The 56800-nt window shown below is 63.4% G+C and carries 52 protein-coding genes and 1 pseudogene; 25 read left to right on the forward strand and 28 right to left on the reverse strand.

Annotated features, from left to right (window positions below):
• Nucleotides 1-224: 224 nt before the first annotated feature.
• From NKI52_RS27185 to NKI52_RS27195, 3 genes are all read right to left on the reverse strand, one after another.
• Complete coding sequence (locus NKI52_RS27185; protein WP_352590150.1) at nucleotides 225-2207, reverse strand: ABC transporter permease; 1983 nt, start codon at nucleotides 2205-2207, stop codon at nucleotides 225-227.
• Complete coding sequence (locus NKI52_RS27190) at nucleotides 2204-3280, reverse strand: quaternary amine ABC transporter ATP-binding protein (RefSeq protein WP_352590147.1); 1077 nt, start codon at nucleotides 3278-3280, stop codon at nucleotides 2204-2206. Before NKI52_RS27190 ends, NKI52_RS27185 begins: the two co-directional genes overlap by 4 nt.
• Before the next feature lie 74 nt (nucleotides 3281-3354).
• Nucleotides 3355-4326 (reverse strand): ABC transporter substrate-binding protein, encoded by a 972-nt coding sequence (locus NKI52_RS27195; protein WP_031211023.1) that lies wholly within the window; start codon nucleotides 4324-4326, stop codon nucleotides 3355-3357.
• A gap of 561 nt (nucleotides 4327-4887) precedes the next feature.
• Here NKI52_RS27195 and NKI52_RS27200 point away from each other — a divergent pair.
• Nucleotides 4888-5964 (forward strand): D-alanine--D-alanine ligase family protein, encoded by a 1077-nt coding sequence (locus tag NKI52_RS27200; protein WP_352700351.1) that lies wholly within the window; start codon nucleotides 4888-4890, stop codon nucleotides 5962-5964.
• A 56-nt stretch (nucleotides 5965-6020) separates the two neighbouring features.
• On the opposite strand, the gene NKI52_RS27205 is transcribed toward NKI52_RS27200, so the two are convergent.
• The 5 genes from NKI52_RS27205 to NKI52_RS27225 form a co-directional block, all read right to left on the reverse strand.
• The gene (locus NKI52_RS27205) at nucleotides 6021-6806 is read right to left on the reverse strand and encodes an SDR family oxidoreductase (RefSeq protein ID WP_352682735.1); all 786 of its coding nucleotides are present in this window, start codon (nucleotides 6804-6806) and stop codon (nucleotides 6021-6023) included.
• A gap of 8 nt (nucleotides 6807-6814) precedes the next feature.
• Nucleotides 6815-7579, reverse strand: a complete 765-nt coding sequence (locus tag NKI52_RS27210; RefSeq protein WP_352682737.1) for an SDR family oxidoreductase — start codon at nucleotides 7577-7579, stop codon at nucleotides 6815-6817.
• A 127-nt stretch (nucleotides 7580-7706) separates the two neighbouring features.
• Nucleotides 7707-9215: a sugar ABC transporter ATP-binding protein gene (locus NKI52_RS27215; RefSeq protein WP_352621184.1), complete on the reverse strand. Its 1509-nt coding sequence runs from the start codon at nucleotides 9213-9215 to the stop codon at nucleotides 7707-7709.
• Nucleotides 9216-9248: 33 nt separating this feature from the next.
• Nucleotides 9249-10187 carry a sugar ABC transporter substrate-binding protein gene (locus NKI52_RS27220; RefSeq protein WP_254820381.1) on the reverse strand — a complete coding sequence of 313 codons (939 nt, stop codon included), beginning with the start codon at nucleotides 10185-10187 and terminating at the stop codon, nucleotides 9249-9251.
• Nucleotides 10188-10337: 150 nt separating this feature from the next.
• Entirely contained in the window at nucleotides 10338-11321 is a 984-nt protein-coding gene (locus tag NKI52_RS27225) for an ABC transporter permease (RefSeq protein ID WP_502897030.1), read from the reverse strand.
• A gap of 308 nt (nucleotides 11322-11629) precedes the next feature.
• On the opposite strand from NKI52_RS27225, the gene NKI52_RS27230 reads away from it, so the two are divergent.
• A complete protein-coding gene (locus tag NKI52_RS27230) occupies nucleotides 11630-12592 on the forward strand; it encodes a sugar-binding transcriptional regulator (protein ID WP_352700325.1) in 963 nt (320 codons plus the stop codon).
• Here NKI52_RS27230 and NKI52_RS27235 read toward each other — a convergent pair.
• From NKI52_RS27235 to NKI52_RS27250, 4 genes are all read right to left on the reverse strand, one after another.
• Entirely contained in the window at nucleotides 12589-14082 is a 1494-nt protein-coding gene (locus NKI52_RS27235; RefSeq protein WP_352700326.1) for a xylulokinase, read from the reverse strand. The two genes, NKI52_RS27230 and NKI52_RS27235, sit on opposite strands and share 4 nt — an antisense overlap.
• 20 nt (nucleotides 14083-14102) lie before the next feature.
• Entirely contained in the window at nucleotides 14103-15425 is a 1323-nt protein-coding gene (locus NKI52_RS27240) for an NAD(P)H-dependent oxidoreductase (RefSeq protein WP_352590126.1), read from the reverse strand.
• Between the two features lie 213 nt (nucleotides 15426-15638).
• The gene (locus NKI52_RS27245; protein WP_352590123.1) at nucleotides 15639-16745 is read right to left on the reverse strand and encodes a mandelate racemase/muconate lactonizing enzyme family protein; all 1107 of its coding nucleotides are present in this window, start codon (nucleotides 16743-16745) and stop codon (nucleotides 15639-15641) included.
• A 50-nt stretch (nucleotides 16746-16795) separates the two neighbouring features.
• A complete protein-coding gene (locus tag NKI52_RS27250) occupies nucleotides 16796-17521 on the reverse strand; it encodes a GntR family transcriptional regulator (RefSeq protein ID WP_352700327.1) in 726 nt (241 codons plus the stop codon).
• A gap of 251 nt (nucleotides 17522-17772) precedes the next feature.
• Between NKI52_RS27250 and NKI52_RS27255 the strand changes: the two genes are divergently transcribed.
• Together NKI52_RS27255 and NKI52_RS27260 are read left to right on the forward strand one after the other, a co-directional pair.
• Complete coding sequence (locus tag NKI52_RS27255; RefSeq protein ID WP_352455172.1) at nucleotides 17773-18393, forward strand: TetR/AcrR family transcriptional regulator; 621 nt, start codon at nucleotides 17773-17775, stop codon at nucleotides 18391-18393.
• Complete coding sequence (locus tag NKI52_RS27260) at nucleotides 18380-18853, forward strand: cupin domain-containing protein (RefSeq protein WP_352590118.1); 474 nt, start codon at nucleotides 18380-18382, stop codon at nucleotides 18851-18853. The genes NKI52_RS27255 and NKI52_RS27260 overlap by 14 nt, the downstream gene beginning before the upstream one ends.
• Before the next feature lie 320 nt (nucleotides 18854-19173).
• Here NKI52_RS27260 and NKI52_RS27265 read toward each other — a convergent pair whose 3' ends face one another.
• The 3 genes from NKI52_RS27265 to NKI52_RS27275 are packed head-to-tail and all read right to left on the reverse strand — an operon-like array spanning nucleotide 19174 to nucleotide 23790.
• Entirely contained in the window at nucleotides 19174-20328 is a 1155-nt protein-coding gene (locus NKI52_RS27265; RefSeq protein WP_352700328.1) for an efflux RND transporter periplasmic adaptor subunit, read from the reverse strand.
• A gap of 16 nt (nucleotides 20329-20344) precedes the next feature.
• Nucleotides 20345-23524, reverse strand: coding sequence for an efflux RND transporter permease subunit (locus NKI52_RS27270; protein ID WP_352700329.1), 3180 nt, complete (start codon nucleotides 23522-23524; stop codon nucleotides 20345-20347).
• Complete coding sequence (locus NKI52_RS27275; protein WP_352700330.1) at nucleotides 23518-23790, reverse strand: hypothetical protein; 273 nt, start codon at nucleotides 23788-23790, stop codon at nucleotides 23518-23520. The genes NKI52_RS27270 and NKI52_RS27275 overlap by 7 nt, the downstream gene beginning before the upstream one ends.
• Before the next feature lie 253 nt (nucleotides 23791-24043).
• On the opposite strand from NKI52_RS27275, the gene NKI52_RS27280 reads away from it, so the two are divergent.
• Nucleotides 24044-24625 (forward strand): TetR/AcrR family transcriptional regulator, encoded by a 582-nt coding sequence (locus NKI52_RS27280; RefSeq protein WP_352569411.1) that lies wholly within the window; start codon nucleotides 24044-24046, stop codon nucleotides 24623-24625.
• A 548-nt stretch (nucleotides 24626-25173) separates the two neighbouring features.
• On the opposite strand, the gene NKI52_RS27285 is transcribed toward NKI52_RS27280, so the two are convergent.
• The 6 genes and pseudogenes from NKI52_RS27285 to NKI52_RS27310 all read right to left on the reverse strand — a co-directional run bounded on the left by NKI52_RS27285 (nucleotide 25174) and on the right by NKI52_RS27310 (nucleotide 31361).
• A complete protein-coding gene (locus NKI52_RS27285; protein ID WP_023674039.1) occupies nucleotides 25174-26196 on the reverse strand; it encodes a LacI family DNA-binding transcriptional regulator in 1023 nt (340 codons plus the stop codon).
• A gap of 59 nt (nucleotides 26197-26255) precedes the next feature.
• Nucleotides 26256-27050 carry an ATP-binding cassette domain-containing protein gene (locus tag NKI52_RS27290; RefSeq protein ID WP_023674040.1) on the reverse strand — a complete coding sequence of 265 codons (795 nt, stop codon included), beginning with the start codon at nucleotides 27048-27050 and terminating at the stop codon, nucleotides 26256-26258.
• A gap of 3 nt (nucleotides 27051-27053) precedes the next feature.
• Nucleotides 27054-28040, reverse strand: a complete 987-nt coding sequence (locus NKI52_RS27295; RefSeq protein ID WP_023674041.1) for an ABC transporter permease — start codon at nucleotides 28038-28040, stop codon at nucleotides 27054-27056.
• 107 nt (nucleotides 28041-28147) lie between these two features.
• Complete coding sequence (locus NKI52_RS27300; RefSeq protein ID WP_023674042.1) at nucleotides 28148-29080, reverse strand: substrate-binding domain-containing protein; 933 nt, start codon at nucleotides 29078-29080, stop codon at nucleotides 28148-28150.
• A gap of 251 nt (nucleotides 29081-29331) precedes the next feature.
• Nucleotides 29332-30125, reverse strand: a pseudogene (locus NKI52_RS27305) (SDR family oxidoreductase).
• A gap of 78 nt (nucleotides 30126-30203) precedes the next feature.
• Nucleotides 30204-31361 (reverse strand): fumarylacetoacetate hydrolase family protein, encoded by a 1158-nt coding sequence (locus NKI52_RS27310; RefSeq protein ID WP_352621196.1) that lies wholly within the window; start codon nucleotides 31359-31361, stop codon nucleotides 30204-30206.
• A gap of 225 nt (nucleotides 31362-31586) precedes the next feature.
• Between NKI52_RS27310 and NKI52_RS27315 the strand changes: the two genes are divergently transcribed.
• From NKI52_RS27315 to NKI52_RS27345, 7 genes are all read left to right on the forward strand, one after another.
• Entirely contained in the window at nucleotides 31587-32870 is a 1284-nt protein-coding gene (locus tag NKI52_RS27315; protein WP_352634349.1) for an NAD(P)/FAD-dependent oxidoreductase, read from the forward strand.
• An 84-nt stretch (nucleotides 32871-32954) separates the two neighbouring features.
• Nucleotides 32955-33842 (forward strand): ABC transporter permease, encoded by an 888-nt coding sequence (locus tag NKI52_RS27320; RefSeq protein ID WP_352569420.1) that lies wholly within the window; start codon nucleotides 32955-32957, stop codon nucleotides 33840-33842.
• Nucleotides 33839-34717: an ABC transporter permease gene (locus NKI52_RS27325; RefSeq protein WP_352569421.1), complete on the forward strand. Its 879-nt coding sequence runs from the start codon at nucleotides 33839-33841 to the stop codon at nucleotides 34715-34717. Before NKI52_RS27320 ends, NKI52_RS27325 begins: the two co-directional genes overlap by 4 nt.
• Nucleotides 34702-35772 (forward strand): ABC transporter substrate-binding protein, encoded by a 1071-nt coding sequence (locus NKI52_RS27330; protein ID WP_352569423.1) that lies wholly within the window; start codon nucleotides 34702-34704, stop codon nucleotides 35770-35772. Before NKI52_RS27325 ends, NKI52_RS27330 begins: the two co-directional genes overlap by 16 nt.
• A 205-nt stretch (nucleotides 35773-35977) precedes the next feature.
• Nucleotides 35978-36586, forward strand: coding sequence for a cupin domain-containing protein (locus NKI52_RS27335; protein ID WP_352569425.1), 609 nt, complete (start codon nucleotides 35978-35980; stop codon nucleotides 36584-36586).
• A complete protein-coding gene (locus NKI52_RS27340) occupies nucleotides 36576-37661 on the forward strand; it encodes an ABC transporter ATP-binding protein (protein ID WP_352569426.1) in 1086 nt (361 codons plus the stop codon). Before NKI52_RS27335 ends, NKI52_RS27340 begins: the two co-directional genes overlap by 11 nt.
• 34 nt (nucleotides 37662-37695) lie before the next feature.
• Nucleotides 37696-39123, forward strand: coding sequence for an aldehyde dehydrogenase family protein (locus tag NKI52_RS27345; RefSeq protein WP_352569428.1), 1428 nt, complete (start codon nucleotides 37696-37698; stop codon nucleotides 39121-39123).
• A 128-nt stretch (nucleotides 39124-39251) separates the two neighbouring features.
• Here NKI52_RS27345 and NKI52_RS27350 read toward each other — a convergent pair whose 3' ends face one another.
• Nucleotides 39252-39737 (reverse strand): SRPBCC family protein, encoded by a 486-nt coding sequence (locus tag NKI52_RS27350; RefSeq protein WP_502896663.1) that lies wholly within the window; start codon nucleotides 39735-39737, stop codon nucleotides 39252-39254.
• Nucleotides 39734-40084, reverse strand: coding sequence for an ArsR/SmtB family transcription factor (locus tag NKI52_RS27355; RefSeq protein WP_352569429.1), 351 nt, complete (start codon nucleotides 40082-40084; stop codon nucleotides 39734-39736). Before NKI52_RS27355 ends, NKI52_RS27350 begins: the two co-directional genes overlap by 4 nt.
• A gap of 169 nt (nucleotides 40085-40253) precedes the next feature.
• On the opposite strand from NKI52_RS27355, the gene NKI52_RS27360 reads away from it, so the two are divergent.
• Entirely contained in the window at nucleotides 40254-40607 is a 354-nt protein-coding gene (locus tag NKI52_RS27360) for an ArsC family reductase (protein WP_352569430.1), read from the forward strand.
• 191 nt (nucleotides 40608-40798) lie between these two features.
• Here the strand turns inward: NKI52_RS27360 and NKI52_RS27365 are convergent, their stop codons facing one another.
• The 3 genes from NKI52_RS27365 to NKI52_RS27375 all read right to left on the reverse strand — a co-directional run bounded on the left by NKI52_RS27365 (nucleotide 40799) and on the right by NKI52_RS27375 (nucleotide 43464).
• Entirely contained in the window at nucleotides 40799-41155 is a 357-nt protein-coding gene (locus tag NKI52_RS27365; RefSeq protein WP_352569431.1) for a DUF488 domain-containing protein, read from the reverse strand.
• Nucleotides 41156-41212: 57 nt separating this feature from the next.
• Nucleotides 41213-42469 carry an aminopeptidase gene (locus NKI52_RS27370; RefSeq protein ID WP_352569432.1) on the reverse strand — a complete coding sequence of 419 codons (1257 nt, stop codon included), beginning with the start codon at nucleotides 42467-42469 and terminating at the stop codon, nucleotides 41213-41215.
• A gap of 80 nt (nucleotides 42470-42549) precedes the next feature.
• Nucleotides 42550-43464 (reverse strand): LysR substrate-binding domain-containing protein, encoded by a 915-nt coding sequence (locus NKI52_RS27375; RefSeq protein ID WP_352700331.1) that lies wholly within the window; start codon nucleotides 43462-43464, stop codon nucleotides 42550-42552.
• Nucleotides 43465-43561: 97 nt separating this feature from the next.
• On the opposite strand from NKI52_RS27375, the gene NKI52_RS27380 reads away from it, so the two are divergent.
• From NKI52_RS27380 to sbmA, 3 genes are all read left to right on the forward strand, one after another.
• The gene (locus NKI52_RS27380) at nucleotides 43562-43768 is read left to right on the forward strand and encodes a hypothetical protein (RefSeq protein WP_023674059.1); all 207 of its coding nucleotides are present in this window, start codon (nucleotides 43562-43564) and stop codon (nucleotides 43766-43768) included.
• A 113-nt stretch (nucleotides 43769-43881) separates the two neighbouring features.
• The gene (locus tag NKI52_RS27385) at nucleotides 43882-45036 is read left to right on the forward strand and encodes a YbfB/YjiJ family MFS transporter (RefSeq protein WP_023674060.1); all 1155 of its coding nucleotides are present in this window, start codon (nucleotides 43882-43884) and stop codon (nucleotides 45034-45036) included.
• 114 nt (nucleotides 45037-45150) lie between these two features.
• On the forward strand, nucleotides 45151-46428 hold the full coding sequence (sbmA, locus tag NKI52_RS27390) for a peptide antibiotic transporter SbmA (protein ID WP_031211034.1): 1278 nt from the start codon (nucleotides 45151-45153) through the stop codon (nucleotides 46426-46428).
• 27 nt (nucleotides 46429-46455) lie between these two features.
• Here sbmA and NKI52_RS27395 read toward each other — a convergent pair whose 3' ends face one another.
• Nucleotides 46456-47448: a polysaccharide deacetylase family protein gene (locus tag NKI52_RS27395; protein ID WP_352635429.1), complete on the reverse strand. Its 993-nt coding sequence runs from the start codon at nucleotides 47446-47448 to the stop codon at nucleotides 46456-46458.
• Between the two features lie 204 nt (nucleotides 47449-47652).
• Between NKI52_RS27395 and NKI52_RS27400 the strand changes: the two genes are divergently transcribed.
• Complete coding sequence (locus NKI52_RS27400) at nucleotides 47653-48318, forward strand: tetratricopeptide repeat protein (RefSeq protein WP_023674063.1); 666 nt, start codon at nucleotides 47653-47655, stop codon at nucleotides 48316-48318.
• Nucleotides 48319-48324: 6 nt separating this feature from the next.
• Complete coding sequence (gene der, locus NKI52_RS27405) at nucleotides 48325-49758, forward strand: ribosome biogenesis GTPase Der (RefSeq protein WP_352682787.1); 1434 nt, start codon at nucleotides 48325-48327, stop codon at nucleotides 49756-49758.
• Between the two features lie 336 nt (nucleotides 49759-50094).
• Here the strand turns inward: der and NKI52_RS27410 are convergent, their stop codons facing one another.
• Entirely contained in the window at nucleotides 50095-51015 is a 921-nt protein-coding gene (locus NKI52_RS27410; RefSeq protein WP_352700332.1) for a LysR substrate-binding domain-containing protein, read from the reverse strand.
• A 120-nt stretch (nucleotides 51016-51135) separates the two neighbouring features.
• Here NKI52_RS27410 and NKI52_RS27415 point away from each other — a divergent pair, with 120 nt between their 5' ends.
• From NKI52_RS27415 to NKI52_RS27445, 7 genes are all read left to right on the forward strand, one after another.
• Nucleotides 51136-52455 (forward strand): MFS transporter, encoded by a 1320-nt coding sequence (locus tag NKI52_RS27415; RefSeq protein ID WP_352700333.1) that lies wholly within the window; start codon nucleotides 51136-51138, stop codon nucleotides 52453-52455.
• Between the two features lie 107 nt (nucleotides 52456-52562).
• Nucleotides 52563-53747 carry a cell wall hydrolase gene (locus NKI52_RS27420; RefSeq protein WP_352700334.1) on the forward strand — a complete coding sequence of 395 codons (1185 nt, stop codon included), beginning with the start codon at nucleotides 52563-52565 and terminating at the stop codon, nucleotides 53745-53747.
• 255 nt (nucleotides 53748-54002) lie between these two features.
• Nucleotides 54003-54401, forward strand: coding sequence for an AtpZ/AtpI family protein (locus NKI52_RS27425; RefSeq protein ID WP_352456844.1), 399 nt, complete (start codon nucleotides 54003-54005; stop codon nucleotides 54399-54401).
• Between the two features lie 70 nt (nucleotides 54402-54471).
• On the forward strand, nucleotides 54472-55230 hold the full coding sequence (locus tag NKI52_RS27430; RefSeq protein WP_352449933.1) for a F0F1 ATP synthase subunit A: 759 nt from the start codon (nucleotides 54472-54474) through the stop codon (nucleotides 55228-55230).
• Between the two features lie 68 nt (nucleotides 55231-55298).
• Nucleotides 55299-55523 carry a F0F1 ATP synthase subunit C gene (locus NKI52_RS27435; RefSeq protein WP_006206606.1) on the forward strand — a complete coding sequence of 75 codons (225 nt, stop codon included), beginning with the start codon at nucleotides 55299-55301 and terminating at the stop codon, nucleotides 55521-55523.
• An 81-nt stretch (nucleotides 55524-55604) separates the two neighbouring features.
• Entirely contained in the window at nucleotides 55605-56180 is a 576-nt protein-coding gene (locus NKI52_RS27440) for a F0F1 ATP synthase subunit B (RefSeq protein WP_352449932.1), read from the forward strand.
• 8 nt (nucleotides 56181-56188) lie between these two features.
• Complete coding sequence (locus NKI52_RS27445) at nucleotides 56189-56680, forward strand: F0F1 ATP synthase subunit B (RefSeq protein WP_352635386.1); 492 nt, start codon at nucleotides 56189-56191, stop codon at nucleotides 56678-56680.
• Nucleotides 56681-56800 lie beyond the last annotated feature (120 nt).

A 56800-nucleotide genomic window follows, 5' to 3' on the forward strand; every position in this document is an offset into this window, starting at 1 on the left:
TCCGCTAAACACGGGGGCTGCGCGGCGGACACGCCGACGTCACCGCAATGCCACGCCATTTTGCAGAACTTGACGCACACAACTGCCTGCCCGTCCCATGGCAGCCGTACGATGTGAGGCAAAAACGAGCAATAATCCCGAATGGCTATGTCTTTAGGCGTAGGGATCGGTGCCTCGTTAACGGCGCGCTTGGCGGCAGCTTCCTGAGGCCGTCCTATTCCGGACTATCCCAGCCTTGCCCGAGCCTTCGCCGTCCAGGCGTTGAACAGCCGGTCTGCGACGATGCCGATGAAGGCGATGGCCAGGCCGGCGACGATGCCGCGACCGGAATCGGCCTTGGACAGGGCGATGAACACCTCCTGGCCGAGATCGCGCGTGCCGACCATGGCGCAGATGATGATCATCGCCAGCGCCATCAGGATGGTCTGGTTGACGCCGAGCATAATCTCGGGCAACGCCAGCGGCAGCTGCACGCGAAAGAAGGTCTGGCGCCTGGTGCAGCCCGAAACCTTCGCCGCCTCGATCAGCGCCGGCGGCACCTGCCGGATGCCGTGATTGGTATAGCGGATGGCCGGCACCACGGCGAACGCGACGGTGGCGATCATCGCGGTGACGTCGCCGACCCTGAACAGCATGACCACCGGAATGATGAAGCAGAACGACGGCAGCACCTGCAGCGTGTCGATGACCGGCGTGACGATCTTTTCGAAGCGGTCGCTGCGCGATGCCATCAGCCCGATCGGGATGCCGATCAGGCAGGCAATAAAGGCCGAGATGCCGCACAAATAGACCGTCGCCATGGTCTTTTCCCAAAGTCCGGTGGCGGCGCAGAACGCTGTCAATGCCGCGACCAGGGCGGCGAGGCGCAAGCCGCCGAGCTGGTAGCCGGCAAGGCCGAGGAGACACACCGCGCCCAGCCACGGAAAGCCCTCGCAGAAGGCGCGCACCGGGTTGAGCACATTGAGGATAAGCGCCACGCGGAACGCTTCGATCGTTTCGAAGAAGTTGATGGTGATCCAGTTCACCGCCGCCTTCCACAAAGGCGCGGTGGTCAAGGTGATCGCTTTCGGCACCGCGGCAAAGGCCGGCACGAACAGGCCGAGCAGCGTGGCGACGGCGAGAATGGCGACGGCCAGCGTCAGATTGGGATAGCGCCGCCAGAAACTGGTGCTGGCCTGGTGGCGGACATTGCCCTTGGCGTGATTGTGCGCGATCGCCTGGCTCAGCCGGTCGAGTGCAATTGCCAGTGCGACGATCGCGAGGCCAGCTTCCATGGCCTCGCCGACCTTGAGTGCGCGCAACGCCAAAAGCACGTCATAGCCGAGCCCACCGGCACCGATCATCGAGGCGATGATCACCATATTGAGCGCCAGCATGATGACCTGGTTGACGCCGACCATCAATGTCGGCCGCGCCGACGGCAACAGCACCCGCCACAGTTTCTGCCGTGCCGTGCAGCCGGCCATCTCGCTGAAATCGTCGATCTCCGACGGCACCCGCGACAGGCCGAGCATCGTCGCCCGCACCATTGGCGGCGTCGCGAAGATTGCCGTCGCGATCATTGCCGAGACCGGGCTGTTGCCGAACAGAAGCAGCATCGGGATCAGATAGGCGAAGGTCGGGATCGTCTGCATCAGATCGAGGGCAGGGGAGATCAACAACCTCTCCGCCCAAGGCTTGCGCCATGCCCAGATGCCGGCGAACAGCCCGGTGACAATGCAAAACGGCACGGCGATCGAGATCAAGCCCAGCGTCAGCATGGCGCTGGTCCACTGCCCGAACAGCGCGATGTAGAGAAAACAGCCGCCGGCCAGCGCACCCAGCTTCCAGCCGCCGGCGGCGCGTCCGGCAAGGTAGGCGGCAGCGCAGACGCCGACCCAGGACAGGCGCGGCAAGACGATCATATCCGCGCCATGGCCGATCTTGAAATTCTTGGCCAGAAGACCGAGCGCGAAATCGAGCGGCACGCCGAGCACCGCGGTGATCGAGCGGGTCAGCCAGGAGAAGTTCGACTTCACCCAGTTCATCAGCGCACCGACCCAGTCAGCGACAGGAACGATCGCGCCGGCCGGGTAATTGACCGCCCAGGGCAGGCTTTCCTGCAGCAGGAAGACGATAAGCACGGCGGCGAGCGCGCAGGCCCAGATCGCCAGCCAGGTTTGAACCGGCCGGGGCCTCGCTGCGCTGGCGCTTGCCGTGACCGTCATGCGCCGGCCCCACGACGTTCTATGCCGGCGAGAAGATCGATCACCGCCTGCGGCGTGACTAAGCCGATCGGCTTGCCGGTGCCGTTGACCACCGCGAAGGGCTTGCCGGCAGAGACGATATCAGCCGAAAAACTTGATATCTTGGCATCCGGCGCGACCGTGCCGCCGTACTCGGCGCCGTCGCAGGCGCGCATCAGGCTGCGCGCCGATATCACCTTGGCGCGATCGACGTCGCGGGTGAATTCGGCGACATAGTCGGTCGCCGGATTGACCACCAGTTCTTCCGGCGTGCCGATCTGGATGACCTCGCCGTCCTTCATGATGGCGATCCGGTCGGCCAGCCGGATGGCCTCGTCGAAATCATGGGTGATGAAGACGATGGTCTTGTGCAGCATGGTCTGCAGCCGCATCAGCTCGTCCTGCATCTCACGGCGGATCAGCGGATCGAGGGCCGAGAACGGCTCGTCGAGGAACCAGATTTCCGGCTTCGTGGCGAGGCTGCGGGCGATGCCGACACGCTGCTGCTGGCCGCCGGAAAGCTCGCGCGGATAGAAATGCTCGCGACCGCGCAAGCCGACCAGCTCGATGACTTCCCGGGCCCGCTTCTCGCGCGTCGGCCGGTCCTGCCCCTGGATGCCGAGGGGGAAGGCAATGTTCTCCAGTACGTTGAGATGCGGCAGCAAGGCAAAATTCTGGAACACCATGCCCATGCGGTGGCGTCGCAGCTCGATCAGCGCGGCATCGGAAATCTTGAGCAGGTCCTTGCCTTCAAACTCGACCTTGCCGTGGGTCGGCTCGATCAGCCGCGACATGCAGCGCACCAGCGTCGATTTGCCGGACCCCGAAAGTCCCATGATGATGAAGATCTCGCCTTGGCGGATTTCGAGATCGACGGCGCGCACCGCGCCAACCAGTCCGGCAGCGGCGATGTCCGCCAGGCTGGCCTTGCCGTCGCGCCGGCGGATGAAATCGGCCGCGTCCGCCCCGAACAGCTTCCAGACATTGCGACAGGCAAGCTTTATCGGGCGGGCATCGTTGCCCGCTTTCGCCGCCTGTTCAATCGTATCGGTCATGCGATCGTCCTTCTGGAACACGGGATCGAGACCCGGCCACGGATGGCCGGGTCGTCGGATTTCCAGTCAGACGGTCACTCGGCCCAGGCTTTCCAGTCGGCTTCGTGGGCGGCGATCCAGGCGGCGGCGACGTCTTCCGGCGTCTTGCCTTCGAGATCGATCTCGCCGCTCATCTTGTTGAGCTCGTCGGTGTCGACCGTGTAGTTTTTCGCGACCTTGTAGGCGACAGGCCATTTGTCCTTCATGCCGGCCCAGGAATATTTCCAGATCTCGCCATGCGGCTTGCCGCAGTCATATTTCGCGTCGGGGTTCACACCCCATTTCGGGTCGGTGTAGCACTCTGTCGTATAGTCGGGGAATTCGACCCATTCGCCCTTGTATTTGGCCGGCGCCCAATGCGGCGAATAGATCCACAGCATGATCGGCGCCTTGCGCTGATAGGCCGAGTCCAGTTCGGCGAACATCGCCGCATCGGTGCCGGCATGGATGACGGTGAAGGGCAGTTTCAGCGCCTCGACGCGTTCGTCGTCAAAACCTTCCCATGTCACCGGGCCGCCGAGATAGCGCCCCTTCGGTGTGGTTTCGGCCGTCGAAAAGGCCTCGGCGCATTTCGGATCTTTCAGCGCTTCCCAGTTCGGCAGGCCGGGGCATTTCTCTTTCATATATTCGGGAAACCACCATTCTTCCTTGGCCTTGGGTCCGAGCTTGCCGAGGCGTTCGGTCTGGCCGGTCGCGTCCGAGGCCTTCATCGCCTCGCCGGCCGTCGTGTCCCAGAATTCCAGGCCGACATCGATGTCGCCATTGGTCAGGCCGGTGGTCAGGCTGGAGAGATAGTCGGCGGTCGGATACTCGACGGTATAGCCGAGCTTTTCGAGGATGCCGCCGAGGATCTTGGCGTTCAGATTGACGCTGGTCCAATCGAACAGTGCGATCTTGATCGGGTCGTTGGATTCCGGCGCTGCCGCATAGGCCGAAGATGTCAGTGCGGCTGCGGCAAGTGTTAAGGCTCCCATTGAGAAATTCGAAATCATGCTCCGAAGTGACATGCTTGTTCTCCTGTCAAGCTCTGGTGGACGTTATCGTTAGTTCCCTTCTTGCGTCTTTTTTGATTGTGTTGGAACAGCTGGTCGTTGCGCAAGGCCGTAGGCGCCACAATGCTGCCGAAGCGGATGCCGTAGCAAAACGGGGGTGGTGCCCAAATTGGTGAAGATGTGGCGGGACCGGCCGCGTCATGACTGCCGAAGGATTGCTGCCAAGGCAGTCATCCACGGATCGATCGCCGGTCTTGAGGGGCAAACCATCAAAGTCCCATGATCTCGGCTGTTGGCTCGGCAACTCGCCCAGAGCCACTTTCATGGGATGAAATTATATATACCAACGTTCACGTCGCGCAACGATTAACGCTGGTGCCAATTTCACGGCCCGTCTTTTTACATGGACCCGCAGATCGGTTCGAAAAAAGCCAAGGTTGCCGGTCATCCCGTATGCGAGCCGCGAGGACAGGGTACCGATACAATGCAGCAGACCAAAATGCCTTACTTCTTCGCCAACCGCGGGATCGCCGCCGGCTTGTGACCTTTCAACACCAGATCATATCCGAGGCTTTCATGACCTCTTCCTTGAACAGACTGCGAATTGCCGTGCTCTTTGGCGGACGTTCCGCCGAACATGACGTTTCGGTGCTTTCAGCAACCAATGTCATGAGTGCGCTGCTGTCCGCCAAATACGATGCCCTCCCAATCTTCGTCACGAGCGAAGGACAGTGGCTGCTGAGCAGCTTCCAGGATGGTACGCTCGCAAAACCTGCGGCCGGCACGGAAGTTTGCCTGGTTCCGGGTGGGCGCGGACGGATGATGGCGATCCCGGCCGACGGCACGCCCTATGATCTGCCGAAGATCGACATCCTGTTTCCTGTCCTGCACGGCCCTCATGGCGAAGACGGCTCGGTACAGGGGGTGGCCGAGGTGGCTCGGGTGCCGCTCGCTGGCTGCGGCATCCTGGGTTCGGCAACCGCGCTGGACAAGGACATCGCCAAACGGCTCCTGGAAGCGGCGGGGCTGCCAATCGCGCGCTCAGTGACGATCCATGAAGGTGCGGCGCCCGCCCTCGCTGCACTGGAAAGCGAACTCGGCCTGCCGTTCTTCATCAAACCGGCGCGTCAGGGATCGTCTGTCGGCGTCGGAAAAGTCCATGCCAGCCAGGAATTCGATGGAGCGCTTGCTGAAGCCTTCCGGCACGATTGCAAGCTGTTGGCCGAGGAATTCATTCGTGGGCGCGAGATCGAATATAGCGTGTTGGAGGACCCGGCAGGCGACCTGTTCGTCTCGCGGCCAGGCGAGATCGTGCCGGCCGAAAGCCACGATTTCTACAGCTACGATGCCAAATACATCGACGAGAACGGCGCGGCACTTAAAGTGCCGGCCGAACTGCCGCCGGAGGTCGAGGCAGCCATGCGGGACGTGGCCGCAAGGGCTTTCAGAGCCGTCGGCTGTGACGGGATGGCGCGCGTCGACTTTTTCCTGACACCGGACATGCAATTCTTGGTCAATGAAATCAACACCATCCCTGGCTTCACCGATATCAGCATGTATTCCAAGGCAATGGCGGCGAGCGGCGTCAGCTATTCCGAAATCATCGACCGGCTCGTGGAGCATGGATTGGCACGGGCCGGCCGACCAGTCTGAACGCAGCGAAGGGGCTTTCAGATCCCGGTGGATGGTACGTTGGCCCGCGCCGCCGCTCACGACATGATCAGGCCGCCATCGACATTGATGGTCTGGCCGGTGATGTAGGCTGCATCGTCGCTGGCCAGAAAGCTGACCAGGCCGGAGACATCTTCGCCGCTGCCGGCGCGGCCCATCGGGATGTTCTTCACCCATTCGGCCATCAGCTCGCCGGGCTTGTAGTCGCCCATCAACTTGCCCCATGCGGCGTCGTTATAGGCCCACATATCGGTGTCGATGATGCCGGGGCAGATCGCGTTGACGGTGATCTTCTCCTTGGCCACTTCCTTGGCCAGGCTCTGGGTGACGCCGACGACGCCGAATTTCGAGGCCGCATAATGCGGCGTGTAGATAAAGCCCTGCCGCGCCTGGCCGGATGCGGTGTTGATCAGCCGGCCGCCATCGCCATGCTTGCGGATGCGCGCGATCGCCTCCTGGCAGCACAGGAACACTCCCTTGGTGTTGACCGCCATCACCTTGTCCCATTCGGCCTCGGTCATCGCCTCTATCCTGGCGATTGTGATGACACCGGCATTCTGCACGGAGATATCGACGCGGCCGAACTCCTGCTCGGCCAGATCGTAGAGGGCGACGACTTCGTCCTTCTTCGTCACATCCATGCGCATCGGTGCGACCCTGGCGCCCGCAGCCTTGAGATCGGCGGCGACCTCTTCGACGCGCGCGTCGATGGCGCTGACGACGACCGCGGCACCTTCCGCCGCGAAGCGCCTGGCCATTGCCGCACCAATGCCGCCGCTGGCGCCGGTGATGACCGCCGTTTTTCCGAGGAATCGCTTCTGCATCTTTTCTCCTACCAGCAGACGAAGCCGCCATCGACGATCAGGTCGATGCCGGTGACGAAACTCGAGGCGCGGCTGGCCAGGAACACGGTCGGGCCGACCATCTCTTCCGTCGCCGCCATGCGGCCCATCGGCGTGTCGCGCTCAAAGATCCTGACCTGGTCGGCGACCTCCGGCCGCTTGTTCATCGGCGTCAGCGTGTAGCCGGGGCTGACGACATTGACGCGCAGGCCGCGATCGGCCCATTCCATGGCGAGGCTCTTCGACATGTGGATCACCGCGGCCTTCGACGAATTGTAGTGCGCCTGGGTCAGGCCGCGATTGACGATCGAGCCCGACATCGACGCGATGTTGATGATCGAGCCCTTGCGCCGCGTCAGCATGGCGCGGGCCTCGGCCTGGCAGGACAGGAACACGCCGCTGACATTGACGTCATAGAGCTTCTGCCATTTCTCCAGCGACAGCGTCTCTGCCGGCTCAGCTCCGGCGACGCCGGCATTGTTGACGGCGATGGTCAACGCGCCGAGTTCCATCTCCGTACGCTCGATCGCGGCCGCGAGATCGGCCTCTGAAGTCACCGTGCCGTTCAGCACCAGCGCCTTGCGGCCGAGTGCGGTGATCCGGTGCGCGGTCTCCTCCAGCCCGCCTTTCGAGGCGTGGCCGAAGCAGGCTATGTCGGCGCCGGCCTCGGCCAGCCCAATGGCGATTGCCTGCCCGATGCCGCTGCCGGCGCCTGTCACAAGTGCCACGTCACCATGAAGGTCGAATAATTTCATCGTCGGTCCCTCTGCTCCAACCGCCGTCCTCCGGAAATAAAGGGGCGCCAACTCTGTTGCTGGCGCCCCGCGCGGTCTGGTGCCCGGGAGGATACCACCTGCTGCGCTTTGTTTCGATGGGCTGTTCCTAGCTCGTGGCGAGTTCCATCACGGCGATATTGCTTGCTTCGCTGCGGTCGAGAATGCCGCGTTGCCGGCCGCGGCTCACCACCAGCACGCGATGCGACAGGCCGAGAACTTCCTCGAGGTCGGAGCTCACCACCACCACCGCCATGCCGGAGCGGGCAAGGTCGGCGATGACATCATAGATCGCGGCGCGTGCACCGACGTCGATGCCGCGCGTCGGCTCGTCCAGGATGAATACCTTGGGCGGGCGCGACACCCATTTGGCGATGATCACTTTCTGCTGGTTGCCGCCGGAAAGCTTGCTGACCGCCTGGTTCGGCCGGCCCTTGACGCCGAGCCGGCGAATGCCGGCCTCGGCGAATTTCTGCACAGCCTTCGGGAACACCCAGCCATTCGGCGCGACATGGTCGAAATTGCCGATCGCCAGGTTCTCGCCGATCGTCTGGTCGAGCACCACGCCCTGCGCCTTGCGGTCTTCCGGTACCAGGACGACGCCGGCCTTGATCGCCGCCGCCGGGCCATTGAGATGCACCGGCTTGCCGGCGACGCGCACCGATCCCGATGAGATCGGATCGGCACCGGCGATCGCCCGCACCAGCTCCGTGCGTCCGGCGCCGATCAGCCCGGCAATGCCGAGGATTTCGCCGGCCCGCACTGAAAAGCTGACATTTTGAAAGCTGCGTTCCGGCGAGGACAGGTTCTCGACCTCGAGCAGCGTGTCGTTGCCCGGCGCCGATACCGTAGGGAACATCCGCTCGACACTGCGGCCGACCATTTGCTCGACGACAGTGCGCACCGGAATGTCGGCGCGCTCGTGCCGGGCGACGATGCGCCCGTCGCGCATCACCACCACGCGATCGGCGATCTGGGCGATCTCGTCCAGCCGGTGGCTGATATAGATGAAGGACATGCCTTCCGCCTTGAGCTTGCGGATCTGCTGGAACAGGAGCTCCGTTTCCTCGCCGCCAAGGGCTGCGGTTGGTTCGTCGAAGATCAGCAGCTCGGCATTGAGCGTCAGCGCCTTGGCGATCTCGACCTGCTGCTGGGCGGCGATACGCAGCGTGCGCACCTTGCGCTCGGGCGAGACATCGAGGCCGAGGCGCTTCAACTGGGCCGATGCCCGCGCATTCATTGCCGCGCGGTCGATGCGGCCGCCACGCATCGGCAGGCGCCCGACATAGACGTTTTCGGCGACCGACAGATCGGGCAAGAGCTTCAGCTCCTGGTGGATCATGCCGATGCCGACGTCGATCGCCGCGGCAGGATTGGCGGGGGAATAAGCGTTCCCCCGCCAGGTGATGGTGCCGGCATCGGGTTTCGTCGACCCGGCGATGATGTTCGAGACAGTCGACTTGCCGGCGCCGTTTTCGCCAAGCAGCGCCACGACCTCGCCCGGCCGCACCTCGAAGCTCGCATCGGCCAGGACCTGCACCGGCCCGTAGCTTTTGCAGAGGCCGCTGACGACGAGCCCGTTATGGGGGCTGTGCGTGTGGCGAGGATCGGTGGACATCGTTGCGCTCGTCGATTGCCGGACTGGTCTCAATCAGGGATGCTTGGCGATGAACTGCTCGACATTGTCCTTGGTGGTCAGCGTCGCATCCTGCAGCTGTTCGGCGGGAATGGTCTCGCCGGCCACCAGCTTGATTGCTGCATCGACGGCGAGCCGGCCCATGCCCTGGGTCTGCTGCGTCGCGGTCACGTCGAAGACGCCGTCCTTCAGTGCCTTGAGCGCCGCCACGTCGCCGTCGAAGCCGGCAACCCAGACCTTGTGGCCGGGATTGGCGACCTTGACGGCCTGCGCCGCACCGAGCGCCAGCGCGTCGGCCTGGCCGATGACGATCGACACGTCGGGGTGCGACTGCAACAGATCCTGCGTCAGCTTGAAGCCTTCGTCCTGGTGCCAGCCTTCGCTCCACAATTCGCCGACAACCTTGATGTCGGGATAGCCTTTCAGCGCTTCGCCGCAGCCCTTCGAGCGGTCGACCTCGGGCGTCGTGCCCTTCTGGCCGTGGATGATGATCAACTCGCCCTTGCCGCCGGCCTGCTTGGCGATGTAGTCGCAAACCGCCTTGGCCGATGCCACGCTGTTGGTGGCGATGAAGGTGTCGCCTGGCGCGCCGTCGGCGTTGCGGTCGACATTGATGACTGGGATGCCGGCAGCCTTGGCGGTCTTGGTCGGCACGGTGGCGGCGGTGGCGCCGGCCGGAATGTAGATCAGCGCGTCGATGTTTTGCGTGATCAGGTCCTGTACCTGGCTGACCTGGGTCGCCGAATCGCCCTTGGCATCGACGGTAACGACCTCTATGCCCTTTTCCTTGCCGTAGGCTTCGACGGACTGCTTGATCTGATTGAAGAAGTCGGCCTGCAGATTGGCGACGGCGAGGCCGAGCTTTTTGGCCTCCTTGGCCGAGGCCATGTCGGACAGGCCAAGCAGCGGGATGACGGCCGCGGCGGCAAGCAGCAATGAACGTTTGGTCAGCATGTTTATTCCTCCGTTGATGTTCAATCTGTCCTGCCCGCGCATCGCGGCGCCCCTTGGCCGAACAACTCCCAGTTTCGGATCACCGATCCGTTTTCGCCCGAATATCGGGGCGAATCTCATTGAGCCCAATTCTTCATTGTGCCCCATTCTTCATTGTGCTCGGCGCCGCCACGTGTCGGTGGCCACCGCCAGCGCGATCACCACGCCGATAACCACTTGCTGGATGAAGGGCGAGACACCGAGCAGGTTCAGCCCGTTGCGCAGCACGCCGATGATGAGGACGCCGATGGCTGTGCCGCCGATCGAACCGACGCCGCCCGACAGGCTGGCGCCGCCGATCACCACCGCCGCGATGGTGTCGAGTTCGTAGCCAAGGCCGGAGCTCGGCTGGACGGAATCGAGCCGGGCGGCAAGCACGATGCCGGCGAGACCGGCCAGCACGGCGCAGATCGCATAGACCCAGTTGGTCAGCGACTTGACTGGTATGCCGGACAGCCGGGCGACTTCGGCGCTGCCGCCGATCGCGTACAGGCTACGGCCGGTAGCGCGATAATTCAGGAAGATCGCGAAAATGACGGCAAGCACGATCATCAGCCCGACGGTGACCGAGAGGAATCCGAAATGGCGGATTATCGACAGGCTGGTGAACCAGTCGGGAAAGCCGACGATCTGCGAGCCGTCGGTGATCATGTTGGCGAGGCCGCGCGCCACCGACATCATCGCCAACGTGGCGATGAAGGGCGGCAGCTTGGTGACCGTCACCAGCAGGCCCGAAACCAGCCCGCAAAGGCCGGCGACGACGAGGGCTGCGGCGATGCCGGCCGGCAGGCCGAGATTGAGATAGTCCGGATGGGCGACGAAGCCCATCACCATGGAAGCCAGCGCCAGTACCGAGCCGACGGACAGGTCGATGCCGCCGATCAGGATGACCAGCGTCATGCCGATCGCCATGATGCCGAGCACGGTGACCTGGTCGAGAACGTTGAGGATGTTGCGGACAGTCAGGAAGGTGTCGGTGGTTAGCGAGAGCGCCACGCACAGCAGAACCAGCCCGATCAGCGGGCCCATGGTTCCGGCAAAGACAGCCGAAAACCTTGCGCCCGCCGTAGCCTGCGCGCCAGAGCCTGCCTTCAACTCGCCTGCCTTCAAATTGCTTGCGTCGTTGCTCACAGCCACTTTGTCTCCTCCACAGCAATCCGGCGCTGCATCACCGGGCCACTTTGTTCACCAGGCCCCTCCCTGTGAACAATTTATCTTTAACATGCAATTTTGTTCAGCTAAACTGTTCGTCGGAAAATTGTCAAGACCTGCCCGCTTCATTCGAGCACGGTTTGCGCTGTTCGCCGGTTTGCCTTACGCAATGTCTCGGAAATCTTGGGCATTTCGAAGTCGCCGGATTGGAATATCATGAGCAGAGCCGGCGACTGCGGCAAGGCAAACAGATGACGATCATAGAGAACGAAAGAGCCTCGCGCTTCCCCGACGCCGAACTCAAGGCCCGCGCCGCCTGGCACTATTATGTCGAGGGTCTTACGCAGGAGCGGATTTCCGAAATTCTCGGCGTCGGCCGCATCAAGGTGCATCGCATTCTCTCGGCCGCCCGCGAAGAGGGTGTCGTCCAGTTCCGCATCCGCGACAGCGTTGTCGAATGCGTGATCCTGGAGGAAAGCCTCAAGCAGCGCTTCGGGCTCAGCCAGGCTGTTGTGGTACCGTCGCCGGCCGACCGAAGCAACGCGCCGCTGATGATCGGCCACGCCGCCGCCGCCTACCTGGCCGACCATGTGAACGCCGGCGATGTCATCGCGCTGGGCTGGGGGCGGACGCTGAAATTCGCCATCAATGAATTGCCACGGCGGCCGATCGCCAGGACAACGGTGGTTTCGATGCTTGGCGGCCTCACCCATGCACAGCCGCTCAACCCGACCGAAAGCGCCTGGGATTTCGCCGAGAAGATCGGTGCGGAGTGTTTCCTGCTGCCGGTGCCGGTCTATGCCGACAGGCCGGAGCAGCGCGATGCTTTCATGAGCCAGCGCAGCGTTCAGGATGTTGTTTTCCGCGCGCGCCGGGCAAACATCGCCGTGCTCAGCGTCGGCTCGTTTTCCAGCGACAGCCCGATCGCCAATTACGGCTTCATCAAGCCAAGTGAACTCGAGGAACTGCAGGCGGCCGGTGCCGTCGGCGATATTCTGTGTCATTTCATCGACGCCGAGGGCCGCCCGGTCGACCACGAGGTCAACCGCCGCGTCTGTGCCTATCCGCTGCAGGATCTGTCGGATATTCCTAGCATAATCCTGGTTTCGGGAGGGCAGGAAAAGATTGCCATCATGCGGGCGGCGCTGGCCAACACCAAGGTATCGGTTCTGATCACCGACGAGGATGCGGCCAAGGGGCTGCTCAACCGCTAGATTTCGTCGAGAGCGCCGAGGCGGGTGTGGATGTCGCGCGTCGCCTGATAAAGGTCGCGGTAGATTTCCTTGCGGCTGCGATAGGCGGCGACAAGCCCGTCGACCGGATCGACATGCCTGGTGGGAGCGGCAGCCATTACCTCTGCTGCGGCTTCCGGCGAGGCAAACCAGCCGACAGCCGCTGCCGCCAGCATGGCAGCGCCGAGTGCGGCGGCTTCGTTGACCGGCGAAACCGAGAGCGGCCGCTCGAGCACGCTTGCCATGATCTGCATTAGCAGCGCGCAATTGGTGCCGCCGCCGGCGGCAATCATCGCCGCCGGTCCGCCGGCCTGGGCTTCCATGGCCTCGGTGGCGACGGCCTGCTCGAAGGCGATGCCTTCCAGGACAGCGCGGAAGAGATGCTCCGGCCGGTGATCGAGCGACAGGCCGACAATGGCGCCGCGCGCCGCACCGTCCCAATACGGGCTCATGACGCCGGCCCAATAGGGCATGATGAGCAGGCCGTCGCTGCCCGCGGCAACATCCAGCGCCACTTTCTCCAGCGCTGCCGCCGAGGGCGAACCGGTGGTTCGCACGATCCAGTCGACCAGCTGCATGCCCGATCGCAGCACGGTCTCCAGCATGAATCCGGAGCCGGTCGGCGAGACCAGCGTGCGAAAGGCGTCCGAGGTTTTCACCTTGCCGGAATAGCAGCCGCTGACCACGCCGGAGCCGAGCGAGAGATAGCTCTTGCCCTCGCCGTAGACGCCCATGCCGAGGCCCATCGCCTGGCCGTCCCCAGCGCCGGCAACGACCGGCGTGCCGGCCCTCAGGCCGGTCAGCTGCGCTATGCTTGCGGAAAGACTGCCGCAGACCACGCCCGGCGCGACCAGCTCGGGCAATTGCTCCATCTGCAGTCCGGCGGCCGCAACGAGGCGGGGATGCCAGGTACCTTTCTCGACGTCGAGCAGCCCGAGCGGATCCGCACTTGCGGTGCTGGTGACCAATCGCCCGGTCAGCCGCTGGACGAAGAAACCGTGCACGTCGACCAGTGCCGCTGCCTGGCGAAGCACTTGCGGCTGGTGCTCGGCAAGCCAGGCAATGGCGTAGAGCGCCGGCGTCGGGTCCGGGGGCTTGCCGCTCCAGTCGCGGATCGCCTCGCGGCCGAGTTCGGCCGAAAGCCTGATAACCTGCGGCCGGGCGCGTTCGTCGAGCCACAGGATCGCCGGCATGAGTGCTTTGCCGGCGCTGTCCACCAGCGTGAAGGTCTCTCGCTGGTGAGCGATGCAGATCGCCGCCACCCGCGTAGCGCCGACCGCCTCGGTGACCTGCTTCAATGCGCCAAGCAGCGCCGTCCACCAATGTTCGGCGTCCTGCTCGAAATGGCCGGGCTTCGGATTTGAAAGCGGGTACGGCTCGCGCGCCTGGAACAGCTCCTCGCCGTCGCGCGCGAAGGCAATCGCCTTCACGGCCGTGGTCGAGGCGTCGATCCCGATTACGACATCGTCCATCAGGCGGAGATCCGGCGGGGTCAGGCTGCGTTTGTAACGAACCGTCCGTCCGACTGGTCGAGACGGCGGCGGATCTGGGTTATCACCATCGAATCGTCGGGTACACAATTTTCATAGGTCAGGAAGTCGCCGGTCTTGAGCGGCTTGACCACCTTGGCGCGTTCGGCAAGGCCGAGCGGCAGGGCGCCGCGGGCGCGCGCATCCCCCCAGGTCATGGCGAAGCCGCGATAGTCGTTCTCGCCGATCATGCCGAGCGACTGGCCAACGCCAAGATCGCTCTTGGCGACCGCCACCGCCTCGGCCACAGGATGGTCGAGCGGCTCCATGTCGGCCCGCTTGTAGACCACGGCGCGCGCCGCCGACAGCGGCACTTCCAGGCTGGTCAGATGATAGGGCCGGAAGATCGTGAAATAGGGGCCCTTGCCGACCTTGAGGTCGATCATGCGCTCCAGCACACGCGGATGCCGGGTCTCGATGATGCAGAACACACCGGGCGCCACTCCCTTGCCGATCGAGTAATCGACCACGCCCTTGCGATGCAGCACGCCGCCATCCTCGCGCGGGCAAAGCACGCTGGCCAACTCCTCCAGCGTCGCGGTCGGGCCGTGCATGCCCGGCACGTCGGGCACCAGGCCGGTCGCATTGGCGATCGCCACCATCTCGATCGCCGTCTTCGAGCCGTCGACGAATTCGACCAGCATGCGCGCATTCATGTTGCGCTCGGCCGCCTCCTTCTCGTAGTCGGCCGGCATGGCGTCGATCTTCAGCGGATTGTTCTTGCCCTTGCCGGCGGCGATGATGTTGAAGCCGAGGCTTTTGGCAAAGCCGATGATCTCCAGCGTGCAGGCGGGCTCGTCGCCGGCGGCACCGGTATAGACGACGCCGGCCTTGCGTGCCTCCTCCTTGAGGAAGCGGCCGATGGTGATGTCGGCCTCGACATTGAGCATGACGATATGCTTGCCGTTCTTCATCACTTCGAGCGCAAACAGCGTGCCGATATTGGGATTACCCGTTGCGTCGATGATGACGTCGATCCGGCCGGCCGCCGCCAGCGCATGCAAATCTTCGGTCACCGCGATCTTGCCGGCCTCGATGGCGCGGTCGATCGCGGCCGCATTGCCGGCATGGACGATGTCGGAACGGTCATGGCCAGCGAGCAGCGCCGCGTCGATCGCTGCCTGCGGCCTGACTTCGGAAATGGCGCCGATCCGCATGCCCGGCATCAGCGCGACCTGGACGACGATGTCGGTGCCCATCTGTCCGGCGCCGGCAAGCCCGATGGTGATCGGCCCCTGCTGTTCAGCGCGCTGCAGAAGTTCCGCTGCAAATTGCGGATGGGACATGTCGCTTCCTCCAGTTCCTGACGCGCCGCAGCGTCCAAATCAACGGTTTGAACATTTCTATTTGCAAATGAAAAATATTTCAACCGGCAATTGGGCATTGTCGCTCTGCAATCGGCCGAAGACGATTGGAGGAGCGGTCATCCACACGGCCGTGCCTCCGCAGTCAGAAGGACGCGGCATATTCAGGTTGATTGGGTGCAGCCTTGTTGTAGCTCAGCTGCCGATTTCGAAGAAGGGCGCACCAAGCAGGCCGGGAACGACATCGATGCCGAGGCCCGGCCCATCCGGAATGCCCATACGGCTTCCCGAAACCGGCGGCATGTTGGATGCGGTGCGCACCGTCACCCATTCGTGGAAGGCGATGGCGTGCAGCCGGCGCTCCTCCGGCGTCGACAGCGACAGATGCGCCATGGCCGATGTGTCGATCTCGGCGCCGCCAGTGTCTTCGACCGTGATCATGAAGCCGAGGTCGACGGCAAGGTCGCGGATCTGGCGCGTTTTGGTGACGCCGCCGAGGCGCGAGATCTTCAGCGTCAGCCCGTCGGCCGCGCCCTTGCGGTGGATGTCGAGCATATCGTCCAACGAGGCGACGGATTCGTCGAGCACCATCGGCTTGTCGAGCGAGCGGCGCACCGACAGGCATTCGTCGATCGTCGTGCAGGGCTGCTCGAACGTGTAGTCGATGGTGCGCGTCGCATCCACGAACTGGCGCGCCTCGTAAGGGGTCCAGCCGGCATTGGCGTCGCAGAAGATGACGGTGCCCTTCGGCACCGCGGCGGCAACGGCTGTGACGCGTTCGATGTCGTCATGGACGTTGCCGCCGACCTTGACCTGCAGCCGTTGAAATCCTTTCCCGACGATGTGCTTGGCAAGTGCGGCCATCGCGTCGACCGTGCCGTGGGTGACGACCTTGTAGAGTTCCGCCGTCTCGCTCTCGCGGCCGCCAAGCAACGTGACCAGCGGCACGTCGGCGGCGCGCGCCGCGAGATCCGAGCATGCCATGTCGAGCGCCGACTTGATGTAGGGATGGCCCTTGAACACCGTGTCCATCAACCTGTTGATACTGGCAAGCCCGCGTGGGTCATGGCCAATGAGATGCGGCGCGATCTCGACGACGCCGGCGCGAGTACCCGCAGCGAAGGCAGGCGAATAGAAATTGCCAAGCGGCGCCATCTCGCCCCAGCCGGTGAGCCCGCTATCGGCGGTGACGGCGACGATCACCGCGTCGAACGCATCGGCGACACGCCCCTTGGACATGCGGTAGGGCCCGTCCACGAAGGGCTGCACGACATGGTAGGCCTTGATGGTTTTGATCTGCACGTTTTCTGTCCGTTGTCTGTGTTCCGGGATGTCCGTCAAATTTGTCGGGCTCAGCCGCCTTTAGGTCGGCCGGCACGATCGGCGCCGGCGCCCTTTGAGCCGCGCTGTTCCAGCCCGCGCGCATAGGCGAGCAGTTCTTCGAAATCCAGGTCGATATGGTCCTTGGCGTGGCGCTGTGCGGCGCGCATGTCGCTGCCCTTGAGCAGCCGTACATAGGTCTCGTGAGCATCTACGGGAGGCACCGGCTCGTTGCGCGCCCGCTGGTGCAGCGCGAAATACATCTGCAGCCGGCTGGTCAGCCGCTGCCAGGTTTCCAGCAGCACCGAATTGTCGGCCCATTCGTGGATCAGGCCATGCAGTTGCAGCGCTGTTTCGATCTGCCGCGTCGTGTCCAGGTCGCGCGTCGCCTGCTTCACCGCCGCATGGCGCCGGTCAAGCTCGTCGAAGAAGCGCTGGTCGCGAAGCGGCCAGGTCCGCTCGATGGCGAACTCGTCGAGCACCTTGTTGAGCGAATAGGCGTCGTCGATGTCCTTGGCGGTGACGTTGATGACGAAGGTTCCGGCGTAGGGGATGCTGGTCAGGATGCCTTCCTGCACCAGCTCGCGCATTGCCTCGCGCAGCGGCGCGCGGCTCACCCGCATCTGCTCGGAAATCCTGAGTTCGTTGAGCTTCTGTCCCGGTTCCAGCCGGCCGGTCAGGATCGCCCGCCGGAGCAGCCCCACGATCTCGGCCCTGCGTGTCGTATCCGCGATCGGACTGAAATCCAGCTTTGCCATTCGGCTGCTCCAGGGAACCGAAAGCAAGACAAGCAGATTGTCGACAATCTTACAAGAGCTGGATTCTCGATCCTGGAGACATTGGCGCCCTTCCGGCCTCGGCCAGCCTGACCATGCAAGCCGACCAGGTCCCGGCCGCTGAGCGTCAGCTGGCTTCTCGCAGCGGGAAACAACCTGGTGCGTAGCCTTCGCAATGTCCATTGACGACTGGGAAGGTTTGTGTCACTAGCAGTGACATGAATTCACAAACGATGACTCAGAAATACGAGAGCCCGCTGCGGGCAGAGCAGGCGCAGGCCACGCGCGAGCGCATCCTCGCGTCCATTCGAACGATTCTGGAGCAAAATCCGTACAGCCTCCTTGGCTTCGATGAGGTTGCCGAGGTTTCGGGCGTAAACCGACGGACCATCTTCCGCCATTTCCCGACGAAGGAAGCGCTTTTGGAAGCCTTTTGGGCCAGCACCAATGCCTCTCTGGGAGTGCGGTTCTGGCCTGAGCGGGAGCAGGATCTGATCGATCTTCCTCCCGACCTTTTCGCCTCGTTGGACGCAATCGAAGGCGTAGTCAGAGCCTCGCATGCGAGCGCTACCGGGCGCGAGATGCGCCTGCAAGCCAATGGTGAGCGGCAACGTGCCTTTCAGAGCAGCCTTTCGCAAGTCGCAAACGGAATGGACCCGAAGGCGGCGCGCCAGCTTGAGGCCGTGATCCAGCTCCTGTTCAGCGCCACTGCCTGGCAGACGATGAAAGACTACTGGGGTCTTACCGGCCGTGAGGCCGGAGAGGCAGCCGCCTGGGCAATTCGCGCCTTGCTCAATGCGGCAAAATCGCAGCAAGGCGCTGTTCGAAAGGAAAAAGCAAGTGACTTGGCATAAGACCAAAGCGACGGTCCATCCGGCCGATTCGGTTCAAGGCTTCTGGGTAATGGGCGATCAGGTCGCTGTCCGGGCAAAGCTCGCTGGGACGGCACTCAACGTGATCGACGTCACGGTACCTCCTGGAAGCGGCACGCCGCCCCACACGCATCCTTCCGCGGAAATTTTCCGCATTCTCGAGGGCACCCTCACGATATGGACAATGATCGATGGGGTCGCGCAAGAATATGAGGTGGAACCCGGTGATGTCGTCACCATTCCGGGCAACGCGCCCCATGGCTATCGCAATGCTGGTCCCGTGCCGGTTATTTTCATGGCGATCGTCGACGACGAGATGATCGCATTCTTCGAAGAGGCTGCATCCAAGGACGCGCCCTCCGGCCCGCCGACCGCTGGCATGATTAACCGCGTGATCGAGCTTACCGGACGCCACGGGATCCGGATCCTGCAGGCGGCCTGACCGGCGAAACCGTTGCGCCAGGATTTGACCTGGAAGACGGTGCCTTATGCCGCCTAAATCCAGCAGTCCATCCATCCAGGTCGAAGCGGGCGTTCGCGCGAGTGATACGTGTAGCCGCGACAAGCCGTCGGCTGGATGGATGTCTCGTTTGCTGATCCACAAACTGCCTTCACAGTTGGAGAGCGCCTCTATGCTGCCATCGTCGCCAGAGCCGCCGTTCGCACTACGGCTTGAATCGGCCGTGTCGAAAACATCAGCAAAAACGGCGCCCTTGGCGTGGGAGCCGAGGGCGCCGCGGGACCGGAACCTGATGGGGGTTATCAGGTGGCCGGTTTCTCGGGCAGCGGCGAGATCGGCATTCCCGGGCCGATCTTCTGCAGATTGCCGGTAATCACCCGGTCGCCTTCGGCCACACCGCTCAAGATGGCGACCTGATCGCCATTGGTCGGTCCGAGCGAAACGATACGCTGGTCGACCGTGTTGTCCTTGCCGACGACATAGAGGTATTTGCCGAGCTGGCCTGAGCCGAGTGCCGTCTGCGGTACCATCAGCGCATCGGGCTGCTCTTTGACGTGCAGCCGGACGCGGACATATTGGCCGGGCAGCAGCGTGAACTTGCCGTTGCCGACCGTCGCCCGTGCCGTGATCGTGCCGGTCGATCGATCGATCGTGTTGTCCATGAAGGTAAGATCGCCCTTCTGGCGCGGTTCCGTTTCACCGGGAAGCAGGACGTCGACACTGATCGGTCCCGCGGCCCGGGCTTCCTCGATCTGTGTCAGGTCCGTTTCGCTCGGATTGAAGGTGACGTAGATCGGATCGAGTTGCACCAACGTGTTGAGCACCGTGCCGGCGACGCTGACCAGCGTTCCGACGGAAGCCTGGCTGCGACCGATACGTCCCGCAAACGGGGCACGGATTTCGGTGTAGCTCAAATTGAGCTCGGCGGTCCGTACGGCGGCTTGATTCACGGCGAGCGAGGCCTGTGCCCCGCGCAAGGTGCTGGTGCGCTGGTCGAACACGTCCTTGGCGAGATAGCCGCTCTTGGCGAGCTCGCTGCCGCGCCCGAGATTGGAGCGCGCATAGTCGAGCGTTGCCGTGTCGCGCTGGACCTGCGCCTTCGCCTGCTCGAGGGCAGCCTGGAAATCCTCCGGCGCGATCTTGTAGAGAAGGTCGCCCTTCGCAACGTCGCTGCCGTCGGTGGCGACCTGCTCCTGCAGATAGCCCGGCACGCGCGCCTGCAGCGTGATGCTGCGGATCGGCTCAACCCGGGCGGCGTAGTCGAGATAGATCGGGATCGTCTTCTTGACGACGCTCACCACCGGCACCGGCATGACAAAGGCTTCCGGCTTGGGTGTCGCCGCCCCGGCTGTGCCCGCGTTGAGGCTGAGGCTGCCCATGTCGAGCAGGTGAACGCTCGCCACCGAAATCGCCCCAAGGGCGACGGCCGTTCCCAGCGCGATTTTCCATTTACGCATGATCAATTCTCCAGTCCTATTCGGCCGCTTCGGCCAATGGCTCGAAGGCGGGTTCGGCAGTTGGTTGTTCGGTCGCTTCGGAAACCGGTTCGCTCTCGCCGCGGCGCTCGCGCAGCTGTTCGATCACCGCATAGAAGACCGGCACGAACACCAGCGACAGGATCGTCGCCGCGACCATGCCGCCAAAGACGGTGGTGCCGATCGACTGCCGGCTTGCGGCACCCGCACCTGTAGCGAACATCAGCGGCAGCACGCCGAGGATGAAGGCGAAGGCGGTCATCAGGATCGGTCGCAGCCGAAGCCGCGCCGCTTCCATCGCGGCGTCGACGATGCTGAGGCCTTCTTCGCGCCGGCGCCGGGCAAACTCGACGATCAGAATCGCGTTCTTGGCCGCCAGTCCGATCAGCATGACGAAGCCGATCTGCGAATAGACGTCGATCTGCATGCCACGCAGCCACAGCACGACGAACGCACCGAACAGTGCGAGCGGCACCGCCAGCAGCACCATGAACGGCATCGCCCAGCTCTCATATTGCGCGGCGAGGATCAGGAAGACGAAGACGATCGCGAGACCAAAGACGACGGATGCGATCGATCCCGCCTTGAGCTCCTGATAGGTGATGCCGGTCCATTCGTAGCCGAAGTCTCTCGGCAACGCCGTGGCAGCGGCACGTTCCATTGCCGCCACCGCCTGGCCGGACGAAAAGCCGGGCGCGGCGCCGCCATTGATCAGGGCCGACGCATTGTTGTTGTAATGTGGCACGGTCTCGGGGCCGACGACGGGCACAAGCTTGCCCAGCGTGCTCAGCGGCACCATCCCACCCGACGCATTGCGGACATAGAGCCGCGATATGTCGGCCGGACCGGCGCGAGAGTCCTTGTCGGCCTGTATCGTCACCCGGAAGGTGCGGCCGAACAGGTTGAAATCGTTCACATAGAGCGAGCCGAGATAGATCTGTAGCGTGTTGAACACGTCCGGCAGGTTGAGCCCGAGCAGCTTCGCCTTGGCGCGATCGAGATCGTAGTTGAACTGCGGCGTCGAGGTCGAGAACGACGAGAACAATTGCTGCGGGTTGAGCTCGGGCTGCTTGCGCGCCTCGGCAATCACCGCTTGCGTCGCATCGTTGAGCGCCACGCTGCCGCGCCCGGTCAGGTCCTCGACCTGGAACTCGAAGCCACCGGTGGTGCCGATGCCCGGGATCGACGGCGGGTCGAAGCTCAGCGCAAAAGCCTCCGGAATTTGCAGCAGCTTGTTGCGCACGTCGGCGACGAGCTTAGACGCGCTCTGATCGGGGCCGCGTTCGTCCCATGGCTTCAGGATAGCGAATTCGACCGCCGAATTCGACTGCGCGGCACTGGTCAGGAAGTTCAAGCCGCTGATCGAGCCGACGATGTCGACGCCGGGCGTGTTCTGCAGGATGTCGCGTGCCTTTTGCGCCACCGCGTCGGTGCGTTCCAGCGAGGCCCCGTCGGGGAGCTGGATGACGACGAAGAAATAGCCCTGGTCCTCGACCGGAAGGAAGGTCGAGGGCAGGCGCTGCCAGACGAAATAGGTCGCGACAAGTCCGGCCGCGAACACGCCGAGCATGATCCAGCGCAGGCGGATGAGAATACGGACCCCATTCGCATAGGCATGCGCCAGCCGTTCGAAGCCCATGTTGAACCAGCGGAACAGCACGAACTGTGTTTCCGGCCGGTGGCGCAGGAAGGCCGCGCTGAGCGACGGGGTAAGCGTCAGCGAGACGAAGGCCGAGATGCCGAAGGAGATCGCCACCGTCAGGGCGAACTGGTTGTAGAGCCGGCCGGACACGCCGGGAATGAAGGCAACCGGCACGAACACAGCCATCAGCACGGCGGTCGTGGCGATGATCGGGCCAGTGACCTCGGCCATCGCCGTTCGCGTGGCAGCCAGCGGTTTGAGGCCGGCCTCAAGTTGGCGTTCGACATTCTCGACGACGACGATGGCGTCGTCGACGACGAGGCCGATCGCCAGCACCATGCCGAGCAGGCTGAGCATGTTCAGTGAGAAGCCAAGCATGTGCATGACGGCCAGCGTCGCCACCAGCGACACCGGAATTGCGATCGTCGGGATGATCGTGGTGCGCCAGCTTTGCAGGAAGATGAACACCACGGCGACGACCAGGACCAGCGCTTCGCCGAGCGTGATCAGCACGTCGTGCATTGAGGCCGAAACGAAACGTGTCGTATCGTAATGCATGGCGTAGCTGACGCCCTTCGGGAAACGGGCCGACAGCTCCTGCATCTTGTCCTTGACGCGCTGCTGCAGATCGAGCGCGTTGGACCCCGGCATCTGGTAGACCGCGAGCACCACCGTCGGGTCCTTGCCGAAGAAGGCCGACGACGAATATTGCAGCGCACCGAGCTCGATGCGCGCAACGTCGCGCAGCCTGACCAGTGAGCCGTTGGCGGTATTGGCCCGCACGACGATGTCGCCGAACTCCTTGGGATCGCTCAGCCTGCCGACGGCGTTGACCTGCATCTCGAAGGCGGTGCCGGCCGGAGCCGGCGACTGCCCGATCTTGCCGGCCGCCACCTGGACGTTCTGCTCGGCGACGGCGTTCTGCACGTCGACGGCAGTAATGCCGAGATTGGCGAGCTTGTCGGGGTCGAGCCAGATGCGCATCGAATAGCGCCGCTCGCCGAAGATCTGCACGTCGCCGACGCCGGGCAGGCGCTTCAGCGGATCGACCACCTGCAGATAGGCGAGATTGCTCAGCGCGACCGGGTTGACGGAACCGTCCGGCGAGGTGAGGTCGACGATCAGGACGAAGTTCGGGTTCTGCTTCTTGATCGTCACGCCGCCCTGATTGACGATGGCCGGCAACGAGGAAGCCGCCTGCGAAACGCGGTTCTGGACGTCGACGGCCGCCGTGCTCAGATCGTAGCCGACGTCGAAGGTGATGGTGATCGTCGAGGAGCCGTCATTGGAGCTCGACGACGACATATAGGTCATCCCCTGGACGCCGTTGATCTGCTGTTCGAGCGGCGTCGTCACCGTGTCGGCGACGACCTGCGCGCTGGCGCCCGGGTAATGGGCGCTGACCACGACCTGGGGCGGCGTGATGTCGGGAAACTGCGAGACGGGCAGGAGGAAATAACAGATCCCTCCGGCGAGCACCATGATGATGGCGATCGCCGACGCAAAGATCGGACGATGAATGAAGAAGTTTACCATGATATGCACGCCTCGCCCGATGCTCTGGCCCGGCCAAACGCCCTGGCCACCCTGGACAGCCGCCGGCTGCGCGTTGAGCCGGAATCTTCGAGAAAGCCGAAATCTTCAAGGCGGCGCGGCGCATTGCGGCGCTCGGCCTGTTCGTCCGCCAGCGCACGCAGCATCGCCTCGAAAGACCGCAGGTCGACGCGGTCGGCCTTCATCAGCATGCGGATCATCGGATCCCTCACGACTTCATCGATCGTCAGATCATTGCGCTGCGACATCGAAGCGGCTCCTGGTTTTTGGCGATCCGCGGCAAGCCGCGGATCGGGTGTTTTCTTGCTCGCCGGCCGAGGCCGTGAGGTGCGGTTCGTCCCCTTGCCGATCGGGGCAGGGCTGATGGCCGGCACTTGCGAGTTTGACATGATGCAATGCGGGTGTTACAGGTAAGTAACATCTCTAACGTTACAGACCGGTAACACCCTAGTCAAGAGGTGCACCGAGGGAATTTCGGGAAACGCAATCACGGAGGTTTTGATGACAGACGTTGTTGTGGAGCGTGTTCGCCCCCGGGACAGGATCCTGGAGACGGCACGGGACATGTTTCACAAGCATGGCATTCGCGGCGTCGGCATCGACGCCATTACCGAGGCCGCCGGCACCAACAAGATGACGCTCTACCGGCATTTCGAGTCCAAGGATGACCTGATCATCGAATGTCTGCGGGCGACCGCCTGCAGCGCCAACGCGATGTGGGAAAAGTTCGAGGCCGAGAATCCGGGCGACAAGCTGGCGCAGCTGCATGCCTGGGTCAGGATGGCGGCCGATTGCCTGATGTCGGACCGTCGCGGTTGCGACATGGCCAACGCCGCCATCGAGCTGAGCGAGGCGGATCATCCGGCAAGGCAAGTGATCAAGGAACTCAAGGAAGCGCAGCGCGAGCGGCTGGTCTCGCTGTGTCGCGATGCCGGCATCGGACAGGCCGAGCTTCTTGCGGACACGCTGTCGCTGTTGCTCGAGGGCGCCCGCGTCAGCCTGCAAAGCGTCGGCGCCGAGGGCCCGAGCGCGCAGTTCGTCCGCATGGCGGAAGGCCTGATCACGTCTTTCAGGGCCAGATAGTCTCGCAAGCGGCGAAACGATACGTGGCGTTTCGATTGCGGGCCGCGCCGCCGGGTGATGTCTCGTCCCATCGCGATGTGCCATCTCGCGTCTCCTGTGCCGATCCTCCGCACCATGGCCGGCGCGGCGTTGTTTGCTGGTCGTGAGGCAGGATAGGGCCGCCGGCGAACCGGTGAGAGTGACAAGTGTGACAGGATTCCGCCCGACAAGCCGCGGCGGTCGCAGCGAAGCACATCGATCCGCGGATCAGCAATCGTGTCCGGTGCCAGTCACGATCCCAGCATCGCCCGCTATCCCGGAGCCGGAACAAAAAAAGCCCGCTGCCGGGAGGAGGTGGCAGCGGGCTCGATTTCGAATACGGCACGGGAGGAGGTGTACCGCACTCAGCGTCGGCATCGCATCTGGGAGGAGTAGATGGCCGACACCTGCGAAACTATCGATTGCCCAATGATTCGGCAACCACAAAAGTTGCATAGGTGATGTGCAGATTTGCGGTATCAACCGAATTTTAACGATCGAGGCCCGAGCGACCATCGCCTCGCGCGACATCACTGCACCGGGACATTTTCCTTGAAGATCAGGCGCGGCTCGATGAATTTCCGCGTCAGATAGGGCGCCGACGAGGCGATCGAGCCGAGCAGGCGAATGACCGACTGTTCGGCGATCAGCCGCGCATTCTGGTCGATGACGACGTCGAGCAGATCGTCGACGAGATAGCCGCGCGTCTCGCGCGTCAGATCATGGCAGATGAACACCGGCTTCGTCTGCGGCCTGACTTCGAGCAATGCTTTTGCCACGCCCGAGCGCCCGGCGCCGATACAATAGATGCCGAGCAGCTCCGGCTCGTTGTGCAGCGCCTTCATGGTCGCGGTATAACTGACCTCCGGCTCATCGTTGATCTCCACGGCGCTGGTGACGGTTAGGTTGGGGAACTCCTCGCCGAGCACGGAGCGAAAGCCCATCTCGCGTTCCTCATGGCCGCGGTAGGAGCGTGAACCGACGACCATCGCCAGGTGGCCCTGGCGGCCGCCGAGGAACCGTCCCATCAGCAGCGCCGCCGTACGGCCGGCCACCCGGTTGTCGATGCCGACATAGGCCGAGCGGGGCGCGCCCGGAACATCGGACACAAGTGTGACCAGGCGGATGCCGGCCTCGACGATCTCGCGCAAGATGTTGCGCGTTCTCGGATGATCGATGGCGATGACGCCGACGCCGTTCGCCTTGAGCGAGAGGTTTTCGACGGCCGCCTGCAAGGCGCTCGGCGAGATGCCGGCGAGCTTGTGGATGCGGCAGGAGGCGACCAGCGGCAGGCGCGCCGCATAATCCTCGATGTGTCTGGCCAGATCGGCCATGAAGGCATTGCTGCCGATCGGCAGGAAGAATTCGAGATGCGCCGGCCGCGACGGCAACGCGACCTGGTCGACGACCGGCAGATAGCCGAGCTGCTTGGCCGCCTCCATTACGCGCTGCCGGTTGGCGGCACTCGCCCCCGCCCGATTGTTGAGCACGCGGTCGACCGTCGCGGTCGACAGGCCGCAGCTTCTCGCAATATCCGAAACGGTGGCTTTCATGTCGCAACCATATGGCGATGCGATCCAGTGCCTCGACGATCAGGCCGACCCCCGGCTGCTCAGCCGGGCCGTTGCGTGCCCTCGACCAGCGCGTCATGGATCTCCTTGTCCGACATGCCGGTGATGACGCGTTCGACTTCGGCGACGCTGGTCTTCTTCGGGTCGATATCGTCGGCGACCACCTTACCGCGGCGCATGACGACGATGCGGTCGACCACCTGGAAGACATGATGGATGTTGTGGGCGATGAAGATGCAGGAATGGCCGGAATCGCGGGCACTGCGCACGAAGCTCAGCACGCCTTGCGTTTCGGCGACGCCGAGATTGTTGGTCGGCTCGTCGAGGATGATGAGGTCGCTGTCGAAATGCATGGCGCGTGCAATCGCCACCGCCTGCCGCTCGCCGCCGGAGAGCGAGCCGATCGGCGTCGTCGGCGGGATGTTCTTCGAGATGCCGACCTGCTTGAGCAGGTCGCGGGCAACCACGTTCATTGCCTCCTGGTCCATCCGATTGAGGAAGCGCGGCGGCTTGATCGGCTCGCGCCCGAGAAACAGGTTGCGGGCGATCGACAGCTGCGTCACCAGCGCCGAGTCCTGGTAGATCGTCTCGATGCCATGCGCGATGGCGTCGCTGGTACTGCGCAAATTCACCTTCTTGCCGCGGATGAAGATGTCGCCGCTGGTCAGCGGGACCGCGCCCGACAGCACTTTGATCAGCGTCGACTTGCCGGCGCCGTTGTCGCCGAGCAGGCCGACGATCTCCCTTTCGTTGACATGGAAATTGGCATCAACCAGCGCCTGCACGCGGCCATAGGACTTGCGGATATTTTCCATGCGGACAAGCGGTTCGGCCATGGTTCAAGTCCCTGCCTGATGCCGGCGTTCCAGCCATGAATGGAGCGCCATCATGCCGAGGATGATGGCGCCGATGAAAATATTATAGGCAAGGCCCGGCACACCGATCAGCACGATGCCGTTGCGCATCACGCGCAGGATCAGGATACCGAGCACCGTGCCGATGATTGTGCCGCGCCCGCCGGTCAGCGCCGTGCCGCCGATCACCACCATGGCGATGACTTCGAGCTCGTAGCCGGTGCCGCTGTTGGGGTTGGCCGCCGAGGTGCGCAACGAGGAGATGACGCCGGCAAGCGAGGCCAGGATCGACGACAGGATGAACAGGCCGATCTTGACGCCGCTGACATTGACGCCGCGCGCCCTTGCAGCACTCGGGTTGCCGCCGGCTGCCTGGATCCAGTTGCCTGTCCGGCTCTGCGTCAGCACGTAACCGAGCGCGATTGCGGCGGCGATGAACCAGAACAGCGACATGTAGATACGGAACGGCCCGATGAAGAAATCGCCGACCAAGGCTTCCGCCAGCCAGCTGCCCTCGGCGCTCCAGGTCCGCTGCGGAAACCCGTTGGTGACGAACAAAGCGGTGCCGCGCACCACCAGCAGCATGCCCAGTGTCACCAGGAAAGACGGGATCTTCAGCTGCGTCACGAACCAGCCATTGACCAGTCCAATGAACGCAGCGACCACCAGCGCAATGACGAAGGCGGCTTCGAGCGAGGCGACGCCGCTGTTAAACAACGTCCACATCAGGACCGGTGAGAAGCCGAACACCGAGCCGACCGAGAGGTCGAATTCGCCTGATGTCATCAACAGCGTCATCGCCAGCGCGATCAGCCCGAGCTCGACCGTGAAGGCCAGCGTGTTCGAGATGTTTTGCGGCGACAGGAAGTCGTGGTTGATGCCCCAGAACACGGCGATCTCGACGACGAGCAGCACAAACGGCCCGAACTCGGGCCGCGCGATCGATCGTTGGATAAGAGAACGATTTTCCACCTTGGACCCGCGATAGGATTGGATTTGGCCGCGACCGCAACCGGCTTCGGCGGAATGATGAGACAGTCACGGCCGCCGAAGCGGCCGTGACCAACTCGATCGCGGATTTATTTGCCGGACAGGATCTTGTCGTAGACTGCCGCGGTGTCCTTCTCGTAGAGCGCGCCGGTGATCACGTCGAAGCCGGGCGGAATACCGCTCGCCGCCATGTTGGCGAGCGAGAGCGCGACGTAGCTGGTCGCCTGCGGATCCTGCCACTGCGCGGCATTGACGTAGCCGTTCAGCACTTCCTGGGTGGTGTCGAGCGAGTTGCCCCAGCCGACGACCGGGATTTCGCCCGGCTTGACGCCGACCTGGTCGAACACCCGCTTGACCGAACCGGTGACAAGGTCGCCGAGGCCGATGACCGCCTTGACCTTGGCCCTGTTGGCGGTGAGGTAATCGACCATGCGGTTGATCACTTCGGCCTGGTCGAGCGTCGCTTCGGTGATTTCATAGGTGATGCCGAGCGGCTCGAACACGCTCTTGATGCCTTCCTCTTCCTGGACGCCATAGGTGGCGCCGGGAATCTCGACCGGCATCCAGACGAAGTCGCCCTTCTTCACAAGGCCCTTGTCGACCAGATACTGCGCCCAATGTTTGCCGAAGGTGACGTTGTCGCCGCCGACATAGGCGTTGAAGTCCGCCTTCGGGTCGGGCGTGTTGAAGTTGATGATCGGGATGTTCGCCGCCCGCGCTTCCTTGGCGATCTCGACAAGGCTGCCCGGATCAGGGCTGGTCGTGGTGATGCCGTCGGCCTTGGCGGCGATTGCGGCGCGGACAGCCTCCTGCTGCGACGCCACGTCGCCATTGTGGAACGACGTGTTGACGGTGTTGCCGGTGTCCGCCGCCCATTGCTTGGCGCCGGCAAGGAAGTATGTCCAGACCGGATCGGCCGGGCCGCCATGCGAAATCCAGTAGAACGTCTTGGCCTGTGCCGCGGCCGGAATGGCCAGCGCCACCATCAAGCCAAGTACAAGCAGTCTTAGCCTCGTCAGCATTTGATTTCCTCCCATTTGAACCGAACTCCTCCTCCGACGACGATCACCGCGAAAAGCCGTGCGCGGCCAAAACGGTGGTCGCATTTTGCCAGCGTCGACCTGGCCGCATTAGAGCATTCCCTTTTTCGATCGATGGCAAGCCTCGATTGCCAATGGACGTTGGCGCAAGGCACCGCGCCATCAGCAATCCCATCAGATTGCATCAGTTTGGCTGATATTTTCCAGGCGGCCGACGATCGGCCTTGCGACCGTCATGCAATGCTGCGCGGCGGCGCGCCGAGCACGGATTGCTCTAGGTCGATAAGCGTCCCGGTCATCAGCCCGGAGGCGTCGCTGAGCAGGAACAGCGTTAGCTGGGCGACTTCGTCCATGGTCAGCAATCGACCAAGCGGCAGGCCGGCGGCAGCGATCTTTGCCCAGTTTTCGCCCTTGCCCAGCGTGCTCGCCTGCATCTCTTGTTCGGCCGGCGTCGCTACCCAGCCCATGTTGATGCCGTTGACGCGGATGCGATCGGAAAGATGCGCGTTGGCAATGTTTCTGGTCAGCGTCGAAAGCGCGCCCTTGGTTGCGGAATAGATGGCAAGGTCCGGCGCACCGCAATGCGCATTCACCGACAGTATGTTGACGATGGCGCCCGCCGCCCGCCGTGTCTTCATGTCGGCTACGGCCGCCTGCATGAGGAAGAACGGCGCGCGCGCATTGACGGAAAACAACCTGTCCCAGTCGTCGATTGTGCCAGTTTCCAGCGAGGCCCGGTCGGTGAGGGCCGCGGCGTTCACCAGACAATCGATGCGGCCGAGTCTTTTGATCGCTTCCGCCATGACAGCTGCAGGCGCGGCCGGATCTCCAAGGTCGGCCTGGATGAAGACGACGGGCCGGCTTGGTCGTGAAGCTCTTCGGCGATGCGTCTGCCACGCTCGGCATTGCGGCCGACAATGGCGATCCCTTCGCCGCCGTCGGCTGAGGCCAGCCGGGCGATGGTCTCGCCAAGCCCTTGCGTTCCGCCGGTAACGACAAGGTTTTTGCCCTCAAGAGCGACGATCAATGGACTCTCCCGAATGCCGACGAGCAGGTAATTTCCAATCAGAGAATTCTAGAATCTATCGGATGTTAGGCTGCGGGACTAGATGAGGTCGGCCCTTGCGAGGTCACGCATCAGGTGGCTGGCGCCGTAGGTCCAGTGTGGGCAGTCGGGCGACAGCCGCACGCGGTTGACCAAGGCGCCGAATTTCTCCGACGAGATGGTGACGATGTCGCCGACCTTGTGGGTAAAGCCCTTGCCTGTTTCGCCCCGATCCTTCGACGGCACGAACATGGTGCCGAGATAAAGCGCCAGCCCGTCGGGGTATTGATGATGTGGCCCCATGGCGGCGGCGACCAACTCTTCCGGCGAGCGGCTGATCTCGGCCATCGAACTGGCGCCCTCCAGCGAGAACCCATCCTCGCCTTCGACTTTCAACCGTACGATCGCCTGCTTCACGTCGCCAATGGAAAATGTCTCATCGAACAGCCGGATAAAGGGGCCAAGTGCTGCCGAAGCGTTGTTGTCCTTGGCTTTGCCGAGCAGCAGCGCCGAGCGCCCCTCGACGTCGCGCAGATTGACGTCGTTGCCGATCGTCGCCCCGACAATCCTGCCGCTGCCGGCGGCAATCATGGCGATCTCCGGCTCCGGATTGTTCCATGTCGAAACCGGATGCAGGCCGACATCGGCGCCGAAGCCGACCGAGGCCATCGGCTGGCACTTGGTGAAGATCTCGGCATCGGGGCCGATGCCGACTTCCAGATATTGCGACCAGGCGCCGCGCGCAATCAGCTTGGCCTTGATCTCCATCGCTTCCGGCGAGCCGGGCTTGAGCTTCGACAGATCGTGGCCGATCAGCCCGGCGATGTCGGCGCGAATGGCGTCGGCCTTTTCCGCCGAACCGCGCGCCTGCTCCTCGATCACCCGTTCGAGCAGGCTGACGACAAAGGTGACGCCAGATGCCTTGATCGCCTGCAGGTCGACGGGGGACAGCAGATACGGTTTCCCCGGATCGCGCGCTGTCTCGAAACTGTTAGCGGCAATGGCATCGAGCGGGCCGATCGGCCGCCCCTTGGCCGAGCGGACGTGCCCCGCCGGATCCGGCAATTCGCAAACGTCGCGCACGGTCGGCGCCACATTTGACGTGATGTCGAAGACCGTGCCGTCACGCACCGTGACCACCAGCGGATGGGAAGCATCGCTCGCCCGGGCGCGGCCCACGAAGAGGCCTTCGGCGGGCAAATGTGTGGCGTTCGTCATGGCTTACATTTCCTGTTGTCTTGTCCTTCGGCCGCGGCACTTTCAACAAATTCCCGCCAAAGGTCTATCCCGCTTGCAGGGCGAGCTTTGTCAATTCTTTCAAGCGGTCTTCGCATCGCTGGACCTTGATCGAGCCTGACGTGCGCCAACGGCGACGGAAAACGCTCTTTCAAAATAATGAAACCGTCGCTAGGGTTTTCACCTACTGAAATCTCCAGGTGACGCTTGCCCGTACGGTTTTCCGATCCAATCTGGCAGAAGCCGCGGACAGCCACCGCGTTCCAGTCGCTTTTTCCCGCCGGCCAATGCGTCGATGTCGTTATCGTCGGCGGCGGTATCATGGGGCTGTCGACAGCCTTGCACGCTGCCCGGTTCGGCCTTGCTGTCCAGGTGCTGGAGGCCGGCGAAATTGGCAATGGCGCATCCGGCCTGAACGGCGGTCAGGTCATTCCCGGCCTGAAATACGATCCGGATTGGCTGCTGGAGCATTTTGGTCTCGAACGCGGCGAAGCGCTCGTCAACTTTGCCGCCTCGACCGCTGACACCGTCTTCGAATTGATCCGCGACGAAAGACTGGCGGTGCCGTTCGTCCGCAATGGCTGGATCCAGGCCGCGCATACCGAGACCGCGCTGAAAGCGGCGGCGAACCGGGATCGGCAGTGGCGCGCCCGCGGCGCCGATGTCCGGCTGCTGAGCGGGACGGAGATCGCGACGATGACCGGCGCGCAAGGCTATCTCGGCGGCTGGCTCGATCGCCGCGCCGGTGTCATCGATCCGCTCGCCTACACGTCGGAACTGGCGCGCGTCGCTGCAGCGGCGGGCGTAAAGATCGCCGAGCGCCAGAACGTGATGCAGATCAGCAAGAATGCTGGCTTTTGGCACGTTTCTACGGAAAGCGGCGCCGAACTCCAGGCCAAGGCGGTCGTTCTGGCGACCAACGCCTATACCGGCGACCTGCTCCCCGGCCTCGCCGAGACGATCGTGCCGCTGCATTCCTTTCAGATCGCGACAGCGCCGCTATCGTCCAATCTCGCGGCGGCGATCCTGCCGGAAGGGCAGGCGGTGTCGGATTCGCGCCGCATCCTCGTCTATTATCGCAAGAGTGCCGACGGCCGGCTGGTGCTCGGCGGGCGCGGCCGCATGGCTTTGCCGAACGGCCCGGCCGACTGGGCGCATCTGGAACGCGCGCTGCTGCGGCTTTATCCGGCGCTGTCAGACATTGCCATTGAAAAGCGCTGGTTCGGCCGGGTGGCAATGACGCCGGACCATCTCCCGCATATCCACGAGCCAGAGAAGGGCCTGCTGGCGGTCGTCGGTTGCCAGGGCCGCGGCATCGGCCTGATGACCGCGCTTGGCGAGCGCATCGCCTCCTATTTGTCGAGCGGCGACACCAGGCAATTGCCGTTCCCGGTCTCGCCGATCCGGCCGATCCCGTTTCATGCGTTTCGGCAGGTCGGCGTTGCCGCGACGATCGCCTGGTACCGGATGCTGGACGCCTTCGAACGCTGACGTTCATGCCCAAGCGTGAAACAGCTTGACAGCTTCACGAATATGAAAAAAGTTTAGTCGATTTCAAATTATGATGGGTAGTCGATGTCGACCATCGCCGCAACGCAGCCGCTGCCGGAAACCCGGTCTTCGCCGGGTTTTCGCTTCGCCATGCTGCTGCCCGGCGGGTTGGTCACCTTCTTGCTGATCCTTTTCGCCCTCGGCCTGGTGTTCTTTCTCGCCTTTCGCGGCAATGACGGCTCGCTGCTGGGGGCTGGTTTCACCCTTGCGAATTTCGTCACTGTGGCCACCGATCCGCTGTACTGGACGGTGACGCTGCGCTCGCTGGGCATCGCCGGGCTGGTGACGCTGGCAACCGTCGTCACCGCCTATCCCGTTGCCTACTATCTGGCTTTCCATGCCGGGCGGCGGCGTGGGCTGCTGCTGTTCCTGCTGACCCTGCCGTTCTGGACCAGCTATCTGCTGCGCGTCTTCGCCTGGAAGATCGTGCTTGCCTATAATGGCGTGCTGAACTCGGCGCTGATCGAAAGCGGCATCTGGTCGGAGCCGACATTGGCGTTCTTGAATACGCCGGCAGCGGTCGTCGTCACGCTTGCCCACGCCTATGCGCCGTTCGCCATCCTGCCCATCTATGTGGCGCTGGACACCATCCCGAAATCGCTGCTCGAGGCCGCTTCCGATCTCGGCGCAAAACCATTCACCAGTTTCCGCCGCATCGTGCTGCCCAATTCGATGCCGGGCGTGCTGGCGGCCGCTCTCGTCGTCTTCGTGCCGACCGTCGGCGATTATGTGACGCCGGCGCTGGTCGGCGGCCCTGCCAGTACAATGATCGGCACACTGATCCAGGCCGAGTTCGGCAAGGCCAATGACTGGCCGTTCGGCGCCGCACTCGCCGTCGCCGTCATGCTGGTCATTCTCGCCGTGGTGCTGGTGGTGCGCTTCGCCGACCGGCGATACGGCAGCCGCACATGAACACGGCGCGCCTGGACGCAAAGCAAGGCGGCGGCTGGCTCGGAGCCTACGTCCTTGCCTATCTGGTGTTTCTGTATCTGCCGATATTGCTGATCCCGCTGTTTTCATTCAACAATTCGATCCAGGCGGCATTTCCGCTGCAAGGCTTCACGCTGGAATGGTACGGCACGCTGGTCGGCAATTCGGCGCTGTCCGGTGCGCTTGCCACCAGCCTCGTCATCGGCGCCATTGCCGCCACCGGCGCAACACTCTGCGGCATCACCGTGTCCTATATGGACCTCTACGGCCGCTCGCCGCTGGCCGCCACGATCAGTGCCATTGCGCGGCTGCCCATCCTGATCCCCGGCGTCATCGTCGGCATCTCGCTGTTGATCCTGGTCAATCTCGCCGGTTTCGGGCCGTCACGCATTGCCATTGTGCTCGGCCATGTATTGGTGGCGCTGCCGACGACGGTGGTGGTCATGCGCAGCCGCTTCGCCGCCATCCCGAAGACCATCCGCGAGGCAGCGCTCGACCTCGGCGCCTCGGACTGGACGACCTTCAGACGGGTGATGCTGCCGCTCAGCCTGCCCGCCATTATTTCGGCGTTCATGCTGGCCTTCCTGACCTCGTTCGACGAGTTCATCGTCGCCTTCTTCCTTGCCGGCACCGAGCCGACGCTGCCGCTTTATATCTGGAGCCAGCTGCGCTTCCCGAAATCGCTGCCGACCGTCATGGCGCTCGGCACGGCGATCCTGGCCGTGTCGTTCGTCATCGCCGCACTCGCCGAAATCCTGCGCCATCGCGGGCTTGCCGCCGCTCAGCGGCCAGCGCCCGCCAGCCTGTCAAAACCAGAAGAAACCGAAAGAGGAGAACTGCAATGGCATTCGACTTGAAATCGATAACGACAAAGACAGCGAAAACCGGACTGGCCGCCTTCGCGCTGGCGCTTGCATCGACTGTCGCCTTTGCCGGCGACAAGCTGCAATATTTCACCTGGTCGGGTTACGAGCTGCCCGACTTCAACAAGAGCTTCCTCGCCGCGCACCCTGATGGCGTCGAAGCCTCGATGTTTGGCGACGACGATGACGCCTTCACCAAGGTCAAGGCCGGCTTCCGCCCCGATGTCGCGCACCCTTGCTATGACAAGGTGGCGCGCTGGAACAAGGAAGGCCTGCTGCAGCCGATCGACACCAAGCGCATCAAGAACTGGGATTCGATCTTCCCGGTCTTCAAGAACCTGCCCGACCTGCAGGCCGGCGACGGCAAGGTCTGGATGGTGCCGTGGGACTGGGGCAATACCTCGATCCTCTACCGCACCGATCTGGTGAAGAACCCGGAAGCCAGCTGGAATCTGCTCTGGGACAAGCAATATGCCGGGCGCATGGCGACCATCGATGCCGTCCACGACACACCGGTGGTGGCGGCCCTTCTGGCCGGCGTCAATCCATTCGACATGACACCGGAACAGATGGACAAGGTGGCGGAGAAACTGCGCGAGCAGCGCCCGCTGCTCTCGAACTACACCACCGACATGACCTCGGTCGAACAGGCACTGGCGAGCGGCCAGCTGGTCGCGGCCATGACCTGGAACGCCTCGGCCACCTCGCTGAAGAAGCAGGGCGTGCCTGTCGAGTTCATGAAGCCGAAAGAAGGCATGCTGACCTGGGCTTGCGGCTTCGTCATGCTCAAGGACGCCAAGAACGTCGACCTAGCCTATGACTTCATCAACAGCCGGCTGGAGACGGATTCCGGAAAGTATCTGATCCAGGCCTACGGCTATGGCAGCTCGACCAGCTCGGCTTTCGCCGCCGTGCCAAAGGAGGAGTTGGAGAAACTGCAGCTGCCGTCCGATCCCGAGGTGATGCTGAAGACCACGATCTTCACCGGGCCGATGAAACAGAATGACGAACTCGCCAAGATGTTCGAGAAGGTCAAGGCAGGCGGCTGAGTTCGCTCTTCCTTCTCCCCTTGTGGGAGAAGGTGGATTGGCGCGCAGCGCCAAGACGGTTGAGGGGTGTTGGAAGGAATGAGGCGTTGGTGTTTTCTGGAACACCCCTCATCCGACCGAGCTTCGCTCGGCCACCTTCTCCCACAAGGGGGAGAAGGAAAGACCGCGCGGCGCCGGCCAAAAATACTGTAACAAGGACGAACGAATGGACATGCTGGACGAAGCGGCTGAGAAGCCGAAGGACGACGCCGACGTCAGGGTCGGCCGGCGCGTGCGGGCGCTCAGGCTGGAGCGCAATCTCTCGCTGGCCGAACTTGCCGCCAAAGCCGGTGTCTCGATAGGTGCGCTAAGCCAGATCGAGCGCGGCATGTCGTCATTGCGGGTCCGCGTGATCTGGCCGCTTGCCGCCGCCCTCGATGTAGAGCCGTCGGCGCTGATCGCCGACGGCAATGATGTCGGCAACGATCTTTATTGTGTGCGCGCCAACAGCCGGCGTCAGATCCCGGTCAAGTCGGAAGGCATCGCCAAGGCGCTGCTGTCGCCGCCGGCCGCCACGCTGACCGGCATGCTGGTGACCGTGGAAGCCGGTGGCGGCACCGCCGAAGCCTACGCTCATGCCGGCCATGAATTCGGCTTCGTCCTGTCCGGCGAGGTCGAGCTGGTGGTCGATTCGACCAGGTACGGGCTGAAGGCCGGCGACAGCTTCGCCTTCAAGAGCACGTTGCTGCATGCCTTCCGCAATCCGGGCAGCGAGCGCTGCCAGATCCTGTGGGTCAACACGACCAAACCGTCCGAGGTTCGCGATGGCGCCTGATCCGCTCGTCCGGCTGGACAAGGTCTCCAAGATTTTCCCCGGCGGCATCATCGGGCTCGACGCCGTCGATCTTGACATTGCCCGCGGCGAGTTCCTGACCTTGCTCGGACCGTCCGGCTGCGGCAAGACCACCAGCCTGCGTGTCATCGCCGGCTTCGAGAGCCCGTCGAACGGCAGGGTCCTGCTCGAAGGCCGCGACATCACGGCGCTCAGGCCCTTCGGCCGTCCCGTCAATACCGTGTTCCAGGACTACGCGCTGTTCCCACACATGAACGTTGCCGAAAATGTCTGCTTCGGCCTGTCGCTGCGCAAGCTCTCCGGTGCCGAACAGGCAAAGCGCGTCGGCGCAGCGCTCGACATGGTCGGCCTTGCTGAAAAGCTCGGCGCCCGCGTGTCGGAATTGTCGGGTGGCCAGCGCCAGCGCGTCGCGCTTGCCCGCGCGATCGTCTGCGAGCCGCGTGTGCTGCTGCTCGACGAGCCGCTGTCGGCGCTCGACGCGCATCTGCGCGAGCAGATGCAGGTCGAACTGAAGCGACTGCAGTCGCGGCTTGGCACCACTTTCGTCATGGTCACGCACGACCAGACCGAGGCGCTGTCGATCTCAGACCGCATTGTCGTCATGAACAAGGGCCGCATAGAGCAGATTGCGCCGCCGGCGACCCTTTACGATCGACCCGCCACCAAATTCGTCGCCAGCTTCATCGGCACCATGAACCTTCTGCAGTCGCGCTTTGTCGGCCGTGACGGCGAGCGCTTGCGGTTCATCGCCGGCGCTCTGCCGCTGGAAGCGATTTCGGATAAAGGCGAGCTGCCTGGCGAGGGCACGGTGCGCACCATTGGCGTGCGTCCGGAGGACCTTTTGGCCACGACCGAGGCGGCGGCCGGTACTGCACCGGTGCGGGTGAACAGCATCGTCTTTCACGGCCGCACCTTGCGCCTTCATGCAGAGTTGGGGCAGGGGACACAGGTGGTGATCGACGCGCCGCGCCGGACAGAGGGTTTTCAATTCAGCGTCGGCGACGTGGCGCATATCAGCCTGCGCCGTGGTGCCAACTGCCCTATGCTGCCTAGCTAGTCTCACTCATTTCCAGAAAACCGGAGCACGGCCCATGAGCAATCATCTCAATTTTTTCATCGGCGGCAAATGGGTCGGCCCCGTGGTTCCGGCAACGCTGGATGTGATCGATCCGTCCACTGAAGAGGCCTACACCAAAATCTCGGTCGGCTCGAAAGCCGATGTCGACAAGGCCGTGGCTGCAGCCAAGGCGGCATTCCCGGCCTTTTCGCAAACGACCAAGGCCGAGCGCCTGAAGCTGCTGAAGCGTATCCTCGAAGTCTACAATGAGCGCTACGAGGACATCGCCCAGGCGGTCAGCCAGGAAATGGGTGCGCCGATCAGGTGGGCGCGCGAGGCGCAGGCCTGGGCGGGCAGGGCGCACATGGAAGCCACTATCAAGGCGCTGGAGGATTACGAGTTCAGCGAGAAGCGCGGCACCACCATGGTGGTCAAGGAGCCGATCGGCGTCTGCGCGCTGATTACACCGTGGAACTGGCCGCTCAACCAGATAGTCTGCAAGGTGGCGCCGGCCATCGCCGCCGGCTGCACCGTCGTTTTAAAGCCTTCCGAAATCGCGCCGATCAGCGGCATCATCTTTTCCGAGGTGATGGACGCCGCCGGCACGCCGAAGGGCGTCTACAATATGGTGAATGGCACCGGTCCGGATGTCGGCCAGGTCATGGCTGGCCATCCCGACGTCGACATGGTCTCGTTCACCGGGTCGACCCGGGCCGGCATCATCGTCGCCAAGACGGCGGCCGAGACCGTCAAGCGCGTGGCGCAGGAGCTGGGCGGCAAATCGGCCAACATCGTGTTGCCCGACGCTGACTTCGAGACGGCGGTGCGCAAGGGTGTCAACGCCTGCTTCGGCAATAGCGGCCAGTCCTGCGATGCGCCGACCCGCATGCTGGTGCCGGCCGCCCGTCACGACGAGGCGCTGACGATCGCCAGGAAGGCCGCCGAACGGCACAAGGTCGGCGACCCGCGCTCGGAGGAGACCAAGCTCGGGCCGGTGGTCAGCAACATCCAGTTCGACAAGATCCAGCGGTTGATCGAGGCCGGTATCGCCGAGGGTGCGACGCTGGTCACCGGCGGCCCCGGCCGGCCGGAGCACCTCAACCGTGGCTACTATGTGCGACCGACCGTTTTCGGCCACGTCAGGCCTGGCATGACCATCGAGAAGGAGGAGATTTTCGGGCCGGTCCTGTCGGTCATCTCCTACGATGACGATGATGATGCGGTGAAGATCGCCAACGACACCGTCTATGGCCTGGCTGCCTATGTGCAGTCCGGGGATATCGACCACGCCCGCAAGATTGCCAGCCGGCTGCGCGCCGGGCAGGTGTCGATCAACTATCCGGAATGGGATACGTTCGCGCCCTTCGGCGGCTACAAGCAGTCCGGCAACGGCCGCGAATACGCCGACTGGGCGATCCACGACTTCCTCGAGATCAAGGGCATCATCGGCTACGGCGCCTGAGCCTTCGACATCTGGCATTGCGCCAACCATCGAAATTTGTTCCGAGCGTTGGTGCCTTCGGCACCGGCGTTCGGCTGAACGGCCACAACGATTGCGTGGCCGCAATGTGAGTGCGAAGCAGGGTCGCCTCAGATCGTCTTGAGATAGCCGGCCAACTGATCCGCCACCGTGCCCCAGCCGTCGTAGAAGCCCATCTCCTCGTGGCTGTTGCGCGTGGCTTCGTCGCGGTGGATGGCGGTGGCGGTGTAGCGCGTCGTCTCGCCATGCGATTGCAGCGCTATGACGGCTGTGATGAATGGGTCGCCTGACGGCCGGTAGCCGGGCAGCAGCGCATCGGTCCACACCAGCCGCTCGTCCTGGACGATCTCGAGGTAGCAGCAACGCCTATCGTTGACCTCCTTGCCGTCGGGCGACTGCATGCGGGTGCGGAACAGGCCGCCGGGCCGCAGGTCGATCTCGCAATCGGTGATGATCCACGGCTTCGGCGTGAACCATTGGCTGACATGCTCGGGTCTCGTCAGGGCCATCCACAGCAGTTCTCGCGGCGCCTCGATCGTCCGTTGGAGCACGAGGTCGAGCTTCGGATCGGGTTGGAACAACGGGACCATATTCATCTGTCTGTCTCCTTGAGTTTCAGCACGTAGTCGTCGAACTGGTCGAGACGGCGCTCCCACAGCGCACGCTGCTCGGCCAACCAGTTTTCCGCGAGCTTCAACGGCTCCGGCGCGAGCCGGTAGGTCCTGACGCGGCCGGCCTTTTCCGAATGCACCAGCCCGCAGCCTTCCAGAACCCTGAGGTGCTCGATGAAGGATGGCAGGGCCATCTCGAACGGCCGGGCAAGCTCGCTGACCGAGGCGGGGCTTCGGTTCAGTCGCTCGACCACGCGTCGCCGGGTCGGATCGGCGAGCGCCCGGAAAATGCCGTCAATGGGCGGGGGGCTTTCGGTCTGCAGGCCCGTCATGTCGTTTCCTTGCCTCGGCTATTTCGTGAGAAAATTAGCTCGGGAAATAGTTAGGAAGATTCCTTACTATTGGCAAGCGCGAAAATCGCAGACGGCCGGCGAGGCCGCTGGAAAAGTGAGAGGCGCGGTTTTAGGGTGCCGTCAGATTCGACTGGTCCGAGGACGCGTTTTGACGATCACCATGTACGGCATCACCAATTGCGATACGGTCAAGAAGGCGCGTTCCTGGCTGGCGAGCCACGATGTTGCCTATCGCTTTCACGACTACAGGGCAGACGGCCTTGACGCGGATCGGCTGAACGGCTGGTCAGGCAAGGTCGGCTGGGAAATTCTGCTCAACAAGGCGAGCACAACGTTCCGTGAACTGTCGGACGAGGACAGACTGGGCCTGGACGAGAAGAAGGCCAAGGCGCTGATGCTGGCCAAACCGACGATGATCAAGCGTCCGGTGCTGGAACTTGGCGACAGGGTTCTCGTCGGGTTCAAGCCCGATGTTTATCAGCAGGCGGTGAGTGGGAAGTAGAACCGACCCGCCGCGATCCGTCGCGCCCCCCTCTGTCCTGCCGGACATCTCCCCCTCTGGTGGGGAGATTGGATGTCACTTCGGCTTTTGCTAGTCTCCAAAGAAGGGCGCTTTCGGCGAAGCTGCCAATCTCCCCCCTTGAGGGGGAGATGGCCGGCAGGCCAGAGGGGGGCGCTGTCCCGCCGGCGTGGCTAATTGATCCCACGTAAATAGCTCGCCAGTGCCACCGCATTGTTGTGCGCCTCGTCATGGGCGCCGTAGAGCAGCGTCACCTTGCCTTCACGGAGCAAGGCACGTAGTTCCGCCACCGCCTCGCCGTTCCGGTCGAGCTCATCGCGGTATCGCCGCTGGAACTCCGCCCAGCGCGCCGGCTCATGGCCGAACCATTTGCGCAACCCATTGCTTGGCGCGATGTCCTTTAGCCAGAGCGTCAGCGCCGCGTCCTCTTTGCGGACGCCGCGAGGCCATATGCGGTCGACGAGCACCCGCTGCCCGTCATCGGGCGCCGGCGGCTCATAGATGCGCTTGACCGCGAGCTCCATTGCCAACTCCGCATGGGCCAGCAGGCGCCGCTGCTTGCTGGCCTTCGTTTAGAGATCCCGGGCCTAAACCCACTCGCCCTTGCGCATCACCGGCACGCGGCTGCCGTCCTTATGGACACCGTCTATGTCGATCTTGTCCGAGCCGATCATCCAGTCGATGTGGATGAAACTCTTGTTGCCGCCGCGCGCCGCGATCTCGTCCTGGCTGAGCGAGGCGCCGTCGACGAAGCACTTCGAATAGCACTGGCCGAGCGCGATGTGGCAGGCGGCGTTCTCGTCGAACAGCGTGTTGAAAAACAGCAGCCCGCTCTTGGCGATCGGCGAGGAATGCGGCACCAGCGCCACCTCGCCGAGACGGCGCGAGCCTTCGTCGGTATCGAGCACCTTTTGCAGCACATCCTCGCCCTTCGTGGCCTTGGCCTCGACAATGCGGCCCGCCTCGAAACGCACCGCAATGCCGTCGATCAGGGTACCCTGATAGGACAGCGGCTTGGTGCTGGTGACATGGCCTTCGACGCGCCTTGCATGCGGCGTGGTGAAAACCTCTTCGGTCGGGATGTTGGGGTTGCAGGTGATGCCGTTCTTGGCGGTCGAGGCGCCGCCCATCCACTCGTGGCCGTCGGCCAGCCCGACGGTCAGGTCGGTGCCGGGGCCGGTGAAATGCAGTGCGTGGAAATTGTGGCCGTTCAGCCATTCGGTGCGGCTCTTCAACGCCGCATTGTGCGCCGTCCAGTTGCCGATCGGGTCTTCGACATCCACGCGCGAGGCGGCAAAGATAGCGTCGGCGAGCTTGGCCACGGCGACGTCTTCGGCATCGTCCGGAAATACCTGCTTGGCCCAGGCCTCATCGGGATAAGCGACGATGTTCCAGTTGATGTCGAAGCCGGTGATCTTCTCCAGCGCCGGCTGGTAAGCCATCGAATTCGCCTTGTTGGCACGCGCCACCTTTGCCGGGTCCTGCGCCGAAAGCAGCGACGGATCCTCGCCGCGCACGGCAAGCCTCGCCGCATTGTTGGCGAAGGCTTTTGTCATGCCTTCATAGAGCCAGCCGGCGGCGCGGTCGAAGCCGGCGTCGGCGCCGTAGCGGAAGCGCGCGAGAGTGATCTCATCGTCGTTGAAGATCGGCGTCACCAGGCCCGCGCCTGCCTTGTAGGCGTGCTCGACGATCCGCCGCGTCAAAGGCAGCGCGGCAATAGACGAGGTCAGCACCAGATCCTGCCCCGGCTGCAATTGCAGCCCGACCTTGACGGCGACCTCCGCCAGCCTGTCGAGCTTCACCGGGTCGATGCTTGCGGAAACGCCGCGCGAATGTGTGGTCATGATCCTGCCTGCCGTGATTGGGGACTGTTTCTTACATAGACCGGCGCTGCCGACCTTTCCACTGTGATGTGCCGGCAGGTTTAGCGCGTGCTCTCGAGCGACCTGAACTGCGCCATCGTCGCCTCGATCTCTTCGCGGATCCAGGTCTTGAAATCCCTGACCTTACGGCTTTCGCTCTTGATGGCCGAGGTCACCAGCCAATAGCCGAGCCCGCTCTGGGCGCGTATGCCGAACGGCGCAACGAGACGGCCGTCGGCCAGCGCGTCGGCGGCCAGCAACTGCCAGCCGAGCATGACGCCGTGGCCGGCAATCGCCGATTCCAGGCACAGCATCGGATCGGTGAAGCGCGCGCCCTTCATGAAGGTGACAGGCTCCACTCCGGCCGCTTCGAACCAGCTCTCCCAACTGATCATCGATCTTTCGTCCGTGATCGCACAGGTCAAAGCAAGGTCCTCGATCGATTTCAGCTTGCTGGCGATCACCGGTGCACAGACCGGAAACACCTCCTGCGCCAGCAGCAATTCGGCCCGCCCGCCCGGCCATTTGCCGTCGCCGAGCCGAATGGCGACGTCGATGTCCGAACGATCGAGATCGGCAAGCCGCACCGAGGCATCGATGCGCAGAAGCACGTTCGGATGCCGGGCGAAATGCCGCGACAGCCGCGGCAGCAGCCATTTCGAGGCGAAAGCCGGCGCCACCGAAACCACCAGCGTGCACTCCGAGCTTTCATCGGCAAGCGCCACCGCCTTTGCGAGTTCGCGGAAGCCTGCGCTGAGCCGCGCGGTAAAGACGGTGCCGAATTCCGTCGCCACCAGGCCAGCTGGCGTTCGTTCGAATAGCGCCCGGCCGAGCTGCTTTTCTGTTCGGTTGATCTGCTGGCTGACGGCGCTGACCGAGACGTTGAGCTCGCCGGCCGCCGCCGCGAGCGAGCCCAGGCGGGCAACAGTTTCCACGGCGCGCAAGCCGTTGAGATGGACGCGGTTCAGAGTAGCCATACAGTTTTTCTAAACTGGAGCGGCTGAAATCTCAATTGCCAGACGCTAAGGAACGGCGGATTCTAAGTGGGCTACTCAGAGTGAGGAGGCAAATCCGATGAAGATTTTGTCATGGCTTGGCGCCTTTTCCCCGATCGGGGCGCAGCCGCACCGGGATGACAGCCAGGCCACCAGCTGGGTGACCGATCCGCTGTCGCATCCGGTGCTCGACACCATGTCGGAGCGCGAACTCGCCGACATGCCATTCAGGCTGACCGCGTGTCGTACCCGCTTCGAGACGGCGCCAAGGACCTGCTGCGGCTGAACAAGGACTTGCTGGCACTTCAGGTGAGCCGGCCGCCGACGCGGCTGCGCAACCCTTCTGGCCCAACAAAAGGCGGATTGTCTGACCGGCAGGCGCACCTATTGTGCATCGCGATGAAAGCCGCTTCGCCCTTGCGCCTGGCAATCGCCGGCATGATTGCCCTGGCCGTCGCCATGGGAATCGGCCGCTTCGTCTATACGCCGATCCTGCCTGGCATGATGGAAGAGCTCGGCCTGTCGCCGGCTGATGCCGGCTGGATCGCATCGGCCAATTATCTCGGCTATCTCGTCGGCGCGCTTGCCGCCACCGGCGGCTGGGCGCAAGGCCGCGAGCGCCAGCTGATGCTGGCCGGCCTTGCCGCCACCGCGATCCTCGCCGGCCTGATGGGCCTGAGCGGCACCATGCCCGGCTTTCTCCTCATCCGCTTTCTTGCCGGCCTCGCCAGCGCCTTCGTGCTGGTCTTCATGACCAGCATCGTTTTCGGTCATCTCGCCGCGGCCGGGCGAAACGACCTGCAGGCGCTGTATTTCGGCGGTGTCGGCCTCGGCATCGCGGCGTCCTCGGCGCTGTTGGCAGTCCTCGTCACCGAACATGCCGGCTGGGCGGCGGGCTGGCTGTGGTCCGCGGTGATTTCGGCCTGCGGCTTTGCCGTCGTCGCCTTGCTGGCCGGCGGCACCTCGGCCGCGAACAGCACCACCGGGAGCGAGCCGGCACTGCCGAAAGACCGGTCGCTGGTGAAGATCATCGTCGCCTACGGCCTGTTCGGCTTCGGCTACATCGTCACGGCAACGTTCCTGGTCGCCATCGTCCGCCAGGGCGGCGGCGGCCGCGTCTTCGAGGCCGTGGTCTGGATGGTCACCGGACTTGCCGGTTTCCCATCGGTCTGGCTGTGGCAGAAGCTTACGGCTAAAATCGGGCTCTATGCCACCTACGCCCTGGGGTGCCTGGTCGAGGTGGTCGGCGTCAGCGCCAGTGTCGTCATGGGCGGGCGCACCGGGCCGCTGCTCGGCGGCCTTCTTGTCGGCGGCACCTTCATCGCCATAACCGCGCTTGGCCTCCAGGCCGGACGGCAGCTTGCCCCGCAAGCACCACGCCGGATGCTGGCGGTGATGACGGCCGCCTTCGGCCTCGGCCAGATCATTGGCCCGATCGTCGCCGGTCTGCTTGCGCAGGCCTCGGGTAACTTTTTCCTTGCCTCGATCGTGGCCGCCGCCGTCCTGCTCGCCTCGGGTGCGATCGCCTGGTCGGCTGCGCCAAAATCGCCATGATTATGGTCTTGCTCGGCGCCGGGCGTTGGGCACGGGCATTTTCTTTCCCGCTAATGTGTGACTTTATGCCCGCTGAACCCGCTGATTTGCGCATCGACCGAGGATTTCGCCACAGTGTTCGTATCGTTTTTTCCGCAGCCGAAGCTGTTCTTCAGTTCGGTCGCCGTCTGGAGCCTCGCGGCCGTTCTGTTTTGGTTTTTTGGAGGAGAGCAACTTGGAGCAGTGTTTGGACTGCCCCCGATGGCCGCCGGCGTCGACAAGATCATTGGCGTGTCGCTCTTTTGGTCGAAGCCATTTCTCTGGTTCTATATATATTTTGCGGCTGTCGTCCTCATCTTCTACGGCTTTTGGGCCTGGTACCGACCTCATCCATGGCGGAATTGGTCGATCCTTGGCACCTCACTGATTCTCTTTGTGATCTATTACCAGGTGCAGGTAAATGTCGCCTTCAATGACTGGTATGGCCCTTTCTACGATCTTATTCAGAAGGCTTTAGGCACACCGTACTCTACGACGCCGTGGGACTTCTATATCCAACTGCTGACAATCATGTGGATTGCGCTTCTGGCTGTGACCGTTGGCGCCCTCAACCGGTTTTTTGTAAGTCATTGGATATTTCGTTGGCGCACCGCAATGAACGAATACTACATGACCAACTGGGAAAGATTGAGGCGCATCGAAGGTGCGTCCCAGCGTGTTCAAGAAGACACGATGCGCTTCTCCAGCACGATGGAGGATCTGGGCGTAAGCTTAGTCGGGTCCATCATGACACTGATAGCGTTCCTTCCCGTGCTGCTGCATCTCTCTGAAAACGTCACGGAACTGCCGATTGTCGGCACGGTGCCTTACTCCCTGGTCGTTGTAGCAATCCTTTGGTCGGCCTTCGGAACTACTTTCTTAGCTGCGGTAGGAATCAAACTGCCGGGTCTCGAATTCCGCACCCAACGTGTCGAGGCAGCCTACCGCAAAGAATTGGTCTATGGTGAGGACGATGCAGATCGCGCCCAACCGCCAACTGTCGCTGACCTTTTTAGAAGTGTAAGAAGCATCTATTTTCGTAAATACTTCCACTACTTATATTTTAACGTCGCTAGAATATTCTATCTACAGATCGACAATATATTTCCATATATTGTTCTTGTCCCTACGATGGTCGCGGGAAAGATCAAGCTCGGCGCTCTGAACCAGATTCTCAACTCCTTTGAGCAGGTCCGATCTTCATTTCAGTATCTGGTCAATGCCTGGCCGACGGTCGTGGAACTGATCTCGATCTACAAACGCTTGCGCGCCTTCGAGGCCACGCTCGAAGGCGAGCCGCTGCCGGAAATCGACCAGCGTTATCTCGAACGTGAGCAAGCCGGCTTGCGTCCGGAGGATCAGCCGGCAAGCTGAGATGGGGCAGCGGCGATCACTTGCGGCTCAGCCGCCCACCGCTGCCTGTCTTTCGCCTCGCCGCGAAACGTAGTCGCGAAAACTGATGCACTCGACATCGGACCTGGTGCAGACCTCGCCGGCAAAGCGTTCCAGCGCGTTCCAGTAGGCGCCGTCGTTCATCAGCGTGAAATGGAAGCCGAGCTCAAGCGGAATGCGCTTGCCCTGGTATTGCGCGTCGAAGGCGGCGCGAAAGGCCTTATAGGTCCGGTCGGCAAACTCTTCTGCCATGCTCGGCCGCTCGAAGCCGCCGGAATGCCTGACATAGAGATTGTAGTCCATGGCGATCACACGCCTTGAGTTCGGCCCTTCCGGGATCTGCGGCAGCGAAAAGCGCGTGATGCCGTTGACGGTTGGCGGCTCGACCGGCCCACGCGAGACGCCGCTTGCGTCGAGCAGGAAACCGGCCGCGGGCAGCGCCTCGTAGAGCGCCTTGTTTGCCGACAGATAAGGCGCGCGGAAGCCGACCACCGATTTGCGGGCGAAATCGCGCCAGCCCTTCGGTTCGGGAGCGATGCCGTTGATCGAATAGGCGTTTTGGAGAATGTGCTTGAACGAGCCGAACTCGCTCAGCCAGTCGGCCTTGCTCCAGTCCTTGCCGTCGAAGTGCCCACAGCCATGGCTGCCGATGTCGTGGCCTTCCGACGCCGCAAGGTTGATCTGCTCGAGGCGCTCGGCGATTTCCTGTTTGGAGGCGGCAAAGCCGATGTTTGATTTGCCGGCTGTCTTGCCGGGTGCGGTGTATTCCTTGCGCGTCTCGGGCGACAGCAGGAACACGCAGGAGACAAAATAGGTGAAGTGCGCACCTGTGCGCGCGGCCAGCGCCCGGCTGCGCTGCCACTGCGAAATGTCGCGGGCGCTGTCGAATGAGATGATCACGACCTGTTTCGGCTTTGCCGGCGCCGCCGGCGGGTCGGCGCAAGCCGCGCCGGCAGCAAACACGGCAATGGAAAACGCAATAACGCGGGACAAACGGGGCAAAGGCATCTGACCGGATCAAGGAATGTAGAAGCGACGCCTACCGGTGAAATATGGCACGGGTAGGATCGACCTGTACGGCCGCCGTTGGCCGCGACTGCCTCGTGAATAGGCGATTTTCCTGCCGAACCCCTTCCATGCCGGCAAAATTTCGCTAAAACGCGGGCTCATCAACCGCCCCGGCCGGGGCATGAATGGTTTTGATCCATGTCGGACGACAGTTTTATCCGCGAAGTCAACGAAGAGATTCGTCGCGACCAGGCGCATGCGCTGTGGGATCGTTTCGGTCCCGCCTTGCTCGTGCTGGCCGTGCTGGTGGTGCTCGGCACTGCCGCTGTCGTCGGCTACCGCTATTGGGACGAAACTCGCGCCAACCGCTCGGGCGATGCTTTTTCGCAGGCGCTCAAGCTTGCCAATGACGGGAAGAACGACGAGGCGCTTGCCGCTCTGGAGGCGTTGGAGAAGGACGGCTACGGCGCCTATCCGCTGCTCGCCCGCATGCGCGCGGCAACCGTCAAGGCGGACAAGGGTGACGTCGACGCCGCCGTCAAGGATTTCGACGAGGTCGCCGCCGACACCAAGATCCCCTCCGGCATTCGCGACATGGCTCGTCTCAGGGCAGCGCTGCTTCTGGTCGACCACGGCTCTTTCGCCGATGTCTCCAGCCGCGTCGAGGCGCTCACCGCCGACACCAACACGCTGCGCCATACGGCGCGCGAGGCGCTTGGCCTTGCCGCCTGGAAGGAAGGCAAGGCGGCGGATGCATTGAAGCTGTTCGACCAGATCGCCGCGGATGATGGCGCCCCGCGCAACACGCGCGAGCGGGCGACTTTGATGTCCGAGCTGATCCGCGGCTCGGGCGGCGTGTCGTGATAGTCCATGACCTTCAAAGTCGCCATCATCGGCCGGCCTAACGTCGGCAAATCGACCCTTTTCAATCGGCTGGTGGGAAGGAAGCTGGCGCTTGTCGACGACACGCCCGGCGTCACTCGCGATCGCCGCGTCCATGCCGCAAAGCTCTACGACCTGCATTTCGACGTCATCGACACCGCCGGCTTCGAGGATGCGGCTGCCTCGACGCTGCCCGGCCGCATGCGCGCCCAGACCGAGATCGCCATCCGCGAGGCCGACCTGATCTTTTTTACGATCGATGCCAAGTCCGGGCTGATGCCCGACGACAAGACGTTCGCCGAGATCGTGCGCAAGTCCGGCAAGCCGGTTGTCGTCGTTGCCAACAAGGCTGAGGCGCGCGGCGCCCAGGGCGGCATGCTGGAGGCCTGGGAGCTCGGCCTTGGCGAACCGATCCCGGTCTCGGCTGAACACGGCCAGGGGCTGCCCGATTTGCGCGACGCGGTGATCGCGGCACTTGGCGAGGCGCGCGCCTTCGGCGAGGACGAAGAGGCCGGCGAGGATGAGGTCGCCGCCAGCGAGGTGCTGATCGGCGAGGACATCACCGACCCGGACGCCGAGCCGAGCTATGACGACACCAAGCCGATGCGCATCGCCGTCGTCGGCCGCCCCAACGCCGGCAAGTCGACGCTGATCAACGCACTAATCGGCGAGGAGCGGCTGTTGACCGGCCCTGAGGCCGGCATCACTCGCGATTCCATCTCGGTCGACTGGGACTGGCATGGCCGCCGCTTAAAATTGTTCGACACCGCCGGCATGCGCCGCAAGGCCAGGATCCACGAAAAGCTCGAAGTGATGTCGGTGCAGGACGGCTTGCGCGCCATCCGCTTTGCCGAAATCGTCATCATCGTGCTCGACGCCACCATTCCCTTCGAGAAGCAGGATCTGCAGATCGCCGACCTGATCATCCGCGAGGGCCGTGCCCCGGTGATCGCCTTCAACAAATGGGACCTTGTCGATCATCCCCAGGAGTTGCTGGCCGAGCTGCGCGAAAAAACCGAGCGGCTGCTGCCGCAGGCGCGCGGCATGCAGGCGGTGCCGGTGTCGGCCGAGACCGGGCGTGGCCTCGACAAGCTGATGGATGCCGTCATCCGGACGCATCGAGTTTGGAACAGCCGTGTGTCGACCGGCAAGCTCAACCGCTGGCTGGAAGGCATCCTGGCGCATCATCCGCCGCCCGCCGTCGCCGGGCGTCGGCTGAAGATCAAATATGTCACGCAGGCCAAGACGCGGCCGCCGGGCTTCGTCGTCTCCTGCTCACGGCCGGATGCGATGCCGCAATCCTACGTCCGCTATCTCTCGAACAGCCTGCGCGAGGCTTTCGACATGCCCGGCGTGCCGATCCGCATCGCCTTGCGCACCTCGGACAATCCTTTCGCCGGCAAGGCAAAGAAGCGCCACTAGATCATCATTGGCGGAACCTTGCGAGACGTCGGCGGGACAGCGCCCCCCTCTGCCCTGCCGGGCATCTCCCCCACTTGGGGGGAGATTGGCCGTCCTCTCCGCTTTCGCCAATCTCCAACATTGAAAGAGGGGCGGGACGGCGAAGCTGCCAATCTCCCCCTCGTGGGGGAGATGTCCGGCAGGACAGAGGGGGGCGCGAAGGATCGCCAGCATTACTGGATTCTTCAACTGACGAAGTCATGGTTGCCTACAGCCAATCGCAAATGTTGATGGTCTGAGAACCCTGTTGGCAAACAATAAGATGGAGCGCCCTGCGGCCCTTTCGGCTCGTCGGCGTTAAGCTACGCTCCTTAGCTTTTCATAGGCTGGCGCATCTTTCGGCAACGCTTCCAACGCTGCCTGCAGCAGGATGTCGCCAAGCCGCGCTGCCACGGGGTCGGGCTCGGCCTCCTTGCGATGCAGGAATAGCGCCATCTTGGGCAAGGCGGGCAGCCCGGCGATCTCCGGCGTCATCGCCCTGACGGTGGCCGGCAGGCCGATATCGGTGCGGATCGTCAGTCCGAGCCCGGCGGCGACGGCTGCCCAGATGCCGCCAAGGCTCGGGCTGGAGAAGGCCATCCGCCATGCCAGGCCGGCGCGGTCGAGCGTTTCGGTCGCCACGCTGCGCAGCAGGCACGGCGCTTCGAGCGCCACCAGCGGCAACGCCTCGCCATCGCGCAGGCTGGTCTCGATCTGTTTTGCCGGGCCGATCCAGCGCATCTGGACGTCGGCGACATGCCGGCTGTAGGGCAGCGTCGCGCCATTGTGCCAGGCAAGCGCGATATCGAGGCTGCCCGAAATGATCCGTTCGGCAAGCTCATGGCTGCGTGCGATCCTGGCCTCGATCTTGACCTTGGGATGGGCGCGGGCGAAGCGCCCGAGCACCTCCGGCAGCACCGCCTCGCCGAAATCCTCCTGTAGCCCAAGCCGCACCCAACCCTCCAGCTCGACATCGTGGATGGCGGAGGCGGCCTCGTCATTGAGCTCGATCAGCCGCCGCGCGTAGCCGAGCATGGTCTCGCCCGCGTCCGTCAGCGCCAGGCCACGCCCAGATTTGCGGAAGATCGGCGTCGCCGCCTGCTCCTCCAGCTTCTTCAATTGCGCACTGATTGCCGAGGTCGAGCGGCCGAGCCGGTCGGCGGCCTTGGCGAAGCTGCCCAGCTCCATGCCGGTGACGAAGCTGCGCAGGACGTCGAGATCGAATGTCACGCGTCGCATGCCAATAATCCTGATATTCGGGACATTATGTCAAAAACTTCCTGATATTCAGTACGAAGCTATGGCGGTAGAGAGAGCGCGTCAAGACCGAATGCAGCCGACCCATGCAGGAGCTGAACCATGTCCGCTGTCGCCACACGAGCAGATTGCAAACCGCTTCGCCCGGCCGCCGTTGCCGCCCCGTCAGAAGCGGCGGCACTTCGAGCCAATCATCGCTGGAAGGTGCTGGGCATCGGCGTCGCCGCCAATGCCTGCTTTTCCGCGACCTTCTCCGGCATTCCGGCGACGGCGGTGTTCCTGCGCTCGGGCTACCATCTCTCCAATGGCGAACTCGGCCTGGCGCTTGGCCTTCTCGGCCTGGGCGTGGCGCTGAGCGAATTGCCGTGGGGGCTGCTGACCGATCGCTGGGGCGACCGCCGCGTGCTGCTGACGGGGCTCGGCGCGACCGCGGTTTGGCTGCTTGTCATGGCCGCGCTGGTCGTGCCGTCACCGGCCCATATTCCCGGCATCGCGCTTCTCGCCGCTGCCCTGCTGGTCACCGGATTGCTCGGCGGCAGCGTCAACGGCTCCAGCGGCCGCGCCATCATGGCCTGGTTCGGCGAAGGCGAGCGCGGCTTTGCCATGAGCATCAGGCAGACGGCGGTGCCGCTTGGCGGCGGGCTTGGCGCGCTCGTGCTGCCAGCGCTCGCTTCAGCCCATGGCTTCACGGCAGTCTTCGGACTTCTGGCGGCTGCATCCGCGGTCTCGACCTCGCTCGCGTGGCGCTGGCTGCATCAGCCGCCGGCGCATGACGATGCCAATTCGGGCAGCATGGCATTGTCGGCCGGCCCGGCGCCGCTGCGCAACCCGGCCGTCTGGCGCATCGCAACAGCCATCGGCCTGCTTTGCTTTCCGCAGGTGGCGGTGCTCACCTTTGCTTCTGTGTTCCTGCATGATTTCGCCGGCATGGGAACAGCCGTGATCAGCGCCAGCCTGGCTGCCGTGCAGGTCGGCGCCATGGTCATGCGCGTCTGGAGTGGCCGCTACACCGACCGTCACGGCAACCGCCGGTCGTTCCTGCGTCTGTGCAGCATGCTGAGCATGGCCGCCTTCACCGTGCTTGCGGCGCTCGTCTTGTTTTCGGCCCAATTCTTGTCAGGCCAAGCGCCGATGCTGTCGCCGGCGATCGTTGCGATCCTGGTCGTGGCCGGCATCTGCGTCTCCTCCTGGCACGGCGTTGCCTACACCGAGCTTGCGACGCTGGCCGGCGCCAGCCAGGCCGGAACGGCGCTCGGCCTCGCCAACAGCCTGGTCTTCATTGCCTTCTTCCTGGTGCCGATCGCCATTCCCGGGCTTCTCGTGCTCTGCTCGTGGGCAGGCGTCTGGTTGGGTGCGGCTATTTGCGCGCTGATCGCCTGGCCGATCTTTCTTCCGTCAAGCGATGGCCGCAAAAGCGCCTGACTTCGACACGAGATGGGAAAACAACGTTCTAAGCTGTTAACGCCCCATCAAGGTTAATGCATCATTGTAGCTCTCCAGTGGGGTCCGTTGCGTTTCTGGAGAGTTCCGTGCATCGACGTGTTTTGACGCGGCTTGTCGCCGCCGCCGGTGAGAAAAAGCGTTCCGTCCTGTCTCCGTTTATTATTGGCCTTGGCATCTGGATCGGCTTTCCGACGGTCGCTGCCTATCAGGACATGACCAGCCTGGTCTCCGGCCTTGAGGCGCCGAGCGTCCGCTGGAACGCCTATGTCGAGAAGTCCGTCGCCGGCTCCGTTCACGCCGCCGAAATGCCCTTCCTCGATTCCAGCAGCACCGGCTCGCTCTCCGGCTCCGGTGTCCAACTGCCCGGCATCGGCGCCGTTTCGTTTCGCGGCAAGGGCGGCATCGCCGGTACGACGCCGGACGAGAACCGCATCACGCGTGCCGACAAGAAGGGCCGCATCATCCAGGTCTCGCCCGTCTCGCCGCCGAAGAACTTCAACGCCGGCTCTATCTTCGAGCGCACCTCCTCGCTGCTCCGCCCAAGCATGGACAGCGGCCTGAGGATGGCCTTCGCCAAGCCCGAGATCAAAGGCAAGGAAATCCAGATCGCCGCCGCCTTCCACACGCGCGTCGACAAGAAGCCGGATCCCGGCGTGCCGGCGATGCTTGCCGCGCTGGTCAACAACGATCATCCCGACGTGCTGGCGACCGCCTACGCCTCGTCGGTCCCCGATTACGCCAAGGCGTCGCCTTTCGAGGCCTTGCTGCAGGACGAGGACCCGAACGATGGCCGCTTCATTCCGCCGCTGAGCAAGGGCGATCATTCTTGGATGCAGACGCCGCTGCCGGCGAGCGTCTTTTCCAAACCGGAGCAGGCCTGTCTCGCCAACGGCATCTATTTCGAGGCGCGCGGCGAAGCCGTGCGCGGCCAGGCCGCCGTCGCCCAGGTCATCCTCAACCGCGTCCGCAACCCGGCCTATCCGAACTCGATCTGCGGCGTCGTCTACCAGAACGACAACTGGTTCAACCGCTGCCAGTTTTCCTTCGCCTGCGACGGCCGGAAGAAGCGGGTCGACAACCCCGCCGCCTACCAGACCGCCCAGGATGTCGCCATGGCCGTCACAGCCGGCAAGATCTTCATTCCGGAAGTCGGCTCGTCGACCCATTATTACGCCAACTACGTCCATCCGGGCTGGGCGCGGACGATGCAGAAAATGACCAGGATCGGCCTGCACATCTTCTACCGCACCTATGGCGGCGGCTGGAGCTGAGTGCTCGGGCAGCCCTTGCATCTTTCGCGCGAGAGCGGCCGATCGAAGGCCCGTCGCCGTAGGGATTCGGCCGCAGCCCGCCAGAGGCCGCGTCGGGCACGATGTCGCACCCGAGCAAGTAGCTGATTTATAACAAAAAAATACTTGAGCTTGAACGTCCGCCCGTGGCTTGACGGGCGCGGACCCTCTAACTATGTTGCCGGCGACTTTAAGAAGCGGACGGACGGTGACGGTCTGACCGGGCAGGGGGGTTGCGTGGCCGACAAGAATGGGCCAGACGGAACCGGAAAAACCGGCCGCGGCAAGCAGCATGAAGCCGATATCCGCGACGAGGATCTTGAGCGCCGCCGGCGCGACCTTGAAGCATCGCTTGCGGCAAGGCGGCCGGACCGGCTCGAGGGGAAAGACGACGCGAAAGCGGGCAGTGCGGCCGGGTACGGCCAGGCGCTCAAGCTGTCCAGCGAGTTCATCGCCGGGATAGTGGTCGGTGCGGCTCTCGGCTGGTTTATCGATCGCGTGGCGGGGACAACGCCATGGGGTCTGATAGTCGGGCTGCTGCTGGGTTTTGGCGCCGGCGTGCTCAATGTCCTGCGTTCAGCCGGGCTTGTGTCGGAATTCGGAACGGGCGACAAGCCGCGCGATCCGAAAGAATGAATTGAGGCGCCGCATGCCGGCGCATTGAACAGAATGCTGAAGCCGTCTGCGGCTTTGATGGGGATTTAAAGTGGCTGCTGACAAGGTCGATCCGATCCACCAATTCCAGATCCATCCGATCATTCCGATTCACATCGGCGGCTACGACCTGTCTTTCACCAATTCGGCTCTGTTCATGCTTGCGACGGTTGCTGTCGCATCGGCGTTTCTCTACCTCAGCACGTCGAGCCGCAGCCTCGTCCCGGGCCGCCTTCAGTCGGTCTCGGAAATGGCCTATGAATTTGTCGGCAATATGCTGAGGGACGCCGCGGGCACGCAAGGCATGAAGTTCTTCCCCTTCGTGTTCTCGCTGTTCATGTTCGTGCTTGTCGCCAACCTGCTTGGCCTGTTCCCTTATTTCTTCACCGTCACCAGCCACATCATCGTCACTTTCGGCCTCGCTGCGCTGGTGATCGGAACCGTGATCGTCTACGGCTTCATGAAGCACGGTCTCGGCTTCCTGAAGCTGTTCGTGCCGAAAGGCGTGCCCATCGTGATGATGTTGCTTGTCGTTCCGATCGAAGTGATTTCCTTCGTCTCGCGCCCGGTCAGCCTCTCGGTTCGTCTGTTCGCCAATATGTTGGCCGGCCACATCACGCTGAAGGTGTTTTCGGGATTCGTCGTCAGCCTCAGCGCTCTCGGCACGCTTGGCATTGCGGGTTCGGTCCTGCCGCTGGCGATGGCCGTGGCTTTGACGGCTCTGGAGTTGCTCGTGGCGCTTTTGCAGGCCTACGTCTTCGCCGTGCTGACCTGCATGTATCTTAACGACGCCCTGCACCCTTCGCACTGATTTAGAGTTTCCGGCATTGCCGCCGGATGGAATCGCAACGGAATTTTAGATCCAAAGGAGTTGAATAAATGGACGCAGAAGCAGCAAAGTACATCGGCGCCGGCATCGCATGCCTCGGCATGGGCGGCGCGGGCATTGGCCTCGGCAACATCTTCGGCAGCTATCTGGCGGGCGCGCTGCGCAACCCGTCGGCCGCCGACGGCCAGTTCGGCCGGCTGATTTTCGGCTTCGCCGTGACCGAAGCGCTGGGTATTTTCTCGCTTCTCATCGCGCTTCTCGCCCTGTTCGGCTGAATGCTTGTTCGGCTGAACATTGGCAAGAATTGAACAGGCCGGCCGCGATCCTGCGGCGGGCCTGAATTTCGGGGATAGCCCATGTTCGTGACATCTGCCTTTGCGCAAGAGTCCGCGCCCGCCGTCGAAGGCGGCAGCGCTGGGACCGGCGTGCCCGCCGAGGCGCACGGCACGTTTCCGCCATTCAATCCGGCGACGTACCCGTCACAGCTGCTGTGGCTGGCAATCACCTTCGGGCTGTTCTATCTCTTCTTGAAACGGGTAGTGATGCCGCGCGTCGGCGGCATCATCGACGTTCGCAACGACCGCATCACGCAGGATCTCGATCATGCTGCCCGGCTGAAAAGCGAGGCCGATGCCGCCGTTGCCGCCTATGAGCAGGAATTGGCGGAAGCCAAGGGCAAGGCCAATGCGATCGGCCAGCAGGCCAACGATGCGGCCAAGGCGGAAGCCGAAGCTGCCCGCAAGACGATCGAGGCAGCGCTTGACCAGAAGCTTGGCGAGGCCGAGGCGCGCATATCTTCCATCAAGGCCAATGCCATGAAGGAAGTCGGCACGATCGCCGAGGACACCGCTTCGGCCATCGTCGAGGCGCTTGTCGGCGGCAAGGCCAGCAAGGCCGAAATCGCGGCCGCGGTCAAATCCGTGGCCGGGTGAGGAGCATCATGGACGCCACATCTCTCGCGACGCTTTGGGCAACGGTTGCCCTCGTAATCTTCCTCGGCATCGCCATCTACATCAAGGTGCCGGGCATGATCGCCAAGGCGCTCGATGCCCGCGCCGACAAGATCAGCAGCGAGCTCGAGGAAGCGCGCCGGTTGCGCGAAGAGGCCCAGCAACTGCTCGGGCAATACCAGCGCAAGCGCAAGGAAGCCGAGCAGGAGGCCGCGGCCATCGTCGCCGCCGCCAAGCGCGAAGCCGACATGCTTGCCGCCGAGGCGCACAAGAAGACCGAGGACTATGTCGCCCGGCGTACCGCCTTGGCCGAGCAGAAGATCGGCCAGGCCGAGCGCGAAGCAATCGGCGAAGTGCGCGCCAGCGCCGTCGATATCGCGGTAGAGGCCGCGCGCGCGCTGCTGGCCGGCAAGATCGACGCCAAGGCCGGCGCCGACCTGTTCAACGCCTCGCTGCACGATTTGAAGTCGAAGCTGAATTAAGCGACTTCGTCGAGAAATTCATCGAAAGCCGCCCGGGAAACCTGGCGGCTTTTTGTTAGCGAAAGCGGCCAAGCGCGTAATCTCCCCCCTCGAGGGGGAGATGGCCGGCAGGCCAGAGGG

It is taken from the genome of Mesorhizobium sp. M0590 (genome assembly GCF_040320905.1).
Classification (GTDB): Bacteria; Pseudomonadota; Alphaproteobacteria; order Rhizobiales; family Rhizobiaceae; genus Mesorhizobium.

What these genes read in the sequence shown, in the direction of transcription:
- NKI52_RS27185 (WP_352590150.1), bottom strand. Translation starts at nt 2,207, where the DNA reads ATGACGGTCACGGCAAGCGCCAGCGCAGCGAGGCCCCGGCCGGTTCAA.
- NKI52_RS27190 (WP_352590147.1), bottom strand. Translation starts at nt 3,280, where the DNA reads ATGACCGATACGATTGAACAGGCGGCGAAAGCGGGCAACGATGCCCGC.
- NKI52_RS27195 (WP_031211023.1), bottom strand. Translation starts at nt 4,326, where the DNA reads ATGTCACTTCGGAGCATGATTTCGAATTTCTCAATGGGAGCCTTAACA.
- NKI52_RS27200 (WP_352700351.1), top strand. Translation starts at nt 4,888, where the DNA reads ATGACCTCTTCCTTGAACAGACTGCGAATTGCCGTGCTCTTTGGCGGA.
- NKI52_RS27205 (WP_352682735.1), bottom strand. Translation starts at nt 6,806, where the DNA reads ATGCAGAAGCGATTCCTCGGAAAAACGGCGGTCATCACCGGCGCCAGC.
- NKI52_RS27210 (WP_352682737.1), bottom strand. Translation starts at nt 7,579, where the DNA reads ATGAAATTATTCGACCTTCATGGTGACGTGGCACTTGTGACAGGCGCC.
- NKI52_RS27215 (WP_352621184.1), bottom strand. Translation starts at nt 9,215, where the DNA reads ATGTCCACCGATCCTCGCCACACGCACAGCCCCCATAACGGGCTCGTC.
- NKI52_RS27220 (WP_254820381.1), bottom strand. Translation starts at nt 10,187, where the DNA reads ATGCTGACCAAACGTTCATTGCTGCTTGCCGCCGCGGCCGTCATCCCG.
- NKI52_RS27230 (WP_352700325.1), top strand. Translation starts at nt 11,630, where the DNA reads ATGACGATCATAGAGAACGAAAGAGCCTCGCGCTTCCCCGACGCCGAA.
- NKI52_RS27235 (WP_352700326.1), bottom strand. Translation starts at nt 14,082, where the DNA reads ATGGACGATGTCGTAATCGGGATCGACGCCTCGACCACGGCCGTGAAG.
- NKI52_RS27240 (WP_352590126.1), bottom strand. Translation starts at nt 15,425, where the DNA reads ATGTCCCATCCGCAATTTGCAGCGGAACTTCTGCAGCGCGCTGAACAG.
- NKI52_RS27250 (WP_352700327.1), bottom strand. Translation starts at nt 17,521, where the DNA reads ATGGCAAAGCTGGATTTCAGTCCGATCGCGGATACGACACGCAGGGCC.
- NKI52_RS27255 (WP_352455172.1), top strand. Translation starts at nt 17,773, where the DNA reads ATGACTCAGAAATACGAGAGCCCGCTGCGGGCAGAGCAGGCGCAGGCC.
- NKI52_RS27265 (WP_352700328.1), bottom strand. Translation starts at nt 20,328, where the DNA reads ATGCGTAAATGGAAAATCGCGCTGGGAACGGCCGTCGCCCTTGGGGCG.
- NKI52_RS27270 (WP_352700329.1), bottom strand. Translation starts at nt 23,524, where the DNA reads ATGGTAAACTTCTTCATTCATCGTCCGATCTTTGCGTCGGCGATCGCC.
- NKI52_RS27275 (WP_352700330.1), bottom strand. Translation starts at nt 23,790, where the DNA reads ATGTCGCAGCGCAATGATCTGACGATCGATGAAGTCGTGAGGGATCCG.
- NKI52_RS27280 (WP_352569411.1), top strand. Translation starts at nt 24,044, where the DNA reads ATGACAGACGTTGTTGTGGAGCGTGTTCGCCCCCGGGACAGGATCCTG.
- NKI52_RS27285 (WP_023674039.1), bottom strand. Translation starts at nt 26,196, where the DNA reads ATGAAAGCCACCGTTTCGGATATTGCGAGAAGCTGCGGCCTGTCGACC.
- NKI52_RS27290 (WP_023674040.1), bottom strand. Translation starts at nt 27,050, where the DNA reads ATGGCCGAACCGCTTGTCCGCATGGAAAATATCCGCAAGTCCTATGGC.
- NKI52_RS27300 (WP_023674042.1), bottom strand. Translation starts at nt 29,080, where the DNA reads ATGCTGACGAGGCTAAGACTGCTTGTACTTGGCTTGATGGTGGCGCTG.
- NKI52_RS27310 (WP_352621196.1), bottom strand. Translation starts at nt 31,361, where the DNA reads ATGACGAACGCCACACATTTGCCCGCCGAAGGCCTCTTCGTGGGCCGC.
- NKI52_RS27320 (WP_352569420.1), top strand. Translation starts at nt 32,955, where the DNA reads ATGTCGACCATCGCCGCAACGCAGCCGCTGCCGGAAACCCGGTCTTCG.
- NKI52_RS27325 (WP_352569421.1), top strand. Translation starts at nt 33,839, where the DNA reads ATGAACACGGCGCGCCTGGACGCAAAGCAAGGCGGCGGCTGGCTCGGA.
- NKI52_RS27330 (WP_352569423.1), top strand. Translation starts at nt 34,702, where the DNA reads ATGGCATTCGACTTGAAATCGATAACGACAAAGACAGCGAAAACCGGA.
- NKI52_RS27335 (WP_352569425.1), top strand. Translation starts at nt 35,978, where the DNA reads ATGGACATGCTGGACGAAGCGGCTGAGAAGCCGAAGGACGACGCCGAC.
- NKI52_RS27340 (WP_352569426.1), top strand. Translation starts at nt 36,576, where the DNA reads ATGGCGCCTGATCCGCTCGTCCGGCTGGACAAGGTCTCCAAGATTTTC.
- NKI52_RS27345 (WP_352569428.1), top strand. Translation starts at nt 37,696, where the DNA reads ATGAGCAATCATCTCAATTTTTTCATCGGCGGCAAATGGGTCGGCCCC.
- NKI52_RS27350 (WP_502896663.1), bottom strand. Translation starts at nt 39,737, where the DNA reads ATGAATATGGTCCCGTTGTTCCAACCCGATCCGAAGCTCGACCTCGTG.
- NKI52_RS27355 (WP_352569429.1), bottom strand. Translation starts at nt 40,084, where the DNA reads ATGACGGGCCTGCAGACCGAAAGCCCCCCGCCCATTGACGGCATTTTC.
- NKI52_RS27370 (WP_352569432.1), bottom strand. Translation starts at nt 42,469, where the DNA reads ATGACCACACATTCGCGCGGCGTTTCCGCAAGCATCGACCCGGTGAAG.
- NKI52_RS27375 (WP_352700331.1), bottom strand. Translation starts at nt 43,464, where the DNA reads ATGGCTACTCTGAACCGCGTCCATCTCAACGGCTTGCGCGCCGTGGAA.
- NKI52_RS27380 (WP_023674059.1), top strand. Translation starts at nt 43,562, where the DNA reads ATGAAGATTTTGTCATGGCTTGGCGCCTTTTCCCCGATCGGGGCGCAG.
- NKI52_RS27385 (WP_023674060.1), top strand. Translation starts at nt 43,882, where the DNA reads ATGAAAGCCGCTTCGCCCTTGCGCCTGGCAATCGCCGGCATGATTGCC.
- NKI52_RS27400 (WP_023674063.1), top strand. Translation starts at nt 47,653, where the DNA reads ATGTCGGACGACAGTTTTATCCGCGAAGTCAACGAAGAGATTCGTCGC.
- der (WP_352682787.1), top strand. Translation starts at nt 48,325, where the DNA reads ATGACCTTCAAAGTCGCCATCATCGGCCGGCCTAACGTCGGCAAATCG.
- NKI52_RS27410 (WP_352700332.1), bottom strand. Translation starts at nt 51,015, where the DNA reads ATGCGACGCGTGACATTCGATCTCGACGTCCTGCGCAGCTTCGTCACC.
- NKI52_RS27415 (WP_352700333.1), top strand. Translation starts at nt 51,136, where the DNA reads ATGTCCGCTGTCGCCACACGAGCAGATTGCAAACCGCTTCGCCCGGCC.
- NKI52_RS27435 (WP_006206606.1), top strand. Translation starts at nt 55,299, where the DNA reads ATGGACGCAGAAGCAGCAAAGTACATCGGCGCCGGCATCGCATGCCTC.
- NKI52_RS27440 (WP_352449932.1), top strand. Translation starts at nt 55,605, where the DNA reads ATGTTCGTGACATCTGCCTTTGCGCAAGAGTCCGCGCCCGCCGTCGAA.
- NKI52_RS27445 (WP_352635386.1), top strand. Translation starts at nt 56,189, where the DNA reads ATGGACGCCACATCTCTCGCGACGCTTTGGGCAACGGTTGCCCTCGTA.